Here is a 57,671-nt window from a genome sequence, read left to right as displayed (position 1 = left end):
GACTCCCCAGGCAATGCGGTCGCTGTGGCCGGTGAGCACGATTGGGATGCCGGGAATAGTATAGCCGTACAAGTGAAAGCGCGGGCACTTCATCTGCACCTCGTAGAATATGTTCGGCGCAGTCAGTATCAGGTGCGGGTCGTTGCACAACAGCACTTGGTGCGCGGCCGTGCGCCGCGGCCCCACGACCCAGTTATTGCTTCCCAGGCTCTTGTTAGTCGGCCGCGTGGCGAAACCATTTACGTCCTGCCGACGAAAAACGGCCAGTGCTGCTTTACCAGTGGGTTTGGAAGGGCGCGGCTGCCCGGCCCGCGCCGGCACAATCAGGTCCGGATTGGTGGGGTAGTCGGGGTAAAGAATGCTGAGCACCTGCTCGGGAAGCTTATCCAAGAGTTCCTGCTTGTCGATGTAGTCGTCGTAGTAGGAAAGCTGGGCGGCCACGTACCATTGCAGCAGAAAAGAGTAGTACGGTTTCCAAGCTTGCGGCGAACGGCCGAAAAGCAGGTACATGGGGTCGCGCTGGGTAGGCGCTTCCTGGCGGAGGTACGCATTCACGCCTTGGCTGTAAGCGGTCAGGTAGGCATACAGGGCCGGGTCAGCTACCCGCACGCTATCCAGTATCTGCTCGCCTTTGCGCTCAAACTCAAAGGGCTTCCATTCCATATCCGAGTCCAGTCCCGAGGCCCCGACCATCTCGGCCAGCCGCCCACTGACTACGTGGCAAAGCATTTCCATCTGGAAATACCGGTCTTTGGCATGCATATAGCCGAGCGCATAAGCTGTCGCCGGGGCATCCTGGCCAAAAATATGCGGCACCGCCAACGTGTCGACGTACACCACGGCTTCGTGGCTGGCCCGATGCAGGGCTAGCACTGGCTGGGGGGTGGGGTCCTGCAACGAGAGAATACCACCGCGATACGCCATGATATTGGCCACGGCATTTCCCCCCCAAGCCGTTGATTGACTTACCCATACCCATGTCAGGAGCAGACCGGCCAGGCTGGCCAAGCCAGCAATACGTAGATAATTTTTCATTGGAGCGATAGCTGGCAAAAAATCAGATGGTGAATTCTTCGGTGGGCTCTGCCGTAATAGCTGGGCTGGCAGCTCGCAACCAAGTGGTGGCTTCTAGGGCATCGGCCAGCTGCTCGATGGTCAAGAGCTTAAACAACTCCTTGATACTAAGCTGCACATCGAACGCCTGCTGCAGCGCAATCCGCATTTTGATGAGCAACATGCTGTTGCCGCCCGCGTCGAAGAAGTTGTCAGTGATGCCAATGTTGGGCCGGCCCAACAGTTCCTGCCAGATGGTTACCAGCGTTTGCTGTGTTTCGGTAGCAGCCGGCACGGTTTCCGTTCGACTTCGCGACAAGTCGACCTGGGCGAGCAGGGCGGCTTTATCTATTTTCCCATTTTCATTCAGGGGAATCTGGTCCACCGGCGTCAGGATAGTCGGCACCATGTAATCGGGCAACTGGGTGCGCAGGTAATCTCTGATTTTTGCGGCAAACAAGGCGGTGCCCCCCATGACGAGAAAGGCGATGAGGTGGGTTTCGCCAGCGTATTCCTGGCAGAGCACCACGGCCTGCCGCACGTCTTCGCACTGCTCGAGGGTGTGGCGTATTTCATCGAGCTCGATGCGCAACCCCCGCACTTTTACCTGCTCATCTACCCGGCCAATAAATTCGAGAGTAGCTGTATTGTCCCACTTCACTAAATCGCCGGTTTTATACATTTTCTCGCCCGGCGTAAATGGGTTGTCGAGAAACTTAGCAGCGGTTTCGGCCGGCAGGTTGACGTAGCCATCGGCCAGGCCCGCCCCCCCGATATACAGCTCTCCAATAACGCCAAGGGGTACGCGGTTGTGGTGCTTGTCTAGCACGAAGGCTTTCGTGTCTTTCAGCGGCTTCCCGATAATGTTGCGCTCGAAGCTTTGCACGTCCTCGTTCACCACCGCATCGATTACGGCCTCGGTGGGGCCGTAGTGATTGTTGAGCCGGACGGTGGGAAGCTTGCTTTTCAGCAGAGTCACCAGCTTTTTATGCAGCGACTCGCCGCCGATGCAGAGCACGCGTAGCGTCTGGGCCAGTAAAGGGAGTGTATTAGGTGCCAGGTGCTGGCAGAACGTTTCGATAAAGGTGGGGGTCCCCTGCAGTACGTGCACCTGCTCCTGCACGAGCACCCGGGCCAGTTCTTCGGGCTGCAGCAAAAGTTGCGGGTCGGGAATAACGAGCTTGCCGCCGGTGAGCAGGGGCAGCAACAACTCCAGCAGTGACACGTCGAAGCTGTAGTTGGTAATGAGGACCGAATGAATGGGAGCCGACAGCCGTAACAGGTCTAGTTCGACCTGCAGCTTGCCGGCCAGCGCCGCGTGGCCCACCGCCACGCCCTTGGGGCGTCCCGTGGTACCGGAAGTATACAGCAGGTATGCTGTTGGGCAAGACGGCCTGGAGGCCACTTCGGCCTCCAGGCCGTCGGCGCTTAGCTGCGCGCATTCCTGCTGGGTGAGAACGAGCTTGCACTGGGCATCTGCCGCAATCAGTTCTTTCCGGGCCACCGGGTAGGCCGGATTGATGGGTACGTATACCCCGCCGGCCAGCCAGATGCCCAGCATGGCCACGGGCAGCCAGGCCGAGGGCTCCAGCATCACGCCAACCCGGTCGTCGGGGCGCACTCCGTGCTCGTGACGCAGGTAGTGAGCCATGCGCCGGACGCGGCTAGCCAGGTCATGGTAGCTCAGGCGCTCGTGTGAATCGACAATGGCAGTAGCGGTGGGCTTCTCTTTTGCCCAGGTGGTGAGGCTGGTGGCCCACGTGAGGGCAAGCGCTTCCGGTCTCGGGGTCAGCGCCGGCCGGCCGGCCAGGGGCAGCTCCTCCGCTTCCCCGGCCGGGCGCAGGGATATGAGGGGCGTATCGAAGTGCGTTACGGCCTGTTCGGCCAGGGCGACGAAGTAGGCCGCCAACTGGTGGGTAAACCAGTCGCTGAACAAATCGCTGTTATATTCTAGCGCCAGGCTTAAGCCCTGACCTGCGGGGTCGTAGGTGAAGCTAAAAGCCATATCCAGTTGGCTGCTTTCGCGAGGCAGCCTGGTGTACTGCGCCACTGCGATGCCGGGCAGGCCGGTGGGAATTGCCGGGGCGTGTAGCTGAGGCAGCGTGGCTTGGTTGTGCAGCACCAGCATCACATCGAAGAGGGGGGAGCGGCTAGACTCCAGCGCGTAGGGAAGCTGCTCAATCAGCTTATCGAACGGATAGCCGCGGTGCTGATACGCTTGCAACAGTTCCTGCCTCTGTACCCGCAACAGTTCGCGGAAAGACAGGCTGCCGCTGAATTCCGTTTTAATCGCGATGACGTTCAGAAATAAGCCAACCTGCTGTTGAAGCTCGGGCTGCTCGCGGTTAGCCAGCGGAGTCCCAATGACGGTCACTTCCTGCCCGGTGAAGCGAAACAAGGTGGCATTCAGCAGGGCGAACAGCCCCATGAAGAGCGTGGCCCCTTCAGCCTCGCAACGGGCTTTGAGCTGTTGATGCAACCCGGCCGAGAGGGGCAGTGCTACTTCTGCTCCGTTAAAGGTTCTGGTCGCGGCGCGGGGGTATTGAGTGGGCAAGTCCAGGGCTGGCACTTTGGTGGCGAACTTCGCCTGCCAGTAGGCTTCCTCGGCGGGCGAGAGAGGCTGCTCCTGCGCCCAAAGCACGTAGTCGCGAAACTGAATGGGCAGCGCGGGCAAGGCGACGGGCTGCCCGGTAGCCCGAGCGGCGTAGTCCGCCATGAACTCCCTGAACAACACTTCTATCGACCAGCCGTCGCTAATAATGTGGTGCATTACGTACACCAGCAAGTAGTTAGCTGGGCCGGTTTTAACCAAGGCAACGCGGAACAGGGGGCCAGTTGCCAAATCGAACGCCTCGTACACCACGCGGCGCAGCAAGGCTGGTAATTCCGGCGCATCGGGCCCACCCGCTACCTCGTAATAACGCACGATAGCATCCGCCACGGCTTCGAACGGGAGCACTCGCTGATAGAGTTTTACTGCTTCATCTTCTTGAAAAACAGTGCGCAGCGCTTCGTGCCGATGAACCAGCGCGTGGAGAGTTTCGGTGGCCCAGGCCCGGTGTACCTCGCCCTTGAGTTCCAGCGCCCCCGCAATGTGGTAGGCGCGGGAGGCCTCCTCCGTTTGGCTGACCAGCCACATGCGCTTTTGGGCATGGGTGAGCGGAACCCGGGCGGCGGCCGGGCTCGCGGCCGCGATTATCCGCGAGGTGGGCGGCTGGTGCGGGGCCCGAGCCTGCAGCGCGGCCTGTAGCAGCGGGGCCAGCTGCCCAATGGTCGGATAGGCAAAAATATCCTTTAATTGCAGCGACACCTGAAACTCCGTGCGCAGTTGGCCCAGCAGTTGAATGACGTTGAGGCTGTGCCCGCCAAACTCAAAGAACGAATCGGAAGTGCCAATGGCGGGCTGGTTCAAAATCTCCGCCCAAAGCTGGCATAGGCGCCGCTCCAACTCGTTTTGGGGGGCGGTTTTGGGTCGGGTATCCGGGGCCAGCAGCCCGGCGTGAATTTCGGGCAGGGCCTTCCGGTCGACTTTGCCATTCGGCAACAGGGGAAAAGCCAAGATAGGTACCCATACTTCCGGAATCATGTAGGCAGGCAGTTGGCTCCCCAGCCGCTGGCGCCAATCGGCGAGCGTGTATGGCAGAAACGTAGCGTGCTGCAAGAAGGCCACCAGCACGGGGTGGCCCTGTAGTTGCCGCACGGCTACCAAGCTGTCGAGCCCCTCGTGCTGCGCGTTGATGGCTGACTCAATGTAGTGGGCTTCCAGCCGGTACCCCCGGTAGTTGAGTTGATTATCGACCCGACCCTTGAAGTGAATGGAGCCATCCGGCAGCAGGCAGCCGAGGTCGCCGGTGCGGTACACTTTCCGCCCTGGCCGAAACGGGTGAGGAATGAACTTCTGGCTGGTAAGCTCGGGCTGGTTGTAGTAGCCGAGGGCCAGCCCCGCGCCGCCAATGTACAGTTCTCCTTCAACACCAATGGGCTGCTGTTGCAAGGCCTCATTCAACACATACACCTCCCGGTTGCAGAGGGGTCTGCCAATTGGAATGGGTTGCGCCGAATTCGTTACCCGTTGGTAGGTGGCGCACACGGTGCTTTCGGTGGGGCCGTAGGTATTGTAAATAGCTACCGGCTGACTGGTAAGGTGCGACACTTGCTCCGGCTTCAGCACATCGCCGCCGCTGATAAGCACCCGTAACGAGGCCGGCAGCGGGCCCGCGTTTAAGTACGCCACCACGTGGGGATTAGTGCTGAGTAGGGTAATTTGCTCGTCTGCCAGCACTGCCCGCAATGCGTCTAAGTCTTTGGGATTGGGCAGGATGTGTAACCGCCCCCCAGCAGCCAGCACCGGGAAAATTTCCTCCACCGACGTATCGAAGCTAATCGAAGCCTGCTGCAGCACCACATCCTGGGCCGTAACCTCAAAATACGCGTTAAAGCTGAGTGCATAATCAGCCACCGCACCGTGGGGAATGAGTACGCCCTTCGGGTTTCCCGTCGAGCCGGAGGTATAAATGATATAGCAGGGCGCGTCGGCAGGGAGGCTGGGGACGGGCGGGAGCAGGCACTGGCCGACACCAGCAGGCGCGGGTGAGCACTCGTTGAGCACCAGGCAGTCGAGAGGAAGCGGCCAGGCGGTAATTGGCCGCTGGCTGGTCAAGATAAGCTGGCATTCAGCGTTTTCGAGCATGTACCGCACTAGGGCTTCCGGGTAAGCCGGGTCGATGGGCACGTAGGTAACGCCGGCCATCATACTGGCGAGCATACCGGCCACCACCCACTCGGAGCGTTCCAGCAAGAGGGCCACGGTCTGGCCGGGCTGAAGCCCGCGCTGAGTGAGCGCGTGCGCAATAGCAACGGCCCGGCTGTTTAGCTGCCGATACGTCACCTGCCGGCCCTGGCTGGTGATGGCAATATCTTCGGCGTGCGTCGCCACGCTGGCCTGCCACAGCTCGACGAAAGAAGTTTGCGCCCAGTACTGCACGGGGCCCACGGCGGAAGCGGCGAGCAACTGCTTTTCCTGGGCGTCCATCAGACTCACCTGGCTGACTGGCTGGCCGGTATCATTACTGAAAGCCGCCAGCACCGTTTGCAGCCGATGGCTAATCAATTCTATGTCTGCTGCCGTAAAGTACTGCTGGTTGTAAACGAATCGGATGTCAAACCCATCGTCGTGGTAGCCGCGCACGTAAATGGAAAGCGGGTCTTCTTCCCAATAGTTGGACAGTGCAAAAGCGCTGGAAGCTAAGTCGCCTATAGTAGAAGTAAAGTCGAATTCCTCATAAGAAATCCGAATGTCGTATAGGCTGCCCCGCTCGCCCGGTCGGGCCAAATCCTGCACGAGGTTGCCATACTGGTAGCGCTGGTGGCGAAGGGCTTCTCGCATCGTTTGCTTCACCCTACTTAGTAGCTCGGCCAGCGACGCGTCCTCTTCCAACGGGAAGCGTACGGCGAGCAGGTTCATAAACACGCCGGCCGTTTGCTTAAATAGCTTGTTCGTGCGGTTCAGCACGGGTATACCGAAGGAGATGGTACGCTGCTGCTTGGTTTTACCGAAATACAAAAGCAAGCTGCCGATAATTAGCTGAAATAGCGATACTCCGTAGCGATTAGCCGTTACTTTCAGCAGAGCACCCGTTTCCTTCGGCAGCATCAACGTTTTGCTGTGGGCTTTCTGGTCAAAGCTCAGCGTATTTTGCTGCTGAAGCAAGCTGGTATAGCCTTGAAATTGCTTCACCCAGTACGCCCGGTCATCAGCTGCCTGTGGCGACTGGTAATAGGCCGTGTCGTCGGCGATGTAGTGCTCGTAAGAATAGTGCCGGGCGTCCGTCACGCCCGTTTCGAGCAGGTCTTTGTAGTGTACGGCAGTGGCGTTCAGAAGAAGGCTGAACGACCAGCCATCACCAATCAGGTGGTGAATTTTGGCGTACCACAAGTGCGTTTGCGCATCAATTTTCAGTAGCTTAAACGTGAAAAGATGGCTATTATCCAATGGGAAGGCCACGCCGAATTCATGGTCCATCCACGCTTTGGCCGCTTGTAGGGGGCCGGGCGCCGCCGAAAAATCAAGCAGTTCCAGCCAAAAAGCCGGGGCCGGATCTTGGATGGCGTAACGCAGCTCCCCCGCTACTTCCTGAAAAACTGAGGCGTATACTTCCTGGCTTTTCAATACCTCTCTGATTGCGGCTTCGTAGAGGGACGTGCGCAACGGCCCTTGCAACAATGCATAGCCACCGATATTATACTTGGGCGAGGCACGATTAAAAGCCTGATCGTTCCAGATAAGCTTCTGCGTGACGGAAGGGCGCTTTAGCTCCATGTCATTACGGGAAAGGTATCGACCTGTATTTATGTTGATAGAATTACCCTAGGGGGGGGGCGAAACTGCCCCACGCTTACCATTGCAGTGAGCTACAGGCACCGGCAACGTTGGGCGACCACCGCTTCGGGTTGCCGGCACCGGTAGTGCTAAGCGTAGTATCGCCGGCTCAGATGGCCGACGGCAGCAGCGGGGTGGCAGGGGCAGCGGTTCTGTTGCTACCGAAAACCAGGCGCTAGAGCTTGTAGGAAAAAGTCAGACGGTAAATGGGGTTCTGGGCCTCATATCGCTCCCAGATGAGGTAAGACTGCGCGTTAGTCCAACTGCGGCTACCGTTGTACACCAGATTGTCGACCCGAAACGAGACGTTCCCACGTTTTTTCAGCGTCGTTACGCTGGCCGTAATCCCAGCGGTATAAGAGGGCAGTAGTTGCCGCTGAGCCTCGTACGTGGTGGTAGTGTAATTACTGTTCACCTGTAGCTTGAGGTTTTTTTTAATCGACCAGATGGAGTTGAGCTTTAGAACCGAATACACGCTTTCGCGGCGCCCGTACGTGTACTCGCTATCCGAGATGTTATTGTAGTACACCTCAGCCCCACCACTGAGTTTCCACCAGGCCAGTAGGCTGGCTTCGCCGCCCAGGCTGGTCCCGACAGTGTTGACCTGGCGGATGTTGTCGAAAGTAACAATCGTCAGGTCGCCCTCCTGACGGATAACCTTGTTAATCACATTCTGGCCGTTGCGCAAAAACACCGAGGCTTTCAGGTTGAACAAGTCGTTGGCGTATAAGTAATTTAGCTCTGCGTTATTGGAGTAAGCCGGCTTCAACAGCGGATTACCTTGGCTGCGCTGGTTGACGTTATCGTAGCGCACGAACGGGGCAAAATCAAAAGGGTCAGGTCGGGAAATACGCCGGCTGAAATTCAGTACCAACGATTTAGAATCGCTGAGTTTTCGCTCCACAGTCAGGCTTGGATAGACGTTGAAGTAAGGGTCTTTGGGAATGTTGACGATTTCCTGCAATACGTTTTCCAGGCGCAATCCAAGCTGCGCCTTGTATTTGTCTTTGGCATAGGACAGCAGACCGAAGACGGCCTGAATACTCTCTTTATACTTATAGTTTATCTCACTGTGCACGTTATTCACGTAGCTCGTAAAGCCGTTGTTCATGCGCACTTCTTCGCCGGCGTAGCCCAGGTCAGCTTTCCAAGATTGATTGAATGTGTGGCTATAATCCAAGTTGTAGTCTAGATAAAGGTAGTCGACTGTATTGGTCAAATAATAGCTACTCAGATTCTTATTGTCTTGATTTTGCAGTGTATTGTTGGAATCAATAGTTATCAAGCCCCAGCCATACAAGGCATCTACTCCAAAAGTATTTTTCTCGGCGTTGTGGGTGTAGCCGGTGCGCACCTTGTTTTCACCGGTGGTGAACAGCACGTTGCCATCACCCGTATTCAACTGCCCTTGCCCGTCCTGGCGGTAGGTCGAGGGAGTGTTCTGGTCCAACAGAGAATATTGATAGTTTATGGATGCCTTGGAAAGAGAATCTATTTTGTAAACCGTACCCACTTCCGCATTCGTAAACTTTTGGATTTCCGCCTCTTTGTAGAGCGACGTAAATTGAAGCGAATTACCAATGGAATACTCCCGATAGGTTTGGGCGGGCCGGTCCTCGTGGCGGTAGCTAAGCGAACCATAATGACTCCATTTGCCAATATTATAATCGAGCTTAGCCAGGCCACTATACTTCTTGTTCAGGCCGACGCCCAGCGTGACCAGGGCCTCTCTAGTGGTCTTACCCTGTTCCTGCGTAATAATGTTAATTATACCGGCTGACCCTTCTGGGTCGTACTTAGCGGAGGGAGAAGTAATTATTTCCACCTTCTTCAGCTTGCCGGCGGGTAGGTTGGCCAGCACGTCGGACGCACTTAAAATGGTAGGCTTCCCATCAATGAGGACGCGTACCCCCGCATCACCCCGCAGCTTTACCTGGCCGGTTGCGTCCAGGGTTATTTGCGGCACCTTAGCTAGCACGTCGGAGGCGGAAGTGGCACCCGCCAGCATTTCGGGCGTGAAATTGACAACCTCTTTATCGATGTGAAATTCGATGTTGTTGCGCTGCCCGTTAACAATAATTTCATTGAGTACCTTGCTGTTGACATGCAAGGCTATTTCTCCAAGGGCTAGGGGTTTGTCGGTAACGGCAACTTTTTTCTCGTACCCCTGGTAGCCAATAAAGGATATAACTAGGGTGTAAGTGGCAGGGGCTAGATTGGAAAGCACAAACTTTCCTGCGTCGTCAGTTGCTGCCACTTGCACCTGATGCTGCTTGGCAGAATCTGCAAAGAGGACCACGTTAGCATAGGGGATGGGCTCTTTGCCATCCATTGCCTTACCAGTAATGCTACCTCCTTGCTGTGCAAAACTTGGTGCGTAACTCATTAGCACCAGGATAAGCAATATTGAAAGCTTGCTAATTGAGTCCATTAATTAGGGTCTTTAAAGAAGTTGGTCTCAACAAAAGCAGCCGTTTACCCACGCTGCCCCTCGTGCATCAGCAGGTCGGATAGACAGAAAAAGTGGCGGTTAGCTAAGCCGTGGGTTGTGTATGTCCTGTGCGCTACTACCCATTGGCTAGGGCGAAACACACCCTGCCATTGACTATGCAAAGGTGAATGTTGCCAGATACCTCACGGAAGTTTTTACACTAAGCTGTCTATTCACAGTACAAACCGGTGCTATCCGGGTGTTTACCGTTTCATAGAAAAGCTGCTGGTCCATTAATGGCCCCGATGCACAAGCGACCTGCCGAAAGAATACCACCTGAATTCAGTTTCTCCATCGTGGGCAGTAGCAACTAAGCGCAGGTTCGGATTTTGAGTACTGACTACTCCAATGCTCACGCCTACCGAGCCGAGCGGACTTATTAATGTTTCGTGGCGGGACAGCACCTTGAAGGCGAGTAGTATATATTTTCTACTATCCAAATCAGTCATGGAATTCTGCCAGCTTGGGTCGAAATGGAAGGATTGGATTTGTAAAAGCGGATACCGGACGCAAGTAGGCGACTGCATCCGTTCGCTTGCCGCTGGTATGGGTAGCGGTGGCCCGCTGGTCAGGCTTGTCGTGCCTCGCAGCCCGGCAATACGGTTATTTCCCCTTATCTCAGGCGGTTAGAGTCGCTAACCTTATTAATGGGGGGTGAAAGCGATGTTAGAGCAGTTTATCAAAGCTCAATCTTGCGCACTACCGGGTTGCTGCATTCTATCGCCGACGCCAGGTGTACCACGTAGTTGTCGGCCAGGTGTATCTTTTTTAAATACCATGTGGTGTCGGCTAGTCGCGCTTCATTGCCACGAACAACTATTTCCTCTAACGGAATAGCTAGGCCTCGGCCTTCTGCCTTTACGACGGATTCTTTTTGAGTCCAGTAGTCGTAAAAATCATGGTATTTGTTTTTCGAATCAGCAATCTTATTCCACTCTCCGGGGAGCATGCTGCATTTAAAGTCTTCAATTGCTATCTTATTAACCTGCTCTATGTCAATGCCGACCTTGCAGACACTACTCAACGCGCAGGTTACGTAGCTACCGGAATGAGATATATTAAAGTCTATTTTATTGTTGATGTAAGGCCGGCTGTAAGAAGTATATTGCAGCTTCTCTAAATCACTGATGATACCAAATTCAGACAGCCCTTTTTGCAAAAGCAGCTTGCCGAATAGACTTGCCTGGGCATCCTGCCACCGCTGAAACTGGAGAATCTTGTTTTTGATACTAGCTGGAAACGGCGCTAGATAAGTAGCCAGCTCCTTGGCCGTAAGTTGGTGCTCAAAGCAAGTGTACAGCACCTTTATCATGTTTTTAGTCATTTTGTTTGAAGACTGAAAGGGCCCGGGCGCATGCAGCTACGGCTGCACCTTGCTGCTACGTAGCCGCTGACCTACCCTAACAGGCGTGGCGGCTTATATTATTGCGCCCATTTCAATTACCGAAGCAACGGTTTGGGCATTATCGAATATGAAAAAATGGTTGCCCGGCAACGCCTGATGCGTGATGGGAAATACGGATTCATGCTGCCATTTCTCGATTACCGCCACGTCAAGGCCCTCCCCATCGCCGTAAAGCACTTGAATGGGGATGGGCAGCGGCGTGGATTCTTCGTAATCAAAAGTTTCTACCACTTGAAAATCAGCACGTAGAATGGGCTCGAAATACTCGCGAAAGTCTTGGGACTCGTTTAGCTCCCGGGGAGTGCCGCCAATGCTGAACACCTCGTTCCAGAAAGCCTCTTTCCCGATTTTATGCAGCATGGTGCTTCGCGTGTGCCGCGCCGCAGGACCCGCCTTGCCCGATACAATCAATCGGGCCGGCAAAGGCTGTTGCTGCTCATACAATTTGCGGCAGAGCATGAGCCCCACGAGGGCACCCATGCTATGGCCGTAGAGAACGTAGCCGGTACTAGAGCTGGTTTTTTGGACTAGGACTGGGAACAGGTCGTCGACCACCGCCTGCATACTGGTGAGCAAGTTGCTCGTAGCACGGTAGCCTCTGCCGCTGTACTCCAACACTTCGATGGGGCACGACTTCGAGAAGTATTGCTTGAGAGACTGATAGGATATGCTAGAGCCGCCAGCGAACGGTAAGGCGATAATTTTCATGGAGCAACTGCTTGATTCAGCGTTATTAGGGTGCCAGGAAGGCATGATGGCCTCACTCACTTCCCGGTTTTTGGATAGGGCTAAGGCGGTGAGGTAGCGTGAGGTTTCCCGCGAGCTATGGGTCCAGGATTTTTTGCGCTTGTTCAAGAGAGCAAGCCTTGCACGCTAAACCCGCTTGTAAGCCTGTGTCGGGCAGGCCCTTGTTGAACAAGCCCGTTGGCCAGGCACTCTCTGGCCTCCCAAGCCACGGTGATAGCGTGCTTTCGGGCGATGGCGGGAAGTATTTCTCAGGGCCGGGGCCCCGGCCCGCGCTCAGGGGCCTAAGCAGCGCTGAGCGCCTCTTGCTTAGTCACAATTTCGAGCTTGCCATAATTCATTTTATACAACCTATCAGCATACTGATAATAGTTGTCGTCGTGCGTAATAGCCACGACCGAGAAGCCTTCGTCCTTCAGGTAGTCCAGAATTTCGGTGTAAAACTTCTTGCGGAAGTAGGGGTCTTGGTCAGCGGCAAACTCGTCTAAAATCAGGATGGGCTTGCGCTCCAACATGGCGCAAACCAGCGCCAGTCGCTTCTTCTGACCGGTTGATAGGTGGATAGTAGTCAGCTTCTTGTCCTTTATCTCCACTTTCTGGTCAAGCTCAAACACTTGGAGGTATTCCAGGGCTTTTGCTTCGTCTACCTGCTCGATGCCGTAAAATTCTTCAAACAAGTGAAAATCGCTGAACACCGGCGCAAACAAGGCGCGGTAGGCGCCGAAGTTGGCTTCCTCCAGCTCTTCGTCGTTGATGTACACCTGGCCTTTTTCGCGCACAAACAGCCCGACCAGCACGTTAATGAACGTGGTTTTACCACTACCATTCCCACCGTACACGAAAACTATTTCGCCACGCTGCAGGGAAAAATCGTTGGGCCCAATGCTGAAATGCACGTCCTCTTCGCTATCATACTGATACGAAATATTGTAGAGCTTAAGGTTATTAAATACCCCGGGCGTAGCGGTGGGCAGAGCCGCCACGTCTTTTTCCTGCAACGACTCTTTCAGCGAACTCAGCCGGTTCAGAGATACGTGCGCCTGCGCCAGGCCAGGCACCATCAGCACGACTGATTCGATGGGGCCCCAGATGTACATCAACACGAAGATGAAGTTGATAGTAACCACGCTGCTGACGGAGAGCCAACTGCCCAGAAACAGCAGCAGTGCGCCAATGAAAACGTAGAAGGCCATCTGCCCAATTACCCGGTTGTTCAGGTGGTACACTAACGCTTTTTTGTTGTAGGCCGACGACGCATCTACCGATGTGTACATGTGCCGGGTAACAATGTCCACGCCTTTATTGCGCGCGATTTTGATTTCCTTGAAGCCGACCAGAATTTCGTTGAGGTGGCGAACGAAACCGTCCTCAATGGCCATGGCCTTGTCGAAAAGAGCCATAGCTTTTTTCTCGCTCAGGGTGTAAAGCAGCACGGTAAAGGCCATTAACACGCAGGTGCACGCCAATAGCTTCCAGGAAAGAAAGGCCATGTAGCCGAAGCATAGCAGGATAATAATAAAGTTGGTCATCAGGTCAATTGCATTGACCGAGGCGTTGACTACGTTGTTGGCATCGCGGGTAAGCGCAGTATAAATGCGCTCCTTGTTTTTGATTAGGGGATGATACGCGGAGGTAAGCACCATTTCAACGACCTCCATGCGCACCTGACGCAAAATTTTCAGCATAAAGGCAATCATGCTTTGCGAGACCACCCAGCGGCTCACGAAGAAAAGCACCAGGCTGCCCGCAAACAGGTAGGCGTACTCTTTATTGGCAATGCTGACGCCCTGAATAGACTTGTTGATTACTTGGTTGATGATGAAAATAATGGTTGTATTGCCGGCCGCAGCCAGAATGCCTAGCGCCACGAATAGAAGGTATTTTCCGAAATGCCCTTTGAGTAAGTTCATATTGTTTGAAGTAATGTTTTTGAAAGGGTGAGACGAAGCAAAAACGCTATTGCAGCACGGAAGCGTAGGTAGACTGAGTGGCGTACCCAAGCTCTGCTTTAAACAGGTTGGCCACTCTGTACGCCTCCTCTACTGAGAAATCGTCGGGCCGGAACAGCAGATTAATCTGGAGGGCATTTTTGAAGTGGAAGATGTCAATCCACCATTTCGCGCGGCACTCCTGGGGCAATACCACATGCGACAGCTGCTCGCTGACGTCGACTACCTCCTGCTGGAGCGACCGGTAACTCTGATAGTTTATCCCTACCTCGGGGTGGAAGCCGGGCGTTACGCTTAGCTCATGCATGAGCTTATCGTAGGGATACTGGTAGTGCTCGAAATCGGCAATCAGGCTGGCCTGCACCACATCTAATTGGTCGGTAAGAGAGTCGTCACTGCTCCAGGCGCAGCGGTTGAGGATGATGTTGGAGTAAAATCCCACGACCTGCTCGTTGTCGATGGTGTAGTACACATCGTGGGCGCGCAGCGACACGGGCACGGCGATGGCCACTGCTTCCTGCCCGCTGATTTGGTGATGCACACGCCGGCACAGCGCCGTAAAGGTCGCCAGCGGCATCAGGTGCTGGCTAGTGAGCCACTGCTCGAACTCGTGCAGCGCACCGCCCTCCACAAACATCGTCACCTTAAGGGTTTGGGCCGCCACGGGGAGAGCCGGGAAGTCAGCGCCGACCAATTGCTTTTTCCAGTAAGCCAGTGCCCGCGCGCCTTCGAGGCTGCCGACGTAGGCCTGCTGCGCCTCGACAAAGGTGCGGTACTGGAGGGCGGCCGGGGGGGCCGGGGCGGCTGCGGCCCCTGACAGGGCAGCTTGATATAGTTCCGTGAGCTCCTTTTGTAGTACGCCCTGGGAGTAGCCGTCGAAAATCAGGTGAGAAAAAGTAATCAGCAGCTCGTCTTCGTCTTCGAAGCGCAGCACCCAGACTACCCACGGGGCTTGCAGCGTTACGTGTTGTCGCGCCTCGCGCTGTGCGTCTCGCAGCAACGCGGGCCGGCGCCCGGCCGGCTGCGACCGGCAGTCGACCCACTGCGCGGGTACTGCGGCGGGCGGCTGAAGCTGCATGCCCATCTGGCCGCTGCCCGACGGTACGAAGGTGGTCCGGAGTATCTCGTGGCGCTGCTGTAGCGCTTGCAAGGCCGTTTCCAAGGCTGGCTGGTCGAACGAGGGGTAGGTAGCCGGTCCAATTTCGGAATACTCCCCTACTACCCGGTAAGGAGAGAAGAAATTTTGCTGATTGTAGGACAGCGGCATAAGTTGCGGCTCACCAGACTGCCCTATTTCCCGGACAATGGCCGTCATGGCCGCCGAGAAGTGCGCGGCCAGTGCCTGTATTTCGGCGGGTGCATACCGCGCCTGGCTGTACTGAATGGACAAATGCAACTCTTCCTCGGAAAGCAGGCCCGAAAACTCGATTTCGTGGAAGCGGGGCATTTGCGGGTGCACTTCGGCGCCTTTCTCGCCAAGCGCAAGGCGAATGGTCGGGGTTTGCCCGGTGGCAATATGGCTGTCAAACTGGCCCAAGTAGTTGAAGCAGATGGCCGGCTGGGATACCTGCGTCAGTGCCGGGTCCTGCGCCACGTACTTGAGAATGCCGTAGCCCAGCCCTTTGTGTGGCACCGCCCGCAGCACCTGCTGCACTTGCTGCACGTAGGCCAAAGCGCCCGGCGTTTCGTGCGCAGGCAATACGACCGGGAAAACGCTGGTAAACCAGCCGATTACGCGGCTTAAGTCGGGGGCCCCGTCCAACTCTTCGCGGCCGTGGCCTTCGAGGTGCACGGGTACGTTGGACATGCCAAAATGGCGCTGGCAGGCCAGGCCGAGGGCGGCCAGCAGCAGCGCATTGAAGTCGAGGCGCAGGGCCTGGGCGGCCGGGGTTTGCAGCACTGCCGTTTCGGAGGCCGTTACCTTGAAGGAAACGGTGGCGCTATCACCGACGCGGTTGCTGCCCTGCGGGTGGCTCACGGGCAACGCCGCCTGCGGCGCGCGCATGACCTGCTGCCAATAAGCCTGCTCCTCGGCTAGTTGCGGCGAGTGGGCGTAGGCCTGCTGCCAGGCAGCTGTGCGCAGTAGCGCCGTGCTCGGGGCAGGCAACTCCAGCGGGCTACCGACCTCGTATTGGGCGTACAGCACGCCAAAATCTTCGAACAGGATACGCCAGGAAACGCCGTCTACAGCCAAGTGGTGAATGGCTAGTAGTAAAACGTCTTCCGTCGGCTGCCTAAAAATCGCGGCCTTCAGCAACTCGCCCCGTTCCAAATTCATGCTCTGCTGAATGGCCGTAGCCTGCTGGACGAAAGCCAGCTCGTAGGCGGGTTCCGGGCGCAGGTCAATGACGGGCACGGCAAAGCGGGGGCTGGCGGCCGGAATCAGCTGTTGCCACTGCCCATCTTTGTGCTGCTGGAATTGCGCCCGCAGTCCCTCGTGGTGGGCTATCAGTTTTTCCAGAATCACGCGCACGGCCTCCGCATCGAAGCCCGCTGGCCGAATTAGCTTTACCGACTGGTTGAAATGCTGCCGGTAAGGCGCTTCAACCAATTCCATGTAGCGCAGTTGAATGGCCGAGAGCCCGGCTTTGCCAGTGTATTCCTCCACTACTTCGAACTGGGCCACCGCCAGCCGGGTGGCCGCGCCGGCAATGGTGGGGCTTTCCATAAAGTCTTTGATATTCAGCCGATATCCTTGCTGGCGAAGCATGGACACGAGCTGGATAAGCTTGATAGAGTCACCGCCCAAGGCGTAGAAATTGCTCGTGGTGCTAAGATTCTCTTTTTTTAGCAATACTTTCCAGCATGCTTCGAGCAGCTTTTCCGCCGGGGTTTCGGCGGCCACGACTACCTCGGTGGCGGCCGGGCCCAGGGCCAGCGCGCCCAAGGCCTGCCGGTCGACCTTGTCGTTGTTGTTCAGCGGCATCTGCGCGACGCGCACCAAGTACTGGGGCAGCATATAGATAGGGAGCCGCGCGCCAAGGAAGCTTAGGAGGGCCTGGTCGGTTACCTCGTGGGTGGCAACCAGGTACAGCACCAGGGCGGGCGCGCCTTCGACTTGCTTGTAGAGGACGTGCGCCTCCTGCACGGCGGGGTGCGCCACGGCAGCAGTCACTATTTCGGCTACCTCAACCAAGAAACCCCTGATTTTGAGCATGTCGTCTTTGCGGCCGTTGAAGAGCAGCTGCCCATCCTCGGTCCACTTACAGAGGTCGCCGGTGCGATACATCCGCTGGTGGATGTGCCGGTCGAGCCCAAACCGCTCCTGGCTGAGCAGCTCGTCGCGGTAATATTCCTGGGCCAGGCCCGCGCCGCCAAGCCACAGCTCGCCTATGCCGCCCACTGGTACCGGCATGCCGCTGCTATCCCGCAGGTGCGCCACTACGTTTTTGAGGGGCTTGCCGATGGGCGGCGTTACGTACGGCAAGTCAGCTTCTACGCGGTACGCCGTGGCCCATACCGTACTCTCCGTGGGGCCGTAGGCATTCACCAGGCGCCCGGGGCCAAACCGTTGCGTAAATGTGCGCAGGTGCTTGGCGGAGGCGGCTTCGCCCCCAATCACCACGTGTCGCATCTGGTCAAAGCCCCTGAAGTTCATGTCCACGAGCATGTTGAAGAGGGCAGTAGGAACAAACCCAGCTGTCACGGCGTACCGGGCTATCACCTCTTCGTAGGCATATAGGTCTTTCCCTTGCACTTCGTCCATGATGACGAGCGTCGCACCTTTCAACAAGGCCCAGTAGATGTCTAAAACGGACGGGTCGAAGGCAAGGGAGCACACATTCAGCAGGCAGTCTTGCGGAGTAATAGTCACCCCCGGTATAGCATCGAGTAGGTTGACCACAGCATCTTGCCGGATGAGCACGCCCTTGGGCATTCCCGTTGAGCCCGACGTGTAGCAGATATAGGCCAGGTCGCTGGCGGCCGCGTCGGGCAGGGCATAGGTATTGGGCTGGGTGGCCTCTTGCAGCGCCACTGTGGCCAGCCCGGCGGGAGCCGCTACGGCCATTGCCGGGCCAGCAGTCAGCATCAGCGGCAGGGCCGCGTGCTCGCAGATATAGCGTAGGCGCTGCGCCGGCAAGGACGGCTCTACAAACACGTACACGGCTCCGGCTTTGAGCACCCCGAGCATGGCCACAATGGCCCATTGGTCGCGCTGGGCGCTGATGCCAATGTTTGCCCCGGCCCGGACCCCGGCCTGGTGCGTGAGGTAAGCCGCCAGGTAATCCGATTGCCTATCCAGCTGCTCGTAGGTGAGCTGGGTGCCGGTGGCTACGGCGCAAACCGCCACTTTGGTGGGGTACAGTGCCGCCTGCTGCCGGAATAAGCGAACCAGGCTGCCGGCCCCGCTGGGCAGGGGTAGCAGGGCATCTTGCTGGGAGAAGTGATGCAGGAGCTGCTTTTCGGCGGCCGGAATAAAATCGATAGCTTGAATACTGGTGCCAGGCGCGGCGGCTGCCTGGCGGAGCAGTTCTTCCACGTGGCCGCACAGCCGGGCCATGCGAGCGGCCGTAAACAGGTCGGTGTTGTATTCCAGCTTCAGCAGGAGGCCGTCGGCCACCTCGCGGAACGAAAACGTCAGGTCAAACTTGCTGTAGCCGTTTAGCTCGGCTGCTTCGTGCGCTTCGGTGGTTTCGGCGGCCGGCCCGGGGCTTTCCTGGTCCGGCCCTGCGGCCCTGTGCAGTATAAGGGCCACGTCGAACAGCGGGGAGCGGCTTAGTTCGCGCGGGAGGGCCAGCTGCTCCACCAGCCGGTCGAAGGGATAGTCGGCATGTTGCAGGGCCTGCGTGGTAGTGTGCTTTACCCGGGCAAAAAGCTGCTGAAACGTATCCTGCGCGCCAAGGCGGTTGCGCAGGGCAATGGTATTAGCGAAGAAGCCGATTACAGATTGAATTTCCGCCTTTTCGCGGTTCGCTACCGGGGTTCCAACCACGATGTCCATCTGCCCGGAGTAGCGGGCCAGCAGCACGTTGACGGCCGTAGTCAGGCCGTTGAAGAGCGTGCCCGCCTCTTGCAGGCACAGCGCCTTAAATGGCGCCAGCGTGGCCTGAGGGATGAGATGTTCGTGGAGGCTGCCGGCGTAGGTGCGGTTCAGGGGCCGGGGCTTATCCAGGGGTAGCCCTAGCACGGGCACCTGCTCCGCAAATTGCTCTTTCCAGAACGCCTCGCTGGCTTGCATGGCGGGGGCTTGTAACTGCTGCTGCTGCCACATGGCGTAGTCTTTATACTGCACTGGCAGGGGCGGCAGAGCTGGCTGCTGGCCCTGGGCCAGGGCCTGATAGCTCACCAGCAGCTCTTGGAGCAGCAGCGTAGTCGACCACCCGTCAAACACGATGTGGTGTACTACTACCAGCAGCACAACTTCGGTGGGTGATACCACTAGCAGCTTAGCTCGAATGGGCAGCTCGTGGGTCAAGTCAAAGGGAACATCCTGGAAGCGCTGCATCCGCTGGTGCAAGGCTTCGGCACCCGCTCCTGAGGTTGTCGGCACTGCTTCCTGCTGCAAGGTGAAGAGCTCCTGGTGCCAGGGCAGCACTACCTGGCGCACATCGCCCTCGACTTGCCGAAACACGGTGCGCAGGCTTTCGTGACGGGCCAGCACCGTTTGAAAAGCCTGGTGCAGGGCCGCCACGTTTACCCCGCCGGTTAGGGTGTAAGCAATCGGCATGTGGTAGGCCACGGAGGCCGCTTCCAGGTTGCTCAGTATCCAGAGGCGCTTCTGGTTGTGCGTCAGGGGGTAGGAGCCCAAGGCTGGGGCGGGCAAAATGGCGCCCTCCAACCCGGTAGGGGCTTTTTCGGCTATAAAGGCGGCGAGCCGGGCAATGGTCGGATACAGAAAAATATCCATGAACTTGAGCTCCACTTGCAGGTGCCGCTGGATATCGCCCACTATTTTCATCGCCTTCAGCGAGGTGCCGCCCATGTGGTAGAAGGACAAGTCGCGGCTGATGGTCCTCAAGCCCAGCTCCTCCTTCCAGATGGCCGCCAGTTCCGTTTCCAGCCCTTCTTGGGGCAGCTCAAACTCGCTCCCCAGCAGCACCTCCTCGGGCGAGGGCAGGGCAGCTTTGTCAATTTTGCCGTTGCTGTTGAGCGGAAACTCCAGCATGTGCACCAGAAACGCGGGCAGCATGTAGGCATTCAGCCGCTTCGCCAGCTGCTCGCGCAGGTAGACAATGGGGGCCGGGGCGGTGTAGTAGCACACCAGTTGCTGTTTCCCCTCCGCATCCTTGACAGTTTTGGCCACGGCCTCGTCCACCTCAGCCACCGCCAACATGGCTGCTTCAATCTCGTTCAACTCGATGCGGATGCCATTAACCTTTACCTGCCGGTCATGCCGGCCCAGAATTTCCAGGGAGCGGTCGGCCGTATACCGGCCTATATCCCCCGTCTTATAGATGATGTCCGTCCGGTCGGCGATGAGCGGATTCTGCACAAATACCTGCTGGGTAAGGCTCGGGTTATTGTAGTAGCCCTTGGTGATGAACGGGGTTTTGATGTACACTTCCCCAATCTCCCCAATCCGGCAGAGCTTGCCTTGGTTGAGAACCAGGATAAATGTGTTGTCAATGGGCTTGCCAACCGACAAAATCTGGCCGGGGGCGGCGGGCACCTCGGCAATTCGATGAAACGTTTTAATCATCGTGGTTTCGGTGGCCCCATACAGGTTCACCACCTCGATGCGGGTACCAAACACCTCACGCCAGCGGTGAATGTCCTTGGCATAGAGCGCCTCGCCGGCTAGCAGCACGTGCTGCAACGCCTCGAATAACGGCCGGCACTCACACTGCCGGGCAACTTTAGTCAGCTGTTGAAACAGCGAGGGAACGCTGTGCAGCAGTTGAATTTTTTCGGCATCAATCCACTCAACCAGTTGAGCTAGGTTGCTGCGGGTTTCTAGCGATGGAATGCAGAGGGTGCCGCCGGTGCACAGCGGCAGGAAAATATCGCGCAGGGACGCGTCGAACGTGAATTGAATCAGCTGGCTGACGCGCATGCCGGGGCCGACGGCAAATTCCCGGGCCTCCCACTCGATAAAGTGCGCCAGGCTTTTGTGCATCCCCACAATGGCCTTGGCTCGGCCGGTGGAACCCGACGTATAGAACAAGTAGCTGGCCGCCTCCGGGTCCTGCGTTAGGGCCGGGTTTTCGGCCGGTAGCTCTTCCCAGGCGTACGTGGTAGAACGGGCCTGCCCGATTACTGTAATTCCGTTTATTTCATTGATAACTAGCAGTTTGCTCGCTTGCAGGCCAAGTTCGGCAGTCAGGGCCTGCCACTCAGCCAACCAGCTGTGGTGCAGCAGCACGCTGGCGTCAGGCGTTTCTTCAAATATCTGTTGCAGCCGCTGCTTGGCGAAGTGCAAATCGACGGGCAGGTACACGTGGCCCGCCTTGAACACGCCGAGCAGCGACGCCACTAGGTCGGCCCCCGCCGGCACCAGCACTTTGATGATGGCCGGGATGGGCTCCGTGACGGTCAACAGCGCGGCGATGCGGTTGGCGTAAGTATTCAGTGCCTCATACGACATTGACTCAGTGCCAAACCGCAGCGCTTCGGCCATTGGGTACTGCGCAGCGATATCTTCAAACTGCTTATAGACCAGGTTTTTCATTCCAAGGAGGGAATCAGGGAAAAGGTTGAGGTAATGCCGGCGGGTGCGCAGCCGGCCAGCGGGTAGCCGGGGCCCAGCGGGATTAGCAGGCGGGGGTGGGCTCTTGAAGTACTTGGTAGCTCTGTTTCACAACTTCCTGGGCCATTATTTCGAGCACGTTCAGCAACGGGGTGGTGGGCCCTACTTCCTCGGCCATGATAGCGACTTCCGTGCAGCCCCCGATGATGACATCAACCCCCTGCGCTTCCAAGTACCGGACGCAGGCGAAAAAGCGGTTTTTGGCCTCCTGGCAAATCACGGCCGATTTTAGCCCGTTTTCCATGTACACCGATTGCATGAAGCCATCTTCCTGCAGGGCGGGCGGGAGCACCACATAGTCGATGCCCTCCTGGGCTAGCGCACCCTGAAACAGGCCGGTCCGGATGGTGCCGCTGGTAGCCAGGATACCCACTCGGGCCCGGCGGCCGAAGCTTTGCAGGATGTGCTGGGCCACCAGCCGCACCGGGTGGAGCAGCGGCGCGTGGGAGTGGCGCTGCATCGACTCGTAGTAGTAATACGAGGTAACGCAAGCCGAGACAATTAGGTCAACGCTCTGGTCGTTGAGCAGCTTCACCGAGCGTAGCAGCTCCGGCAGCGGCGAAGGCTGATTGTATAAAATAGCCTGGGTTCGGTCCGGAATGGCCGAGTTGCTGTGCAACACGATTTCCACGAATTCCTGGTCGGTTTTGGCCGGCGACTTCTCAATGATGTGCTTGAGCAGCAGCATGCCGGCCCGCGCGCCCATTCCGCCAATAATACCTACTCTCTTGTTTTGCATGTCATTTCGTCTAAACCTGCGTGAAGCGAAAGCCCGTTGAATCTATTCGAATAGCCGGTCACTCTCATCCATCTGGTGTCCGCTTGTCGAATTATCTCCACTGCGCATTTTGTAGCCCTGGCAGAGCGGTTCCAGGCCAGGGCACAATACCTGAGATTTGCCTTGGGGAAGTATTAAAGATGCTTCTGCTGCCTGCGCAACTAGTTGTAGTTGGGCATGTTAAATTGTTCCAACAGCAGATTGAAGGTGATAACTACAATCAGCAAGTCGTTGTCGAAGGGCATGTTGAGCTTGAAGCCGGGGCGGCCGTACATCTTTTTCAGCCGCTCGATAACCACAGGATTAAAGTAGCCCTGCCGCTTAATTTGGTCGTGGCTCAGCAGGTCCATAATCATCTCGTCCTTGTTCTGAATCAATTGGCAGCTGCCGGGCGCGACAAAGCCAAACTTTTGCCTGTGCGCTATCTCGTGGGGCAAGTACTGCCCAGCTACTTTGCGCAACAGATGCTTTTCGGCCAGGCCCTGTAGTTGATACTGGGGCGGAATGGTTTTGGCGAATTCGAACAGCTCCACGTCGAGGAACGGGTAGCGCCCCTCCACGGAATTGGCAAAGCACATCCGGTCGCAGTGGTCGGCGATGAGGTGGTCGGCCAGGCGCAGCTTCAGGTCCAGGTAAGACCGTTTGTGAAAGTTGTTGCGCCCGATGAGCTGCTGCTTGTTGATAGGAAAATTCCGCAGGCAGTCAATCTCCTCGAAGCGGTGGTTGACCGCGTCGGAATAAATCTCCTGATTGTCGGTCCGGAAAGCCGCGTGGTTCTTTTCGTAGAAGAAATTGCTGTCGCCCCACAGCTGCTCGTGCATCTGCTCTTCGAGTAGGGCCGCTAGGTCGCCGCCAGAGCCGGTGCGGTTGCCCACGGCATCGAGCCAGTAGCCCACATAGCCGCCGAAAAGCTCGTCGGCACCCTCGCCGGAGAGCACGACTTTGATGCCTTGGTCGCGCACGCAGGAAGAAAGCGCCATCGAGCACGTGTTGTAGGTTTCCTTCAGGGCCGTTTCGCTGTAGTACACTGTTTTGCGCAGCAGCTCTGAGATGTTCTGCCAGTCGAAGGAGATTTCGTTGTGCTCGCTGGCCAGGTGGGTAGCCATCTTGCGCTGGAAGACGCCCTCGTCAATCTGGGTGTTGTGCTGCTGAGGAAAGGTGACGGCAAAAGACTTGAAAGATGTGGCGGGGTGGGTTTTCTTCATCATGGACCCAATCAGCGACGAATCTAGCCCGCCGCTGAGGTAGAAGCCCACGGGCACGTCGGCGTGCACCCGGTATGCCACCGATTTGAGAAGCTTTTCCTCCAGTACCTCGGCGTAATACTTTTCCGGACGGCCCAAGTCGTACTCGCCGTCCTGCGGGAAGTCAGCATCCCAATAGGTGTGCTCGGTGCACACGTTCTGCTTCATTAGCAGGTAGTGGCCCGGCCGCAGGCTGTGAATGCCCTTGAACATGGTGACCGGGCTCACCCACCCCGGGAAGGAAAACACCTGGTCCAGGCCCGTCATGTTGATTTTGCGCTCGACAAAGGGCACGGCCAGAATGGCCTTGATTTCGGAGGCGAATATCAAGTGGCCGTGCTGCTCGGTGTAGAACAGCGGGCAGATGCCGAAATGGTCGCGCGCCAGCAGCAGCGTTTCGGTGCGCTTGTCGTAGAGGGCAAAGGCAAACTGCCCTACTAGCCGGTCGAAGAGCCGGCACCCGTACTCATGGTAGAGAGGGATGATAACTTCGACATCGCACTCGGAAGTGAACTTGTAGCCCTTGGCGATGTACTCCTGGCGCAGCTCCTTGAAATTAAAGATTTCGCCGTTGCAAATCAGAATGGTTTGCTTATCCGCGCTGTAAAAAGGCTGGGTTCCTCCTGCTAAATCAATAATGCTTAACCGATTAAACCCAAATGCCCAGTAAGGCTCCTGGTGAAAGGTAGTGCCGTCGGGGCCGCGGTGACTTATCGCCCGGGTCATGTTGACGGTGATAGCTTCCGGGACAACGTGTTGCTTGTCCTGGCTAAAAATTCCGGTTATCCCGCACATGGGTTTGGTGCTCGGTAAGGTGGATGAAATTGATGAGTTGCGTGATACGCTCGTGGCGGAGCCAGCCGGCCGGGCTTCCGCCCTGGGCGGCTACAGCTCGTGTGCTAGGGAAAGGCGGCGCTACATTTCAAGCATTTGCGCCAGAAACAAGTCGTTTTCTTCGGCTTCGGTGGCCGAGGTCAACAGGTGAATGTCGACCAAGCGGGTAGTGCCTGCCAGCTGGCTGGCCACGTGCCGGAAGTTGGCGAGCAGGGTCCGCACGGTTTCTTCCCGAAACAGCGCCGTATCGTATTCTAAGTGCACGCGGATGGCCCCCGGCTCCTCGACGAAGAAGAAGCATAAGTCATACTTACTGCTTTGCAGGTCGGAGTCGAAACGCGAAACGGTCAGGCCAGCGGGCTGCGAGGCAGGCTGGGGGCTGTCAATGTTTTGCAGCACCACCATCACATCGAACAGCGGCGAGCGGCCGGGCTGCAACGGCAGGTTGAGCTGCTGGAGCAAGGTGTCGAAGGGATAGAGTTGATGTGTGTAGGCACCGACTACCTGCTGCTTTACCCGTTGGTAAAGCGCAGCCACCGTAGGCAGGCCCGCCAATTGGGTGCGCAGCGCCAACGTATTTACGTACAGCCCAATCTGGCTTTCCAATTCCAGATGCTCCCGCCCGGCAATCGGGGTGCCGATAACCAGGTCGGTTTGCCCCGTGTACTTGGCCAGGAGCACCTGGGTCGTCAGCAGCAAGGTCATGAATGTGGTTCCGGCCTGCTCCACGGTCAGTTGGTCCAGGGCCTGACAATCGGCCCGGTTGATTTCGGTGGTAAGGGTTTTGCCTTGATAGGCTTTTTGCTCCGGTCGGGAAAAGTCGGTGGCTAGGGCGAGCACCGGCACGGGGCCGTCGAACTGGCTCAGCCAGTAGTGCTCTAGGCGCCGGCCATTTTCGCCGGTAAGGTGGGTGCCGAGCCAAGCCTCGTAGGTGCGGTACTGGGTAGGGAGGGCGGGCAAGCGCAGGGGCTGGCCGGCCGTGCCGGCATTGTAGGCCTGCATTAGTTCATCAAACAGCACCTGCATCGACCACCCATCGCCAATGATGTGGTGCAACGTGTACACGAGCACGTGCTCCTGGTGCGCGAGCTGCCATAGTTTGAGCCGCATCAACGGCCCAGTGGCCAGGTCGAACGGCGTGCGGATTTCGGCCAGTACCCGGGCCTCCAGGACTTCCCGGCTGAGATTTTCTTCGCGCAGGTCGACCGTGGTCAGCAGTTCCGATGTGGCAAGGATGGGCAGCACGTGCTGGCTGACGGTCCAGTCGGCGTTTTTGCGGAATACGGTACGCAGGCTCTCGTGCCGGGCTACCACGGCCGCTATGGCGCCCTGCAACGCGGCCTGGTCGAGCTCGCCCGTGAACTGTAGCACGAAGGGCATGTTGTAGGCAATGGTGCTCTCGGTCGACTGGCAGGCTTTCCAGATGCCATACTGGGCGGGCGTCAGGGGAAAGCTTGCCTGCGCTGACGGCTCAGCCCGAAGCGGCTGGCCGGCCGCTTCGGGCTGAGCCGTCAGCAGGAAGGCCGCCTGCTGCCCGATAGTGAGGTGGTCGAACAGTTCACTAAAGCTCACCTTTTTACCAAAGACCTGGTTCACGCGCAGGATAAGCTGCGAGAAGTTCAGGCTATTGCCGCCCAGCGCGAAGAAGCTTTCCTGGGTGCTGATGGGGGACTGCTTGAGCACCGCTTCCCAGATTTTTTGCAGCTCTGCTTCCACTACCGTCGCCGGGGCCACGTAGGGCCGCTCTTCGGCCTGCTTTTGCTCGGTGGCCAGGTGCGCCAGGGCTTTTTCGTCAACTTTCCCGTTCGGTGTGAGCGGGAAGGCCCTTACCTGGAGCCACTCCGTGGGCAGCATGTAGGCCGGGAGCCGCTCAGCCAAGTGGCTGCGCACGCGGGCCACTTCCAGGGGCGTTTCGGCCTGCAGATAAGCGATTAGGTAGCTTTCATCCGCGTGCTTGAGCACCCCCACTAAGGCATTCGAAATTTCGGGTAGCTCTAGCAGCAGGGTCTGGATTTCGCCGGGCTCAATGCGGTAGCCCCGGATTTTGACCTGTTTATCGGCCCGGCCCAAGTAGTCGAAAAGGCCTTGCGCGTTCTGCCGTACCAAGTCGCCCGTTTTGTACCAGATGCGGTTTTGGGGGTCCCAGGGTAGGCTGACGAAACTCTGGGCCGTAAGCTCCGGCTGATGAAAGTAGCCCGCCGCCAGGCAGTCGCCCCCGATGTACAGTTCGCCGATGCAGCTGTTGCCCACGCATTCCAGCTGCTCGTCCAGCACGCACACCGTGGTATTGGCAATGGGCTCGCCGATAAAGATGCGCGCATCCTGCGGGCTTACCTGATGCACCACGCAGCCCACGGTGGCTTCGGTAGGCCCGTATTCGTTGTAAATCTCCATGTCCGGGTTAAGCTGGCGCAGGGTCTGGATATGGTCCCACTCCAGCGCCTCCCCGCCCAGAATTACCTTCTTGACGCCGGTGCTCGTGAGCGGCAGACTCTTGAGCATGGCCACGTGCGACGGCGTCAGCTTCAGCACGTCGATGGCCCGCCCCCCGGTCGCGCTAAAGGCTTCTTCCAAAGTGCTGAGAATGGATTTGTCGGCCTCGCTGATAGTGAGCACCTGGCCCCGGCACAGGGAGGCGTAGATGGCTGTCACGGTCAGGTCAAAGGCAATGGAGGTCAACAGCGCCCAATTGCCCCGCTCGCCGGGCGCGAAATAGTAGTGGTTACACCACTGCACGTAGTTCGTCAGGCTGCCGTGCTGAATCATCACGCCCTTGGGCTTGCCTGTCGAGCCGGAAGTGAAAATAATATAAGCCACGTCGGTCAGCGCCGGCAAGGGCAGCGGGTCGGCCGGGGCCCCTGCCAGCACGTCGTCATGCACAAGCAGGGCGGTGAGGCTGCACAGCTGCTGCTTCCGGCTCCACACTGCGGCCTCAGACAGCACCAGCTGGCAGTCGCCGCTGGCCACAATCTGGCTGATGCGGTTGTCGGGATAAGCCGGGTCAATGGGCACGTAGGCTGCGCCGGCCTTCAGCACGGCCAGGATGCTCACGGGCAGCCACTGGCTCCGGTTGAGCAGGAGCGCCACGTTGTGGCCCGGCCCCACGTCGTACTGCTCCCGCAGTATATGGGCCAGCTGGGTGCTGGTCGCGTCCAGCTGCTCGTAGCTCAGGGTCAGGTTTTTATACACGAGCGCAACCGCGCTCGGATTGACCGCTACCTGCTCCCTGAACAGCTCCACCACGGTTTGGGGCCTGATGGCCGCCGCGAGTACCGCACTGCCCGAGGTGCACTGGGCCAGCTGGTCGGCGGACGACAGCGCCAGCTTTCGGCGCAGGAACGTGCGCCACTGGTCGGCCACCAAGCCGATAGTCTGGGGGGTGTAGGCGTTACTGGCGTAGTAGAAGTCGAACCCGAGTTGCTGGTCCTGCTCCCGCACCACCAATTGCAAATCATGGGCCTCCGTTACGGCGTGCAAGTCCGTAAGCGTGACCGTAATGGCCTCGCCCATCGGCTCAAAAACCGACGCGGGCAGAAAGCCAAACCCGTAGGAATAGCCGTCATTCTTGTCTTTGCCGACGTGCGCGAAGCCGAAGAAATCTTCCCAATCCATCAGTTCCTCTTCCTGCCGCTCCAACTGGACGGGGTGATTGGCCCCGGGGGCCAGGTCGGCTGCGCTCACCAGCAGGGGCACGGTTTTGCTCATCGCGCCCACGGCGTTCTTCAGCTCGTCGTAGAGCCGGTGGTGCCGCTGCAGGCCGATGATGAACTGCTCGGGCCGCTCAAACGAATAGAGGAACCGGGCAAACAGCGACAGCAGCAGGATGCGCAATGGTACGTTTTGAGCAGCGCTCTGCTGCTGCAACTGCTGGTACACGGCTGGCTCGGCCGCTACCTGCCAGCGCGCAATAGTGGGCCTCGCTTCGGTGGCCGGCTGCTCATAGGGTACCAGCGACTTGCGGAAAAGGTAGGGGCGGTACTGCCTCCAGTAGGTTAGCGCGTCTTCCTCGGCCGCCCCCAGCAGGTCCTGCTGCCAGGATACGTAGTTCTCATACGGCAGCAAGTCATCCTCGGCGGCCAGCGCGGCACCATTGGCCAGGTCAGCCACTTCCCGCAGCAGCAGGTGCAGGCTGGCCGCGTCGGCCTGCAACGGGTGCACCTGCACCCAGACGAGCGTCAACTCGGGACCCAACTTGATAATGGCTGCCCGCAATGAGTCGTTCAGCTGCATCGGGGCTACCCAGGTGGCTCGCAGGGCCGCGAGTTGCTGCTGCGTGGCCGCGTTGTCCAGCGGCCAGTCGTAGATGGTGCACGCGAGCAGGGCGTCTTCCTGCGCTTGCTGCAGCGGGTAGTGCAGCGCCGAAGACTGGTTGAACTGCATGGCAAGACTGTTATGACGCCGCACCACCCGCTGGAGCAGTTCGCGCACGTACTCGGGCTCAACAGCGCCGACGACTTCTGCGGTGGCCCATACTCCACCATGCTGCACCTGACGGGTGCTGTCCCAGATTCTGACTTGGGCCGGCGATAAAGAATACCCCTGAAGGGTAAGCGGATTATTTTCCATGAGTGGTCCTGGCAGTTAGGGGAAAAGGAAGGCGCACCAACTCCAGCGGGAGCGCTGGTCTCGCAGTCAAGTGGCTTATTGGAATTAGCGGGGAAGCCTGATAGCGGGCCATGATGCGTGGCAAGCCGCGAGTTGGGCGGAGGCCAACGCCGGCGATGGCAAGCTTCTGCCGGGCCTGGGCGGGCATTGGGCGCGTCCAGGCCCGGGGGCCTAGTCTGCCAGAGGTTCAAGCAAGGATACCAGAATCTGTCTGTCGCCTTTGAAAGGACGGCGGCCGTGCGCCATGAGCATGTTATCCAGAAACAGCACGTCGCCTTTTTTCCAGGGAAAAACAATCAGCGCCTTCTGGTAGGCCTCGCCAATCTCCTCTACTTCGGCCCGGCTGATTTCGGAGCCATCGCCGAAGCAGGTATCAAAGGGCAGGTTATCCGCACCCAGGATGGTGAGTAGGTCTTCTTCGAGCGTATACTTATTGAAAAAGAAGGCGTGGTTGAACCACGTGGGCTCGCCCGTTTCCGGGTGGGTATAAATTGCCTTTTTCCGCCAGCGCGTCACCAGCTTTTCCTCACCTTGCCACGCAAATTCTATGTTGCTCTGACGGCAGATTTCCTCTGCCACCGCTTTATCGGTGGTCTGGAATACTTCCTGCCAGGGTAGGCCCAGCTTTTCCGACAGGTTGCGGGTGTACATCACACCCAGCCGCGCAAACTTTTCCCGCAGGGCCGGGCTTAGGTTGGCCAGTACTTCGCGTGTGTCGGCAATGGGAGTTTCGCCCTGCTCGGCCGCCGGGGTCACACAGCAAAAGATGACCCGCATCGGCCAGGAGCTGGCGTACGACGACTCGCTGTGCATGTTGATGGTCTGGTCGGCGGGATGCGTAGTGGTGTGGTAGATTTTATCGCCCACTTCGTGCCGGGGCGACGACCGCATCTTATATTCCAGCGTGTTGAGCTCCAACTGGTCCACGAATTTTTTGAAGCTGGCCACCGTATCCACCTCCACGTCGCGGAAGAGAATGCCGCCGTACTGCTGGAGGTAACGGGCTACCAGCGGCTTGTTTTCCTGCATCCAGCCGCCCAAATTCAGGCCCGGAATTTGGCAGGTGAGCACTAACAGCGATTTGGTTCCAGGCAGGAGGGATTCCTGCATGGCATTTTCCTGTAAGTTCAGAAACTGGGCCGGCATAGCCTTGGCTTTGCTGAGGCCCCCTATCATTTCTCTGGTACGCATGGCGGCGAGTGGTTTTGTCCTTGCCTTGGCAAAGGGTTGTTTGATAATGTCCGACGGCGATGAATGGCCAGGCCGTCGGGATGAAAGCAATTGCAATGGAGCGGTTTCGGCTAATGCCTTTCGCTGAGTGGTCGTTTGGGGCGCGGCACCTAGCCCTGGGCGCCTTCTCAGCTGCCGACGGTCGGGGGAATTACTTTTTCAGCGATACTAGGCGTTGCTTCACGCTGGACTTGCGCTGGGCGTGCCGCTGGGCTTCGATGCCTTCCTGCAAATCGGCTATGGTGAGGGCGGGCTGCTGGCCGAACCGGGCAATCATGTCGGCGAAGGCCTCCCGCATTTGCTCGACATCAGATTTGGCGAACTTGCTGGGCAGGTATACGAAGCGAATCGTCAGCCCCGCAGGGCTTGGCAGCACGTGCAGCGAAAAGTCGAGATTATTGGGCTCGTACGACTTCACGTGCAGCAGTTCCCAGGGGGCCTGCCCGGCCTCGGCCATTGGGTAGTTGCGAAACACCAGCACATGGTCGAACAACGCCTGCGCGGAGCGCACGTGTGGCATCTGGCTGAGAGGCGTGTAGTGGTAGGGCAGGGAGGCAATTGCCTGTGCCCGCACCCGGTCCAGTACGTCGCGCAGAGGCTCATAACGCTGGAAGCGCACCCGTACGGGAATGGTATTGATGAAAAGGCCCACCATCGACTCGACGCCTTCTAGCTCGGCCGGGCGCCCCGACACTACAATCCCGAAAACGACGTCGCTGCACTGGTTTTTGCTGCCCAGGTACACGCTCCATAAGGTTTGCGTCAGCTCATTTAGGGTGGTACCCGTTTCCCGGACCGTTTGCTGCAGGCGAGCGAACTGCTCCCCGGCCACGGTGAACTCAACGGTTGCCAAATCCCGCACTAGCTCGTGGGTTTCTTCTTCCCGGCCGATGTTGGTGGGGTTCACATAACCCGCCAGGTACTGGCGCCAATACTCCTGACCGGCCGCCGCCGGGTAGGTGTGTAGCCACTTGATGTAGTCGACATACGCGGGCGGCGTTGGCAGGGCCGCCGGAGCCTGCTGGCTCGCGGACGTGTACAGTGCCTGAAACTCGTGCATAATCAAGGGCATGCACCAGCCATCCATTATGATGTGGTGGTAGCTGAGAACCAACTCAAACACATCCTCTTGCAGGCGGAATAAGTGCCAGCGCAGGGGCAGCTCCCGCTGCAAGTCGAAGCGGCGCGCCCGGTCCTTCGCCGCGTAGTTGTCCAGGATGACCTCGGGTGCTTCCTCCCCCAGCAGGTCAGTAAATCCGCCTTCCGGCAAGCGGTCGGCCAGTACGATTTGCAGGACTTCCGCGCCCAAGTGGTCGTTGAAAATCGTTCGCATCACGCCGTGGCGCCGGGCCAGCTCCTGCAAGGCCTCGGCGACCAGGGCAGGCTGCAGCGCCCCCTGCAAGCGGTAGCGCGTTTGCTCGAAATAGGCTGTGGAAGCCGGGTAGCGAGCGTGGTAGTAGTAGAAGCTCTGCTGCATGGGGCTCAGCGGGTACACGTCTTCAAGAACCCACTCCTTTTGCAGCTTCAGCAAGGCCCCCAGCTCTACCTTATCGAACGTGAGGTCGCTGGCGGTCAAGAAATTGTTTTCGGCGGCTTCGCAAACGCCTACCAACAGCAATAGTTGCTCGTGCCACTGCGCTAGCAGGCGCTGCATGGTGGCCGGCTGGTACTGCCGGGCACTATAACGCAGAGAAAGCTGCAACTCCTGGTCGGCAATAGCCGCCGTCACATCGACGGCAAACAGGCGCGGCTGTGCTTCATTCCGTTCCGCCCCCTTGCCTTCCGTCGACAGGGTAAAGTAGTGCTCGCCTTCGGCCGGGGCAGCCTGAAACTGCCCCAAGTAATTGAAGCATATATCAGCCGGCGGCGCGGGGGCTGGCTTGGCAGCAGCCAGATAGCGCCAAATGCCATACTGGCTGCCCACGCCGGCATACTCCCGGATGGCTTCCTTCACCTCCGTCAGGTACAGGAGAGCGTCGGGTTGGTAGCGGGGTAGCAGCACCGGGAACATGGACGTAAACCAGCCCACCGTGCGGCTCAGATCCAACTGCATCGCGCTGTTCCGGCCGTGGCTTTCCATCACCAGGCCCGGTTGCGCTATCCCGAAGCAGGCGTGCAGGCTCTGGCCGAGGCCAGCTAGCAGCAGGTCTTGCACGTCTGCCTTCAGCACACGGCGCGCGGCCTGAACCAAGGACTGGGTTTGCGCCGCAGACAGTCGCACGTGCAGCTGTACGGCATCCTGCTCGCGGTTGGGGCCCTGCGGCGTATCCCTGGGTAAGGTGCTGAGCCGGCGCTCCACGGCCTGCCAGCGGGCGTCGGCCTCCTGGAGCAGCGCCGAATCGGCCAGGGCCTGCAGGTGCTGCACCCACTTGCGGTACGAGTGCGTAAGAGGTAGCAGTGGCAACTCGCGCGCCGCTGCCGCTGCTGCGTAAAGAGTCTCAAAGTCTTCCAGCAAAATCCGCCAGGATACGCCATCGATGATGAGGTGGTGCGCACACAGCAGTATGGCATCCTGGTCGTGGTGCTGGTAGAGCACGCACTTAAATAGGGGGCCGGTGGTGAGGTCGAAGCTCGCTTGGACGTGGTCGGAGAGGCGTTCTACCGTGGCCCCGTTGTCGGCCAGGGTCAGGTCCAGGAAACTATGCACCTCCAGGGCAACCTCGGTGTGGGTACGCACTTCCTGCACCCAGGCGCCGTTTTCCTCCTGATAGTACACGGCGCGCAGCATGTCGTGGCGCTCGGCTAGGGTGCGCAGCACCGCAGTTAGCCAGTTGAGGTCGACGGACTGGGCACTGTGTAGCACCACCGACTGATTGTAGTGCGCGGGCGCGGTGGTCATGGACGCGAAAAAATACTGTTGAATCGGGCTCAGGGGCACTATTCCGCTCGTAATTTCTTCTTCGATGGCCACCTGCTCGTCCCGCAGCACGGCCGCCATCTGCTGCAGAGTGGGATGCTGCATGGCCTCGACCACGCTCAGGTGCAGGTGGTGTTTTTTTAGTTTGGCAACCAGTTGAATGGCCTTGATGGAGTCGCCGCCCAGCGCAAAGAAGTCGTCGGTGCGGCTGATAGTATCCACTGCCAGCACCTCTCGCCAGACGGCCAGCAGCGTGGTTTCTTTTAGCCCGGTGGCGGCCTCGAAGCCTTTAGTGACCGGCTCAGTCGCCGCGAACAGGCCGGCGTATTCCATCGGGGCCGCCTGGGCCGGGGTCGGCGCGGGCAGAGCCAGCGTGCGTAGGGACTGGCTGCTATGCTCCAGAAACAGGGATAGCAGCGCCGTGAAGTGCCGGGCCAACTGCTGGATAGTGGCGGCCTGGTACAGGTCGGTACTGTATTCCAAGCGCAATAACAGCTCCTTGTCTTCGGTTTCGACGAAAAACCAGGTCAGGTCGAACTTACTGCTCTCGCCGGTGTAAGAGAGCGGCCGTACGTCCAGGTCGGGGAGCGCCTGGCGGCCAGCACCGGCGGCCACCTGCACATCCTGGGTGTTTTGCAGCACCACCATGATGTCGAACAGCGGCGAGCGGCTGGCGTTGGGCTTCAGCTTCAGGTCCTCCACCAGCTTATCGAACGGGTAGCGCTGATTCTCAAACCCTGCTAGCACACCCTGCTTCACGGTTTCAAACAGTTGGGCCAGCGTGTCATCGAGGTTAAAGCGGGTGCGCAGGGCCAACGTGTTGAGATAGCAGCCCACCTGCTGCTCGACGCTGACAAAATCGCGGCCAGCCGTGGGCACCCCCAGCACCACGTCGGGCAGGGCCGTGTGGTGGGCTATCAGGGCGTTCACTAGGGTGAGAAGGCCTATAAACAACGACCCGCCCAGGTCGTAGCACCGGTGTTCGAAGGCCTGAAGTTGCTGGGCCGGAATGATGAACTCGGCCAGGGCGCCGGCAGAGGTTTTGACGGCGGGCCGAGGCTTTTGCAGTGCCAGGTCGATACGGGGCCAGCCCTCGCGAAACTGCTCCTGCCAATACGCTGCCGGCGCGGTCAGGGCCCCCTGCGTGAGTTGCTCATGGCACCACACAGCGTAGTCCTTGTACTGGAATGAGAGGACGGGCAACGGCACGGCTTGCCGCTGCTGCAGCCCGTGGTACAGGGCCAGCAACTCGGTGAAAAACACGTTCATCGACCAGCCATCGCTGATGATGTGGTGCATCACGTAGCCCAGCACGCACTGCGCGTCTTCGGTTTGGTAGAGCGCAATCTTCAGCAGCGGGGCGGCGGCTAGGTCGAAAGGCTGCAAGGCGTCGGCCCGGAAGCGGGCGGCTATGGCATCCAGCGGCAGCACCCCGGGGTGGTGAGTGAATACCTCCTGAATTTCTAAGCTTGGCAGCACCCACTGCAGCACCCGCTCCTGCTCGTCCTGGCGGAATACGGTACGCAGTATCTCGTGCCGCACCAGCAACTGGCCCAAGGCTTCGGCCAGCAGTCCGGGGTCGAGCGGAGCCCGCAGCACGTAAGCGCTCGACATGTTGTAGGCACTCGAGTGCTCTTGCATCTGCTGGAGCACCCAGAACCGTTTCTGGGCGGGCGATAAGGGGTAGCCGTCGCGCTCGGCGCACGGCAACACTACAGCCGACGCGCCCGGTGCCGACGCTGGCGGCGGCAGAATATGGGCAAGCTCTTCCAGTATCGGATGCGCGAAAATGTCGCTCAGGCGCAGGCTGGCTCCCAGCCGCTCGCTGATGCGCGAAATCAGCTGCGTGGCCTTGAGGCTGTGCCCGCCCAGCTCGAAGAAATTGTCGGTGACGCTGACCTGGGACACGCCCAACAGCTCCAGCCAAATGGTCACTAGTGCGTGCTCTACCTCGTTGCGGGCAGCCACGAACTGGGACGCGTCCTCTTCCACGTAGGCCTTGGGATTGGGCAGCTTACTGCGGTCAATCTTCCCATTCGAGGTGAGCGGGATGGTCAGCACGCGCATAAAGTAGCTCGGCACCATGTAGGGCGGCACCCGTAGTTGTAAATCTAGCTTCAGCTCTTTGGCGCTGAGTGCGCTCTCGCTGGTATAGTAAGCCACCAAGAAGCCGTCCTCGTCTTCGTCTTGAAGGGCCACTACTACGGCGGCCTGCACTTGCGGATGCTGGAGCAGGTTGTTTTCCAGTTCCCCCAGCTCAATCCGGTGGCCCCTGATTTTTACCTGGTTATCGATGCGACCCAAGTACTCCAGGTCGCCGCTGAGCGTGACGCGGGCCAGGTCGCCGGAGCGGTATAGGCGCCGACCGGGCACTGCGGGCAGCTCCACGAACCGCTGGGCGGTGAACTGCTCCTGGTTGAGGTAGCCAGCGGCTACCCCCTCCCCGGCCACGTACAGCTCGCCCACTACCCCGCGCGGTACGTGCTGCTGCCCAGGGCTTAGGATGTAGCAGCCGAGCGTGGGAATCGGCCGGCCAATGTTGCTGATGCCGCTTTCAATTTCCGGCTGCTTGATTTGCTTGTATGTCACGTGCACGGTCGTTTCCGTGATGCCGTACATGTTAATCAACTGCGTTTGCGGGTACTTCAGCGACCAAGCCTTGAGCTGTTGGGGTGCCAGGGCCTCGCCACCGAAGATAACATAGCGCAGGGCGGGCAGGGGCATGGCCTGGGCCGCGTCGACCTGCGCCAGCCGGTAGAAGGCGGAAGGCGTCTGATTGAGCACCGTAACGCGCTGCTCGGCCAGCAACTGCCAGAAAAGCTCCGTGTCCTTGGCCACCATTTCGGGCACCACCACTAATTTACCCCCGTACAGCAGGGCCCCGTACATCTCCCACACCGAAAAGTCGAAGCAGTACGAGTGAAACAGGGTCCACGCGTCCGCACTGGTGAAGTCGAAGAGGTTCTGCTCGTTGAACAGCAGGCGCACCACGTTGCGGTGCGTCACCTCCACGCCCTTGGGCCGGCCCGTCGTGCCCGAGGTGTAGATGACGTAAGCCAGTTGCTGCGGCGCAATGGCCACGGCGGCTTCAGTGGCGGGTAGTTGCGCTTGCAGGCACAAGAACTCGTCCAGCATCTGCTGGTTCACGAGCACCTTGCTGCGCGAGTCGGCCACGATGTAGTCGATGCGCTCGCGGGGGTAGCCGGGGTCGATGGGAATGTAGCAGCCGCCGGCTTTCAGAATCCCCAACAGCATCCCCACCAAGTGCCCGGAACGGGGCAGGCAAACGGCCACGAAATCCTTGTTCTGCACCTGGTGGTGCGTTTGCAGGTAAGCTGCAAACTGACTGCTGTAGGCATGCAGCGCCGCGTAGGAGGTAGACTCCTCGTTGAAAACGACGGCCGGATTAGCGGGCACGGCCTGGGCCTGCCGAGCAAAGAGGCTGACGAGGGTTTCCGTCGTCGGAAACGCTACCCCCGTCAAGTCGAGGGCCGTGGCCAGCTGTGCGGCCTGGGTCGGGGCCAGATACGGAATTTGAATAAGAGGCTGCGTCAGGAACCCGCCGAGCTGGCTCAGCCAGTAAAGCAGGTTTTCGCAGAAGGCAGCAACCGTGGTGCGGTCGAAGAGGAGCTTGTTGAAGGTGAGGTAGCCACCCAGGCCATCCGCGTCTTCCTTGAACAGCAGGTTCAAGTCGTATTTGCCCAAGCCGTAGTTGGTTTCCAGGTACGACCACGCGGTGCGCGCCGTATGCCGGGCCGGGCTAGCCGTTTCGTAATGGAAGAGCACGTCGAAAAAGGCTGTCCGGCTCATGTCCTTCGCCGGGTTCAGCAGCGTGCACAGTTGCTCAAAGGGTAGGTCCTGGTACGCCTGGGCTTCTTCTAGTTGGTACGACACCTGGTCCAGCAGTTCGTCGAAGCACGTCGTCAGGTCCAGGTAGTTGCGAATGACCAGCAGGTTGTCGGCCGGGCCGGCGGCGGCTCCCAGATGCTGGCGGTGGTTGTCGCCGAGCGTGCCGACCACCACTTCTGCCAGCCCCGAATAATGGTGCAGCAGCACCAAAAAAGCCGTCAGCAGCACCTCTTTGCCCGAGTGGCCCCGCGCGGCCCCTATGGCCTGTAGCTGCCCGGCCAGTGGGGCCGGGATGCGAAAGGCAAAGGTGTCGCCATCGTACAGGTGGATGTGGTCGCGGGGATAATCCGTAGTAATTTCCAGGGCCTGCACGTTGCCCTTCAGCTGGTGCTTCCAGTAGAGGAGCAGGGCTTCCACGGTTTGCTCGGGAAATTCTTTTTGCCAGAGCGCATAGCTGCCGTATTGCAACTCCAACGGGGCCAGGGCCGGCTCGCGGCCCTGTTCCAGCTGCTGGTACACCGCAATAAGCTCTGCAAACAGGGTTTGCAGCGAAAACCGGTCGGCGATGAAGTGATGAAATACCCACAGCAGGTAGTGCTGCTCCCGCTCATCGCTGAAAAGCGTCGGGCGGTGCATAGCGCCGCCATACAGGTCGAAAGCCTGCCGCACGTACGGCTGCAGGGCTGTTGCTACGTCGTCGGCTACGCTGGGCAGCGGACGCTGCTCCAGCGGCACCAGGTAGGTGGCCGCCAGAATCATTGCCGGGGCGCTGCCGGGCTGTAGCGTACACCGCAGCACCTCGTGCCGAGCCACTAGGTAATCGATGGCTGCTTGCAGGCACTGGCGGTCGAGGGGACCGTCAATTTTCAGCAGCAAGGGCAGGTTGTGGTAAACGGGGCTGGCCTCGTATAGCTTCCCTTTCTCGAAGGTATCGATGAACCAAAGACGCTCTTGGTGAAAGGAGAGCGGTAAAGAAATACTCATTATCTCCTGCTTACTCATGGTTGAGGGAATTCCAGAATGGATGAAGCCTAGCTACTGCCCGCGGGGCACTGGCCCGGGGGTGCGGCGGAGGCGTTCGAACGTGCCCCCGGGCCAGTGCCGGAATTGATGGTAGCGGCCAGCGGCAGTCGAAGTGCGCCCACTGACTTGGCAAGTAGCAGTGCCTACTCGGTGAGCGTCAGGTGCGGGCTGGCTTTTTTCAGCGTTGGCAGGGTAACGTGCTCAGCGAACAGCTTGCGCAGGGGCTGCTCCGGGTGGGCGGCGAAGCGCCCAAGCAGGCCCACGAACCGCTCCGCGAATCGTTCAATGTACTGTGGCTTGAAAAGCGAGGTCTTGTACTCAATAAAAGGATGGGCGCCCTGCTCCAGGTCATCGTAGACATAAAGCGTCAGGTCAAACTTGCTTTGCATGTGTACCTGGTCCCAGTCCGCTATTTGCACCGAGTCGATGGTTGAAATTACCCCGGCCTGCGCGCTGGTCAGCATGTTAATGGCGACATCGAATACGGGGTTGTGCCGGGCATCGCGGGCGGGGGCATAGTGCCGCGCCACTTCCTGAAAGGGGTATTCTTGGTGGGTGTAGCCGTCGAGTAGCACCTGCTGCACCTGGGCCAGGAAGGCTTTCAGAGGGAGGGCTTCGTCGACGCGAACCTTCAGGGCCAGCGTGTTCACGTACACCCCAATCTGATTCACCAGCTCGCTCCGGTCGCGCACGGCCACGGGCACGCCCACCACGATTTCCTCATCGGCAGAATAGAGGTTGAGTACGAGGTAATAGGCCCCCAGCAGCAGCGCGAACATACTTACTTCGTGCGCGGCGGCTACCTGCTTCAGCGCCGGGAGCAGGCTGGGGGGCAGTGCGAACTCGTAGCGGCGGCCATCGGTCGATTGGTGTTCACTCCGCGGAAAGTCGGTGGGTAAGGCCAGCACCGGTAGCTTGCGGCCCAGGTGGGTTTGCCAGAAAGCCGCCAGCTGGTGCAGCTTCTCGCCCTGCCAGCGCTGTTGCTGGTCTACCGCGTAATCTTTATACTGAATGGTTAGGGGCGCTTTGGCCCACGCGGCCCCGGCCCGCAACTGCTGATATCCTTCCAGGAGCTCCGCAATCAACACCTGCCCCGACCAGCTGTCGCCCACGATGTGGTGCATCACGAAGCCTAGCACGTATTCCTCCGGGCCCAGCTCCAGTAGCAGGAGCTTCAGCAAGGCCGGCTCAGTCAGTTCAAAAACGGTGTTGCTGAGTTGCGTAATAAGTGCATCGGCCTGCTGCCCGGGGTTTTCGGCGCGGCGCAGGTCGACAAACTGCCAAGCCGGCGCTACCGTCTCCGCGGCGTGCACCTGCTGGGTAATATGGCTAGCGGCAGCGTGGAACGAGGTGCGCAGTATTTCGTGGCGCGCCACTACGGCTAGTAGAGCCTGCGCCAGCAAGTCGGGGCGCAAGGGGCCGCGCAGGTGATAAGCCTGGGCCATGTTGTAGGCCGACTCACCGGCCTGGACCTGGCTGGCTAGCCAGATTTGCTGCTGGGCAAACGATAAGGGGTAGGCCGGCAAGGGTGCCGCTGGCTGAATGGGTGCCAGGGCGGCAGGTTCAGCCAGCAGCCCGTCCAAGTATAGGGCAAATTTGCGGAGCGTGGGGGCTTTAAACAGTTCCTTAACCCCGCTGATACCAAGCTCTAACTGGAGGGTGCGAGTGATGTTGGCACACAGCTGAATGGCTTTCAGGCTATTGCCCCCAAGTTTAAAGAAGCTGTCGGTGCTGCTCACGTGCTCAACCTGCAACAGTTGCTGCCAGATGCTTTTAAGCCGCTGCTCAGTTGGCGTAAGCGTTTCGATTACCGCCGCACTCGCCTGCGCCGCGGCTAGCGGATTCGGCAGGGCCGTTAAGTCAACTTTACCGTGTCCGTTAATCGGGAAGCTTTCCAGGTAAACGAAGTAGTCGGGCACCTCATAGGCATTTAGGCGCTCCTCGCAGTAGGTGCGCAGCGCTAGCTCGTCAAGGGGCTGGGCCGCGCGGTAGTAGCCCACCAGATACTGGTCGCCGGCGGCCGTTTCCAGCACCCGGCACTTTACCTGCTCCACGCGCTGGTGCTGCAGCAGGCCAGCCTCTACACCCGCCAAATCAACGCGGATGCCTCGCAGCTTGACCTGACCGTCCTTGCGGCCGACGAGGGCAATGGTGCCGTCGGGCAGGTACCGGGCAACGTCGCCAGTTTTGTACACAAGGTCTGTTTCCTTCCCGGTTATGGGGTTGGGCACGTAAATTTTAGCGGTGGCCTGGGGGTCGTTGTAGTACCCCTTGGTCAGGAAGGGCGACTTGATGTACAGGTCGCCTTCTTCGCCCACCGCGCAGAGCTGGCCGTGGCCGTTAACTAGCAAAATCAGGGTATTCGAAATCGGTTTGCCCACGCTTACCCGGTCCGAGAGCTTGCCCGAGGCGGGGCCAATCCGGTGGAACGATTTCAGCATGGTGCTTTCCGTCGTGCCGTATAAGTTCACCAGCTCCGAGCCAGTGCCAAGGCACTTCTGCCAGCGGTAAACGTCCTTGTTATAGAGCGTTTCTCCGGCCAGCAGGCAGAAGCGCAGGCTAGGCAAGGCGTAGCTTCCCTGGCCACTCTCCTCCATCTCTTGAACCATCGCTCGGAATACCGAAGGCACGGTACACAGCAGGGTAATGCGCTCGCTGGCCAGCCAGTGCATCAGACCGCGCATGTTGCTCATGATGTCGGCAGGGGGAATGCAGAGTGTGCCCCCACTTACCAGCGGCGCCAGCATGTCACGCAGGGAGGCGTCGAAGGTCAGCGCCGCGAGCTGCGCTACGCGGGAGAATTCGGTATATGCGAACTCCTTGACAATCCAATGAATAAAGTGGCTCAGGCTCTTTTGCACGCCTTCGATAACCTTGGGCGTGCCGGTGGTACCAGAGCTGAAGAAAAGGTAGCAAGTGTCGTCGGGAGCGATGGCTACTTCGTGGGCCGGTGCCGGGGCCAGCACCAACTCCTGCCGCTGGTAGTGCCCCTGCTGCCAGGTGTAGCACGCCAGCTGCCCGTCGGCATCCAGGGCCAGCAGCTGGCGGGGGGCCTGGGCCTGTAGCCGCTGCAGCAGCGCCTCCAGTCGTGGCACTTCCGCAACCAGCGTCACGATGAGCTGGGGCTGAATGTCCTGCCAGATTTTGTTCCAGGTGTTGTCGCCTAGTTGCCAGCTCACCGGCAGATACACTTTACCCGCTTTGAACACGCCCAGCAGCGCCGCCACTACTGCGGGTTGCTTAGGAAGCAGCACCATTACGACGCCGCGCCGCGTGGGCTCCAGTTGCAGGCATGCCCCGGCAATGGCGTTTGCCTGCTGCTGGAGCTGGCCGTAGCTCACCGTTTGGCTGCCGTGCTGAATAGCAATGCGTGCTGGCGTTACTAAGGCCTGTTGCTCAAAAAGGGTATGAATAATCTGCTTCATGCGCATAATCCTGGAAAGGAGAAAACTGTTTAAAAGGCCGCAAAAGAGTTGATTTAGGAAGAAGCTGTTTATGAAATTTCAGCACGTCATGCAGAGCGTAGCGAAGCATCTTTACCGATTTATTAAGCGCTCCTGGCAAAGCGATAAAGATGCTACACTCGGCAAGACGTGCTCTTTATCTTCTGACAACTTTCTAAAATTTCAAATTTTATTTAACTAAACGGGGAGAATAATCCGCGAAAAGCCTGTCATATTTTTAGAAGTATGTCGCCTTGAGCTACGCCTGCGCGCTCCTCGGCGGCAAGTGCCCTGGTAAAGAGCTTTTTATTTGCCCGCTGCTAGTAGCCCGCGAGTGGGCCGTTAATTATGGACTAGGTGCACTAAAACGTCTCGTCTATTTTCTGAGTGGCCAATTCGTGCAGGGCTGGCAGCGCCGAATTCTGGTAAGTGGCTGCAAATTCGGTAAGCAGTATAGTGGGGACTTCAATTAATTGCTGTATAATTTCCTGTAGCCGGCTATGCAGTTCCTTGGCAATTAGCGCATCGGTTTTGCGGGTATCGTATTCCACGTGCAACACCAGTTTTTCCTGGTCTTCGTTAAATACAACGTTAATATCGTACTTACTTTTCGTGTTCTGCTCCGGCAATACACCAATTGCCAGTTTCATGGTATCTAATGCCGTATTCTCGGTTCTACTATCGCGGCTGTTCAAGTTCAGGTAGTTGATGTAGACCCTGGTCAAATCACTCATATCAATGCCATGCAGCTGCTGTATCAATTCGTGCAGCATCGTGGTTGGGTAGAAATGATAGTGATAGGTGGCGGCCACCACGGCGTGAACCTGTTGCAGAATCTCTTGCAAGGATTGGTGCGGCAGCAAGTGAGTTCGGAGCAGCACGTCATCGGCGAAGCAGCCGATAACGCGGTCTAGGTCGGCGTGCTGGCGCCCGGCGAAGGGGCTGCGAACGGTCAGGTCGTACTGGGCTGTGTAAGAGTGCAGCAGCAGGTTGAGGCTGGTTAGCGCGACCGAAAACATGCTACTATTGGTAGACGCGGCCAGTTGCCGCATGCCCTGAACCAGTGCGGGGGCCACCTCGGCAGTTATCACGCCGGCGTCGGTTTCGACCGCAAAGGCCTCATTGCCGGTGGCGAAGGGCAGGGACAGGAATTCGGGCTCGCGCTGAAACTGGTCGCGCCAAAACTGTTCGTAGTGCAGCAGGGAGGCGGCTCCCAGCTGCTGTTGCTGCCAGGTAGCGTAATCCTTGTATTGAAGCCCGGCCGGAATCGCCGGCTTATCCTGCCAACTCAGCAGGTAGGCGTTCAGCAAATCCTCGCGCAGCACGTCCAGCCCCCAGCCATCGCTAACGATGTGGTGCAGGAAATACATGAGGGCATACTCGTTTGGGGCCCGCTTGAAGAGCACCAGCTTGAAGAGCGGACCAGCTGCCAGGTCCAGCACCGTATGGCCAATAGCCTGGCAGCAACGGGCCATTTCCGCTTCGGGCTCCGCGCAGCTCGATACGTCGTGGTAGGCCCACACCTGCGCGACCGTAAGGGTGCTCAGCACCCACTGGCGAATTTCGCCGGTGGCATCGGGCCGATACACCGTCCGCAAAATGTCGTGCTGGTCCAGCAGCCGCGCCGCAGCATTCCGGAAGTGCTCCGGCTGCACGGCTCCCCGTAGCGACATGCCGCCGCTGACGAGGTACTTGTCGCCGCTGTGCTGCCATTCGGTGGCAAACAGGCCGAGCTGCTGCGTGCTGAGCGGGTAGCTGTCTAGGCGAGGAGCGCGAGCAATCGTCTGGAACGCCAGTTCATCGGCGCGCCCCAGTTGGGCCGCCTGCTCTTCAATGGAGGAGTGTAGCAGCTGGGCCAAGGCCACGTCAACTTGCAGCGTTTTGCGGATTTCCGACAGTAGGCGAGTGGCTTTAAGGCTGTGGCCGCCCATCTCCGAAAACTTTTCCCTGATGCCGAAGTCATTTCTACCCAGTACTTTCCCCCAGAGTTGCCAGAGCTGCTGCTCTAGGTGGTCGCGGGGCTCCACGCGGGCGTCTTTAGGGGCTTCACCGCCGCTGGCGGGCAGGGGTAGTGCCTGCCGGTTGACCTTGCCGTTGGCATTGAGCGGCAGCTTGTCAAGCGACACAAAGCAGGAGGGCACCATGTAGTCGGGTAAAGCTTTCAGCAGGTAGGCGCGTAGCGCCTGTTCATTCTGCACGGCCCCTACCACGTAGGCACACAAGTACTTATCGCCCTGGGCATCTTCGTTCAGCCGGACGACCCCATCGGTAATTTCCTCCCACCGGCTCAAGTAATATTCGATTTCGCCCAGCTCCACCCGGTGCCCCCGGATTTTCACCTGAAAGTCGATGCGGCCCATAAAGGCCACGGCGCTGTTCTCCTGCCAGCGGCCCAAATCGCCGGTACGGTACAGCAGTTCCCCGGCCCTGAAGGGGTTCGGAACAAACTTAGCGGCCGTATTATCGGCGTCGTTCAAATAGCCCAGGCTCACGCCGGCTCCGCCCAAGCAAATCTCGCCGCTTGCTCCGCGCGGCAGCAGCTGAAGCGCCTCATCGAGGATGTAAACGGTGTCGTTGCTGAGCGGCGTGCCAATGGGAACGGTCAGGTCGGCGTCCGATACTTCTTCTACGGCGTAGAATGTGGCGTACACCGTCGTTTCAGTGGGGCCGTACATGTGCAACAAGCGCCCGCGGCCCAGGTACTCCACGGCCCGCCGCACGTGGTGCTTCGATACCAGTTCCCCGCCGAAAAGCAGCTTGCGCAAGGGCCGAAAGGTGGTAATATCGGCATCGACAATCAGGTTGAACAAGGCCGTGGTGATGAACAGGACCGTTACCTGGTGCTCCTCAATCTTCGCCTTAATAGCGTCGACGGAGGCTACTTCGCTGCCGGCCAGCAGCACGAGCGTCGCGCCATTGAGTAAGGCACCGAAAATGTCGAATACGGCCCCGTCAAAGGCAAAATTCGACCACTGCAGAATAACGTCGCTGGGCTGAATGGCGAGGTAGTTGGTATTTTTTACCAGGGGTACCACGTTGCGATGCCGCACCATAACCCCTTTGGGAGTACCGGTAGAGCCCGACGTGTAGATGACGTAGCAGAGCTGCTCCGGCGAAATAGGTACCCCCAGGTTGTGGGCATCGTACTGTTCCGCTAGGGACAGGAACTCGCCGAAGCAAGCATCATCGACGGTTAGCGCACAGGCACTGTCGGCCAGGATGTACTGCTTGCGCTCGGCGGGGTAACTGTGGTCGATGGGCACGTAGGCACCGCCCGCTTTCAGGATGCCCAGCATGGCCACCAGCAGCTGCTCCGAACGGTGCATCTGCAGGCAGATGTTGGTGCCCGCGCCCACAGTATGCCAGGCCCTTAGATACCGGGCGAACTGGTTGGCGCGCTGGTTGAGGGCGTGGTAGGTTAGCTGCTTGTCTCCGGCAATCAGGGCCGGGCGGGTAGGAGTAGCTGCCGCCTGCTCCTCAAACAGCGTGACCAAGGAAGCGTCGGGATACGGCCGGGTGTCGTGATTGACGGTTTCTACCAGCCAGTGGCGCTCGGCGGGGGCAATAAAGTCCTGACGGTGCACGGCCTGCTCCGGCTGCAGGCTTACGGCATTCAGCAGGTGCGCGTAGTTGGCGAGCAGGCGCTGCATGTACGCTTCCGAATACAAATCTGCGTTGTACTCGGCCCGTAGCTCAAGCCCTTGGGGCGTATCCTGAAAGATAAACGTCATGTCCAGCGGGCTCACGCTCACGCCACGCTCCGGTAGCGGAGCCACCGTTATACCGGCTTGGGCAAAGGCGGCCACCGGTCCGCCAATGCCCGCGCTGGCCTGGTTCTGGTACACGACCAGTACGTCGAATAGCGGGGAGCGTCCCTTTTCGAGTGGGGCAGCTACCAAACTCACCATCTGCGAAAAAGTATAGTGCTGGTGCTCGTAGGCTTCCAGCAGCGTTTGGCGCACCTGGGCCAGCAGTTGGGTAAAGGAATCTGTATTCCGCACCTGGCTGCGCAAAGGCAGTGTATTCAGATAAGGGCCAATCTGGTCCTGAAACTGAGAATGCTCCCGCCCGGCTACAGCCACGCCCAGTATCAGGTCTGTCTGGCCACTGTAGCGCCACAGCAGCAGGTTGAGGGTAGCCAGCAGCCCCGTAAAAACGGTGGTGTTGGCGGCCAGCACAGCCGTTTTCAACTGCTGGACGGTAGCAGCCGTTAGGGCGTGGGTCAGGCTGCGCCCGCGGTAAGTTTTCTGCTGGGGCCGCTGCGTATCCAGCGGCAGCTCCAGGAGTGGCAGCGGGGCGGCGAGTTGGGTTTTCCAGTAAGCCTCTTCCTTGCTGTAATCCCGTTGGCTCTGCCAGTGAACGTAGTCCTTGTACTGGAAGGCGAGCGGGGCCCTGGTTGCCACGCCCGTTTCCCGCAATTGAATGTACGCCTGCATCACTTCCTTTTCCATGAGCTTAAGCGCCCATCCATCGCACACAATGTGGTGCAGGCAGTAAAGCAGACAATAATGGTCGGCCGCCAGGCGTACCAGCGTTGCGCGAATAGGCAGGTCGGTGCTCAGCTCGAAAGGAACCTGTGCATGCTGCTCAATCAGTGCCTCCAGAGCGGGGCCCGCTTCGACGGTCACTACCGGCAGCCGGAACCGAACCTGTGCGGGCGGCAACACTCGCTGGTGTACTTCCCCCGTGGCCGATTCGACAAAAACGGAGCGCAGCAGTTCGTGGCGCTCAATCAGCAGGCCAAAGGCTTCTTCCAACGCCCGTGCATCCACTGGGCCCATCAGGTACATCCCCCCCGGCACATGGTAGGCCTGTGCCGCTCCGGCGTTTTTGTTGAGCAGCCATAAATGCGCCTGGAAGCCACTGACTGGATACGTCGGTTGCGCCGGCGCCAGCGCAATGGCTTCTTCGGCCTGCGGCGTATAATCGGCGAGCCGGGCAGCTTGCGCGGCAATCGTGGCATTTTCGAGTACAAACCGAATGCCCGTTTGCAGACCCAGGCGCTGCTTCAGCAGCGAGTACAGCCGGGCCGCGTGCAGGCTGTTGCCACCTATTTCGAAAAAGTTATCGGCCACTCCAAAGTGCCCCCCATCCCCTAGCACTTCGCGCCACAGGGCATGCAGCAGCGTTTCCGGGGCCGAGCGCGGCGCAACCGCCGCCGGCCGGGTAGTCAGCCCGAAGCTTTCTTCCCAGGGCAGGGCCGCTTTGTCTACCTTGCCATTGGGCGTAAGCGGCAGGGCCGGCAGGCAAACGTACACGTCGGGCAGCATGTACGCGGGCAGGTGAAGCCCAAGCAGGTGTCGGAGGTGCTCTTCGGGCAAGGCCTGGGCCGTAACCATATATGCCACCAGCCGGGCCTCACTGCTGGCCGACGGCTTCACTTGCACTACTGCTTTGGTTACGCCAGGTACCTGCTCCAACGCGTTTTCAATCTCCCCCAGCTCGATGCGGAATCCTCGAAGCTTGACCTGGTCATCCTTCCGCCCGCTGTACACGAGCTGGCCATCCGAGGTCCAGTGCCCGGAGTCTCCGGTCTTGTACATTTTTTGCCCCGGCTGTAGCAAATCGGGCAAGTAGCGTTCCTGAGTAAGGTCGGCTTTGCCCTTGTAGCCGAGCGTTACGCCGGCACCGGCAATGTAAAGCTCGCCGTCGAGGCCGGTGGGCACCAACTGCTGAAACTTGTCGAGTACATACACTCGCGTGTTGCGAATGGGCTGGCCAATGGTAATGCTGGTCTCTTGGTCGGAGAAGCGGTAACAGGTGCTGTATGTGGTGGTTTCGGAGGGCCCGTACAGGTTGCGCACCTCTATGGCCTGGTAGTCCAGGTCGCGCTTAAAGTGCTGGGGTACGGCTTCGCCCGCCATGTTGAGCACGGTTACGTGCTGCCAGGGAAAGGTGCTGTCCTTCAGCAAGTGCTGCACTACCGACGGCACGGTGTTAATCAAGACGTTCCGGTCGGCGGCAATGGCCTCGGCAATGTGCAGGCCCGAGGGGAGTATCCGCACCGTTTTGCCGGCGGCAAGGCTGAAGAAGAATTCGAATACGGAAAGGTCAAAGCAGTGCGACGTTACGGCGTACACCATTTCAAACTGCGAAGCGGCAAACTCGTCCAGCGCCCATTGCACGAACAGCGCAACGTTCTGGTGCGAAATCATTACGCCCTTGGGTTTTCCCGTCGAGCCCGAGGTGTAGATAATGTAGGCCAGCGCCGTCCCGCTCACGGGGGCCGCGGCCAGCACAGGGGCTACCGGCGGGTGCTGCCGGTAAGCCGCGAGCCAGTCCTCGGTAAGGAGCAGGTCGCAGCCGCTGTCTTGCAGAATGTAGTCGATGCGCTCCGGCGGGTAGGCTAGGTCAAGGGGCAGGTAGGCCGCGCCACTGTGCAGCACGGCCAACAGTGCAATAGGCAGCCATTCGGTACGCGTTAGCTGCACGGCAACAACTTGGCCCGGCGCGACAAGAGTGCGCAGGTGCGCCGACAGCGCCATTACCTCCTGCCACACCTGCTGGTAAGTGAGCTGGGTGGCGGGGCCAATGAGAGCAATTTTCGGAGCATTCGCTGCCGCTGCCTGCTCAATCAGGTCGAGCAGCGTAACCTCAGGCTGGTAGTAAGCCTGAGGGTCGTTGAATAGCTGCAACTGTTGCTGCGTCTCGGCCTCTGCGAGGTAATTGCCACGGCTGATACTCTCTGCGGGCGCCGCCAGCAGCATTGTCAGCAGGCCCACAAAGTGCTCCCACAGACGGCTGATAAACGCGCGGTCATAGAGCGCGGTGTTGAATTCGAGCGTGGCTGCCAGCGCTTCGGGCTGGGCCGCAAACGAAATCGTGAGGTCAAACTGGCTGGTCGCGCGCCGGTCCTCGGGCAGAAAGTGGTAGGGACCTGCGGTGGTGGGCTGGCTTTTCGACGGGTGCTCGTTGAAAATCACCATCACGTCGAAAAGAGCCGAGCGGCTCAGGTCGTGCTTGCTCCCGGCCAGCTCCACCATTTTCTGAAAGGGCAGAGCCTGGTGCGCCAGGGCATCTTGCAGCACCTGCTGCTGAGCCGCGAGCAATTGCTCGAACGTGGTTGTGGGCTTGAAGTGCAGGCGAAGTGGTAGGGTGTTGATGAGCAGGCCCACTAGCCCCTGGAGCTCCTCTACCAACCGGCCCGAGGTAACCGTGCCCAGAATCGTATCGGTTTTCTGGGTGTAGCGGAAGATAAGCACTTGCAAGCCGGCTAGCAGCCCCGCGAACAGCGAAACCCGCTGCTGCGTGCAGCGGGCCTGTAAGGCGGCGCGCACGGGTTCCGGCAGCGTTACCAGCAGGCGCCCCCCCGCGAAGTTTTTCACGGCGGGGCGCTTCAGGTTGTTCCGCAGCTCGACTACTGACAAGGGAGCTTGCAAAACCTTTTTCCAGTAGCCTTCTTCCACCTGCCACCGCCCCTGCTTCTCGCTGGTGTGCTGCCATACAGCAAAATCCTGGTAAGTCTTGGCTGGGGCCGGTAGCAGGAGCACCTCTCTTTTCTTGCGGGCTTCGTAGCCAAGCAGCAGCTCCTGCTGCAGCACGTCCAGCGACAGCCCGTCGCAGACAATGTGGTGAACGGTAAGCAGTAGGTAACTGACCTGTTTACCGTGCAGTAGGGTGCCGCGCAGTAGGGGCGCCTGGTCGAGGCAAAAAGCCTGCTCATTTTCCGTTGTCAGATAGCCCTCTAGGGCTGCGGCCGACAGCGCGGGCACTTCCAGCACCCGGAGCCGAAAACGCACCGCTTGCGCTACCTGCTGGCGGACTGTCCCATCTGCCTGCTCGAAAAACGCGGTCCTCAGGCTACCATGCCGGTCCACTAGGTCCTGGAGGGATTGCTCCAGATGCACTAGGTCGACGTCTTCGTTCAGTTGCATAGCCACGGGCATATGATAGGCCAATGAGCCTTGCTCATCTTGGCTTAGCGTCCAGATGCTATGCTGCCCATACGAGAGGGGATAATCCGGGGCCTGAGGAGCCGGCGCGATGTGCTCAGCCGCCGCCCCGCCATTTTGCAACAGGTGTAGCAGGGCCTGCTTATGGGTTTTAAGGTGTGCCAGCAGGGCCGCAGGCAGGGCGCCCGGCCGGGCCTTCACCTTCAACTCCTGCTCCTCGACGAATAAGTGAATGCCCTCCTTCTGTAGCTGCCTGATAAGCTCAAAAACTTCCATATTAGACGATTAGAATTTATTTCGGTTCAGCACGAAAAGCGAGCTATAATCGAGCGAACTGGTCGCAGCCAGCTGCGCCGTATGGAATTCGGATTGCCGGGTAATGGCTCTATTTTGCCAGCCCGTAGGCCGGCCCACGGCTAGCGCTAGTCAAAGGTGTTGTAAGCAGCTGAGCCGGTTCAATCTGTTACACGAACCAGGTGTTTTGCTGTACTAAACCAGGTTTTGGGCACCACTCAAAAGCCACCTGCGATGGCGTATGCGGCAAGCGCGGTCAAAGCCCTCGTCCACCAGCCTGCTTCTTGTAGACACCGGACCAAGGAGTTAGTACTGCTTGGTTTTACTGGGGTAGTCTAGTTACGCTGGACAGTTTAGGGCTGTAAGCTGAAGAAGCTGTTAGTGAGTATGATAGGGTGTCTGATAGCCGATGCTGGAGTGCAGACACTCGTGATTATAATAATCAAAATAGTCGGCCACGCTGGTCTGCGCGTCAGCCAGGTCGGCAAAAACAGGCCGTTCGCGCACTTCAAGGACCTCCGTTTTGAGGCGTGACCAGAGGCTCTCTGCCTGCGCATTGTCGTAGCAGTCGCCGCGTCGGCTCTGCGAGCGCAGAGCTGCGTGGTCGTGCAGCAAGTGGCGGTACCCGTTGCCACAGCACTGCCCACCGCGGTCAGAATAGACGAGTAGGCCGGGTGTGGGCGGCTGGGCCCAAAAAGCGCGCGGCAAGGCAGTGATAATCAGCGCCTCGGGCATGGTCGCCATGACGTGCCAGCCGACTACCTGCTTGCTGACCATAGCCTGATAGGCACACAGGTAAGCCCAGTCGCTGTATGCTTACCAGTTAAATGAGCCAACTAGCAGGAGATAAAAGCATATCACACCTTACAGCAGCTCACTAGACTTTGAGCCTTAAGCCAACCTTGTCTTGGCAAGCAGTGCACAGGCGATACTAGGAAGCGTAACAGGTAGCCGGCGTAACCTTATATATATAAGTGATTCAAAGAAGCTGGGCTATAGTCATTTTAAGAACGTCCTTCTGCAAGGCGTCTCATTGGGAACTGCCGTTTTCAGAACGGGCATTCAGAAAGTACGACTGCTAGCCTGATAGCCCTCTTTTCGTAACTGTTGAATTTTTACATATCGTAAAGGAAGCCTTGCTACTCGTAAACAGCTTAATTCACCGGTTTGGGTAGTAATCGCTGCACGCCCATGGGATGAAAGGCCTTCCCGTGCCGGGTGCGATAGCCCGACTGGTTGAGCTGGTCGGCAATAGCCCGCAACGTTGCCCCTGTCGCCCGCAACAGCGCGGCTAGCTGCGCCGCCTGCCGATTATTCAGATTGGCTTGGGCATTCTGCGTCATGGCCACCCACGATTTCTCTCGAGCGGCCTGGGTCAAATTAGCTGGGGTTCCAAGTTGAGCACCTCGTGCCTTCTTAGCAGCTAGCGCATCGCGGGTACGCGTAGAAATGGCCGAAGCCTCCTTCTGGGCGACGGCCGCCATGATGTGGAGGGTGAACTCATCGGCCGCCGGCAAGTCAACCGCCTGGAAGCGCACGCGACTTTCCATGAGCGTCGCGAGGAATGCCACGTTCCGCGCAAGGCGGTCCAATTTAGCTACGAGCAGCACCGCGTCTTCCTGCCGGGCCTGGGCAATAGCAGCCGCTAGTTGCGGCCGCTCATTCTTCTTGCCACTCTCGATTTCGAAGAAGGTGCTCACCAACGTCGCGTCGCCGCGGAGGAAGTTTTGCACGGCGGCTTGCTGGGCTTCGAGACCGAGGCCGGACTGCCCTTGGCGGACGGTACTTACCCGGAAGTAGGCCACATATTTCGTCATCGAGCGCAAAAATACCCCTCAAAATGATTTTGTCACAAAAGTTAAACGGACGTTGCTCATATGTAAAATCTACCTACTTTTACCCTACTACCCCTGAACGGGGCTTTTGTACCCCGCTTTTTGTACCATGACCCCTCTTCCGATCTACACTCCTTATTATAGAGTCTCCACTCAAAAGCAAGGAATCTCGGGGCTTGGTCTCGAAGCCCAACAAGCCGCGGTGCGGGCTTTCGTCGTCGACCCTACGCAACTGCTGACTGAGTACGTCGAAATCGAGAGTGTGAAGAAGAACCAGCGCCCGCAGCTACTGGCTGCCATGGCCGAGGCCCGGCGGGTGGGTAGCACCCTGCTCATCGCTAAGCTCGACCGACTCAGCCGCAATGCCAGCTTCATCCTGGCCCTGCGCGACTCGGGGGTGGACTTTGTCTGCTGTGACATGCCCGACGCCAATACCCTTACCGTGGGATTGTTTGCCGTACTCGCGCAACATGAGCGGGAGACGATTTCTAAACGTACCAAGGATGCCCTATCCACGAAGAAGGCCCGCGGAGCAAAGCTGGGCAATCCGCAGAACATGACGCCAGCCATTACCCGACAGGGCTAGGCGGCCATGCAGCATCAAGCCCGCGAGCACCAGGCTAATCGACAAGCTGCCCAGTTGGCCGAACTCCTTCGGGCTAAGCAGCAAACCCTGTGGGAAATTGCGGGGGCACTGAATGCAGCTGGCTACCATACCCGGCGAGGGAAGGCTTTTCACGCCACTACCGTGTGGCGTCTGCTCTCAATTTATTCGTTAGCAACTCTCTCTCTGTGATTCAATAGAGTGCTTCTTATGTGAGATACTTCAGCAGAAATGAGTAGCACGAAGTAATGCTTCTTACTATCCATTTCTACCAGACTACATCAATGTGCGATATCATATCTATGGAATTGGTCAACGAAGCGTTACATCGTATGCTGGTCTCAATTGGCCTTATCATGCGCTCCGATCAAAGCAATTTGGATACGGCCACCCGCTTCAAAGACCTATGGTGGGATACTAGGCCCAACAAAGTATGAGCCGAACGGCAACTACTATGATAACACCACACCGAATCATTTCAGAGCTATTTCAAAACCTAATTACTCGACGGTGGTAGCTTTCCTAGAAGGTTAGCGTTTGCTACAGAGCGCTGCGTTGCAAGAGGCGAGGGTATTACACGGTCGACTAGGGCGCAAAGGTCCTAGTACACTTGGGCGGAAACCGAATATCCGAAACAACAGACTCAACTTGTTTGAAAGTGCATAATGGGCTCTGAGAATTCCGCTTGATACTTACTTGCGCATTTTCCTAACACCGTCTTAACAATGTCCAATTATTTTTCAGAGCAAATGCGTTCCTTTGCAATGCTTGTATCTGCTCATCGATCCTGTACCCATTTCTGTGAAAAAAAGAGTTTAGTAGTTTCGCAGCATTATTTATGCTGGTGAAAACATCATCTAAACTAATTTCTCCAATCTCTTTAATTGATAGTGGTTCAAAAGTTCGCACTGAACAAATGCTTTTATCAAAGTCTATGACTAATTCAATTCTAAATGGTCCATCCATAAATCTGCAGATGCAAGAATTAGACCTCGTAATAAGTGAATTATTAATATTGTTTATCCAATTATCAAGTACTATTACTACAAAGTCATTCCATGAGTTCTCAGGAAACTCTACACTATTTAACAAAAAGTAAATTATACCTGTGACCTTTCCATCACTATGTTGTATAAGACTCTCAGGATTTATTTGAATGAATAAGTTGTTCATGTTAACGTATTGGATAAGCTGTTTCAATAGTTTTAGTGGCATTATTTAGCCACATTTCCACTTTAATACCATTGTTAGACATTCCTTGTAAAAGCATTCTATCCCCTTGAGTAGAAACTTTTTTTAGTACATTCTGATAGGCACTTCGCACTGTTGCTTCTACTTGCCTATCTGTCATATACTGAGGAAATAGTGTTTTCTTAGAGCTTACTCTCTGTCCACCAGGCATATGACCTGATAAAACATGTTCCATATCAATACTAACCCTTTTCCATGCAGGTAATGTTGACTTAAGTGATTTATTAGCTACTCTTTCAAATTTAGCTAGCTTGCCCGCCATTCGGACTTCTGAAACCAAAGGTATCAATCCAGCGGCTCTCCAGAAAGGAGTTACTTCGTTACCATTCAGATCTTGTCCAGAAATAGCAGTTTTGATATCTATAGCAGTACCTAATGGAGTAAATCCACCAGCTAACTCAGTAATATCATTTGCCCAGCCGGCATCACCAGTGTCAGCCTCCGTATCAAAAGTCTGATAATGGCCTGTGCTAGTTTTGCGTATACCAGTCCCTGGCTTATTTATTACATTCAGCCCACCTGTAACCTGTCCTCCGTTATTGCCTCCATTACCACGTTCCTGTTTAGCACCTTCTTGTCCATCATTAATGTATGAAGATACATATGTCCAATCAACCTTTGTTGAGCCTTCATAATAGCTTCCATCGCCCCAATTATATACTGGGCTCATGCCATCAGGATCTGTTAATAATATAGGATTATTTAACGCATAGCAGTAAGGGCTAGCATTAGCCATGTCTTCAGACATTGGATCAGAAACATGCCACCTCCCCAATTGAGCATCGTACATCCTCGCTCCATAGTCAATCCAATTCAGGCCAAAGTCCTCTAGCTTTTCCTTGCCATTGTATTGAAAAGCCGAATTGGGTACATTGGCCATTTCAATACCCACTAAATTAAGGCCAAAAGGATCATAGTGATTTTCCTGATAGGGGCTCGGGGCGACAGTGTTCACGACTAAATCATCGAAGTAAGCCGGCATCCCACTTTCGTTAACTAAACTTACCTGCACAAAACCTGCGCTGTCAACCTTCGTTCCGGCCTGCAGATGCTGCCACTCGTCAGTCGCGGTGCGCTGGATAGGTTGCGTTTTAGTGGCCACTAATTGGCTATCCTTATTGAATACCTCATAACGCAGATAAGCAGTCGGCACGTAGACTCGTTTCATTTTGAGCAGTTCTGGAACAAGCGCGATACTGGCTCCTATGAAAGGCAGCCAGCGCCGCTGAGCTGCTACCGGCTGTGCCTGATCTATCACTAATTGACTCGGCGCTCCAGCAGAAAGGGACCCCGTTACTAGTGCCCCTTTCTGGAAGAGGCTACCGGCTACTGCACCCCGGTCATAGCGTCCGTATACCTCCGCACGTATAGTATCCCCAGCGGCTACTTTTAGCCGTACGCTAGGACCCTCACGTCGCCCTGTGCCCGCGTTCAGTCGCGCTACGTAGGAGCCGGTACGGGCATGGTCGGTGTCTATCAAACGCGTTTCGGCCACATGCTGGAATTGCTGCTCTTCCTGGGTAGCACTTGCCGGCTCCATCCCTGCCTTAATCTGCGTAACCACATTGTTATCCTTGTCTGCCCGGAAGGCATAGCGCAGATTACCTAGGTGGTCTTTGAGGTGGTATTCATATTTCCACGGTAACAAAGTGCCATTGCTGCTCGGAATATAGAGCATCCTCCCTTCCGCAGTTTGAGCAAAAACAGGGGTTGAACTCGTGCTGGGGGTTGTCTCAAACACCACTGGCCCCGCATAGTTTGTCGTTTTAGCAGGCGTACTACTAGTCCCGTTGTAGATTTGTTTGGTAAGCTTGCTGCCTGCCGCTGAGTAGGTGTATTTGATGGTACCCCCTACGTTACCGGTGCTCGGCATAGCTTTAAACGTAATGACAGCGGGCTGATTCAGGCGTGTGTAGCTGATGCTAGTGATGCCTTTATTTGCATCACTCGTTAAATTGCCATTCTGGTCGTAGGTGTATTCTGGATTGCCGGATGGATTATAGCTGCTGCCGTTATCCTTAAAGTCGTGCGTGGCCTGATTTGCTGGTGCGGCATCATCAACGCCGAGCAACTGATTACTTCCCACCAACTTATTATTTATCATTCTCTTATAAGAATAAGTAAGTTGGTCTATAATGTTTTTCTGCGGATCTGCATCCCCGCCCGAGGTAGTACCCTGGCGGGTCATACTTAACAAGTTGCCATTGCCGTCATACTTGATATTAGATACGCTGAAATCCACTCGTTGCTTCGTGATGTCCCAGCCAGTATTTGCCAGCGTTGTGTACTGGGCCCCAGCAATCCTACTAGTAGGGTCGTAGTTGTAGTTATAAGCTCGTAATTTGTTGTTCTTGGTAACGTTGGGGTCTGAGTTGCGCGTCTGCCACATCGCCTGCGCGATGTTCCCGTTGTATTGAGAAACCGCGCCCGCAAACTCAGCATTATTATATACCAGTTCTAAGCCGAACAGGTCAGGGTCAGCAATCCCGGGCTCACTCCTGTCCTGCACGTACACCCCGGGGCTTTGTTCAATATTGTTATTGTCTAAATCCCGGTTATTGATGTGCGTAAGCCAACCCCGTATGTTATAGCGATAGTCTACCTTTTGTAGAAACTTGCTACCCGTACCATCTGCACTATGCAGATACTTCGCAATAAGCAGGTTGAGTTCGTTATAGCCTTTCTTAACCAGTAGAATTTCGGGCTGTGCACTCGCAGGGTTAGTTGTCGTATTGTATACCTGCTGAAAGGTCTCCTTCGGTAGTCCGTTTCCATAATAGGTGAACTTTTTGGTGTCTTTATAGCCAACGGAGTTTGAGCCGCCTTGCGTAATACTAGTGGTCGAAGCAAGCAGCTTGCCCATGAAATCATACTCCATCCACTGTGTATTAACCCCACTCAACTGGTTCTGCTCTATGGCCTGCACCACTTGGTAATTCTTATCGTAGTAGCTGGTACTGGTAAGCCAGTTACCAACTGTGCCATCAAGGGCAAGAGTCCGGGTGCTGGTGCCCGTTGGCAAGCCCCGCGGGACCGGCAGCCAAAGACCGGTAGCCAGGCTGCACGCCAACGCAGGATTATTAGCCAGTAATGGGGCATCATAGCGGTCGTAGTAAGTAACTGTTAACAGATTATTCTCGGAGAGCGCTACCCCAGCATTAGCATTAGTGAGGGTAACCCGTGGAAATGCCTTGGTAAGAGTGTACCCAATCCCCGTCGTATTGTCCATCTGCTCTGCGAATACTGTCTCTGCATCTAAGTTGTCTTGAAGCGTAGCCTGGGTGGAATTGGGATCAGTTTTGTAGCTACCCGTCATAATCGACCGACCTAATCCATCATACTTCACAAAAGACCATTCACCGGTCCTCGTTTGCTGCTGATTGCCGTCCTGAGTAAGTACTACCTGGTTGCGTTGGTTGTATACTAAGGCTACCGGGTCCGTGCCAGGCACTTGTTTGCGGATGACTCGGTGCCGACCATCGTACTCGTATCGAAAACACCAGCTACGTAGGAAGTCCTCCGTTAGTGTGCTGCCAGGATTAGCCACCAACGTATTAACTCCCTCCGGCGAGATGACTAATCGAAGATTATCTAGGTTATCATAGGCACAGTAGGTAAGTAGATCCGCTCCTGTGCCAACGGGAGCATAAGACGCTTCCACTAGCAAGTATTTACCATTACCTGGATAGGGATCGGGGCCAAGCCTGCGATAGTCAATAGGAACATTGACCGTCGCATTAGGCAACGCCACAAGTTGCTGCACATAGCTCGTTACATCTGCACTGTATTGTGGATCAAATACTGCATCGTCAGCGGTAGTGCCGGATACTCGCTTGCCAAAAATGGCACGGCGAATAGTGATGAGCTGTCCACTAGGAGCACTTAAGGATAGCCACTGATCGCCCTCATATACCAATTTGCCAGTGGTGGAGGCTGCCACACGTTTGAGGATTGTTTTGCCCTGTTTATCTAGATACTCCGTGACCAATTGGTTTTGTTCATCCTGGGTTTCTTTTACCAGAAGTTGACCAGCTGCATAAGTGCCTGGGGAGGAGAAGGTATTGCTTGTGGAGTTATACTCCCATTGCCATACGGCGTCATCAGCCGTATTAGCTCGCTGATTAAACTTGAGCGCGTGCCCACTACCTGAGGTGGTCGGGTAAAAATGGACACGGCGAAAGTAACTTTCCCTTGTCATGGAAGCAGAAAAACCAGCTAGTAAAC

At 57.7% G+C, this 57,671-nt stretch carries 18 protein-coding genes (1 of these 18 running past the window's edge); 1 reads left to right on the top strand and 17 read right to left on the bottom strand.

Features of this window, described 5'->3' with window-relative positions; all coding sequences use genetic code 11:
• From ACYVGC_RS22505 to ACYVGC_RS22430, 16 genes are all read right to left on the bottom strand, one after another.
• Nucleotides 1–924, bottom strand: the 5' portion of a protein-coding gene (locus ACYVGC_RS22505) for a penicillin acylase family protein (RefSeq protein ID WP_460586088.1). 1,320 nt of this gene lie to the left of the window's left edge; 924 of the gene's 2,244 nt are visible here — the first part of the coding sequence; the start codon lies at nt 922–924; the stop codon falls past the left edge of the window.
• A 133-nt stretch (nt 925–1,057) separates the two neighbouring features.
• Entirely contained in the window at nt 1,058–7,372 is a 6,315-nt protein-coding gene (locus tag ACYVGC_RS22500) for a non-ribosomal peptide synthetase (protein ID WP_460586087.1), read from the bottom strand.
• 235 nt (nt 7,373–7,607) lie between these two features.
• On the bottom strand, nt 7,608–9,818 hold the full coding sequence (locus ACYVGC_RS22495) for a TonB-dependent receptor (protein WP_460586086.1): 2,211 nt from the start codon (nt 9,816–9,818) through the stop codon (nt 7,608–7,610).
• A 784-nt stretch (nt 9,819–10,602) separates the two neighbouring features.
• A complete protein-coding gene (locus ACYVGC_RS22490) occupies nt 10,603–11,247 on the bottom strand; it encodes a 4'-phosphopantetheinyl transferase family protein (protein WP_460586085.1) in 645 nt (214 codons plus the stop codon).
• 93 nt (nt 11,248–11,340) lie between these two features.
• Nucleotides 11,341–12,036: a thioesterase II family protein gene (locus ACYVGC_RS22485; RefSeq protein WP_460586084.1), complete on the bottom strand. Its 696-nt coding sequence runs from the start codon at nt 12,034–12,036 to the stop codon at nt 11,341–11,343.
• Between the two features lie 320 nt (nt 12,037–12,356).
• Nucleotides 12,357–13,982, bottom strand: a complete 1,626-nt coding sequence (locus tag ACYVGC_RS22480) for a cyclic peptide export ABC transporter (protein WP_460586083.1) — start codon at nt 13,980–13,982, stop codon at nt 12,357–12,359.
• 46 nt (nt 13,983–14,028) lie between these two features.
• On the bottom strand, nt 14,029–21,630 hold the full coding sequence (locus tag ACYVGC_RS22475) for a non-ribosomal peptide synthetase (protein ID WP_460586082.1): 7,602 nt from the start codon (nt 21,628–21,630) through the stop codon (nt 14,029–14,031).
• 82 nt (nt 21,631–21,712) lie between these two features.
• Complete coding sequence (locus tag ACYVGC_RS22470; RefSeq protein WP_460586081.1) at nt 21,713–22,447, bottom strand: aspartate/glutamate racemase family protein; 735 nt, start codon at nt 22,445–22,447, stop codon at nt 21,713–21,715.
• 200 nt (nt 22,448–22,647) lie between these two features.
• Complete coding sequence (gene asnB / locus ACYVGC_RS22465) at nt 22,648–24,525, bottom strand: asparagine synthetase B family protein (protein ID WP_460586080.1); 1,878 nt, start codon at nt 24,523–24,525, stop codon at nt 22,648–22,650.
• Between the two features lie 120 nt (nt 24,526–24,645).
• Nucleotides 24,646–29,130 carry an amino acid adenylation domain-containing protein gene (locus ACYVGC_RS22460; protein WP_460586079.1) on the bottom strand — a complete coding sequence of 1,495 codons (4,485 nt, stop codon included), beginning with the start codon at nt 29,128–29,130 and terminating at the stop codon, nt 24,646–24,648.
• A 210-nt stretch (nt 29,131–29,340) separates the two neighbouring features.
• Nucleotides 29,341–30,360, bottom strand: a complete 1,020-nt coding sequence (locus tag ACYVGC_RS22455) for a TauD/TfdA family dioxygenase (RefSeq protein ID WP_460586078.1) — start codon at nt 30,358–30,360, stop codon at nt 29,341–29,343.
• 190 nt (nt 30,361–30,550) lie between these two features.
• Nucleotides 30,551–38,089: an amino acid adenylation domain-containing protein gene (locus tag ACYVGC_RS22450; RefSeq protein ID WP_460586077.1), complete on the bottom strand. Its 7,539-nt coding sequence runs from the start codon at nt 38,087–38,089 to the stop codon at nt 30,551–30,553.
• Between the two features lie 182 nt (nt 38,090–38,271).
• On the bottom strand, nt 38,272–41,553 hold the full coding sequence (locus tag ACYVGC_RS22445) for a condensation domain-containing protein (protein WP_460586076.1): 3,282 nt from the start codon (nt 41,551–41,553) through the stop codon (nt 38,272–38,274).
• Between the two features lie 380 nt (nt 41,554–41,933).
• Nucleotides 41,934–49,739, bottom strand: a complete 7,806-nt coding sequence (locus ACYVGC_RS22440) for a non-ribosomal peptide synthetase (RefSeq protein WP_460586075.1) — start codon at nt 49,737–49,739, stop codon at nt 41,934–41,936.
• Between the two features lie 396 nt (nt 49,740–50,135).
• Entirely contained in the window at nt 50,136–50,534 is a 399-nt protein-coding gene (locus ACYVGC_RS22435) for a transposase (protein WP_460586074.1), read from the bottom strand.
• Between the two features lie 377 nt (nt 50,535–50,911).
• Complete coding sequence (locus ACYVGC_RS22430; protein ID WP_460586073.1) at nt 50,912–51,574, bottom strand: recombinase family protein; 663 nt, start codon at nt 51,572–51,574, stop codon at nt 50,912–50,914.
• Nucleotides 51,575–51,701: 127 nt separating this feature from the next.
• Here ACYVGC_RS22430 and ACYVGC_RS22425 point away from each other — a divergent pair, with 127 nt between their 5' ends.
• A complete protein-coding gene (locus ACYVGC_RS22425; protein ID WP_460586072.1) occupies nt 51,702–52,178 on the top strand; it encodes a recombinase family protein in 477 nt (158 codons plus the stop codon).
• A 1,192-nt stretch (nt 52,179–53,370) separates the two neighbouring features.
• On the opposite strand, the gene ACYVGC_RS22420 is transcribed toward ACYVGC_RS22425, so the two are convergent.
• Nucleotides 53,371–57,645: an RHS repeat-associated core domain-containing protein gene (locus tag ACYVGC_RS22420; protein WP_460586071.1), complete on the bottom strand. Its 4,275-nt coding sequence runs from the start codon at nt 57,643–57,645 to the stop codon at nt 53,371–53,373.
• Nucleotides 57,646–57,671: the final 26 nt, after the last annotated feature.

It is taken from the genome of Hymenobacter arcticus, from assembly GCF_054779975.1.
The sequence above is the reverse complement of the archived record's forward strand: the minus strand, read 5'-3'. Positions and strand labels throughout refer to the sequence as shown.

Coding starts and splice junctions, on each gene's coding strand:
- ACYVGC_RS22500 (WP_460586087.1), bottom strand. CDS start 7,372: ATGGAGCTAAAGCGCCCTTCCGTCACGCAGAAGCTTATCTGGAACGAT.
- ACYVGC_RS22495 (WP_460586086.1), bottom strand. CDS start 9,818: ATGAGTTACGCACCAAGTTTTGCACAGCAAGGAGGTAGCATTACTGGT.
- ACYVGC_RS22490 (WP_460586085.1), bottom strand. CDS start 11,247: ATGACTAAAAACATGATAAAGGTGCTGTACACTTGCTTTGAGCACCAA.
- ACYVGC_RS22485 (WP_460586084.1), bottom strand. CDS start 12,036: ATGAAAATTATCGCCTTACCGTTCGCTGGCGGCTCTAGCATATCCTAT.
- ACYVGC_RS22480 (WP_460586083.1), bottom strand. CDS start 13,982: ATGAACTTACTCAAAGGGCATTTCGGAAAATACCTTCTATTCGTGGCG.
- ACYVGC_RS22475 (WP_460586082.1), bottom strand. CDS start 21,630: ATGAAAAACCTGGTCTATAAGCAGTTTGAAGATATCGCTGCGCAGTAC.
- ACYVGC_RS22470 (WP_460586081.1), bottom strand. CDS start 22,447: ATGCAAAACAAGAGAGTAGGTATTATTGGCGGAATGGGCGCGCGGGCC.
- asnB (WP_460586080.1), bottom strand. CDS start 24,525: ATGTGCGGGATAACCGGAATTTTTAGCCAGGACAAGCAACACGTTGTC.
- ACYVGC_RS22460 (WP_460586079.1), bottom strand. CDS start 29,130: ATGGAAAATAATCCGCTTACCCTTCAGGGGTATTCTTTATCGCCGGCC.
- ACYVGC_RS22455 (WP_460586078.1), bottom strand. CDS start 30,360: ATGCGTACCAGAGAAATGATAGGGGGCCTCAGCAAAGCCAAGGCTATG.
- ACYVGC_RS22450 (WP_460586077.1), bottom strand. CDS start 38,089: ATGAGTATTTCTTTACCGCTCTCCTTTCACCAAGAGCGTCTTTGGTTC.
- ACYVGC_RS22445 (WP_460586076.1), bottom strand. CDS start 41,553: ATGAAGCAGATTATTCATACCCTTTTTGAGCAACAGGCCTTAGTAACG.
- ACYVGC_RS22440 (WP_460586075.1), bottom strand. CDS start 49,739: ATGGAAGTTTTTGAGCTTATCAGGCAGCTACAGAAGGAGGGCATTCAC.
- ACYVGC_RS22435 (WP_460586074.1), bottom strand. CDS start 50,534: ATGGTCAGCAAGCAGGTAGTCGGCTGGCACGTCATGGCGACCATGCCC.
- ACYVGC_RS22430 (WP_460586073.1), bottom strand. CDS start 51,574: ATGACGAAATATGTGGCCTACTTCCGGGTAAGTACCGTCCGCCAAGGG.
- ACYVGC_RS22425 (WP_460586072.1), top strand. CDS start 51,702: ATGACCCCTCTTCCGATCTACACTCCTTATTATAGAGTCTCCACTCAA.
- ACYVGC_RS22420 (WP_460586071.1), bottom strand. CDS start 57,645: ATGACAAGGGAAAGTTACTTTCGCCGTGTCCATTTTTACCCGACCACC.